Origin of the sequence: Alkalihalobacterium chitinilyticum (assembly GCF_029028005.1) — a bacterium.
Taxonomy (GTDB): Bacteria; Bacillota; Bacilli; order Bacillales; family Bacillaceae_F; genus Alkalihalobacterium; species Alkalihalobacterium chitinilyticum.
The window spans coordinates 346,028-403,524 of sequence record NZ_JAOTPO010000003.1 but is presented as its reverse complement, the minus strand read 5'-3'; the positions used below and the strand labels follow the sequence as shown (position 1 = coordinate 403,524).

Genomic DNA, 57,497 nt, shown 5'->3' with positions numbered 1-57,497 from the left:
ATTACAATTTTAGCAAAAAATACTGCGATTAATTACAATGACAAACGAATTAATATATTAGATACACCTGGTCACGCCGACTTCGGTGGTGAAGTAGAGCGTATTATGAAGATGGTTGACGGGGTATTATTAGTTGTTGACGCTTATGAAGGAACGATGCCGCAAACGAGGTTTGTTTTGAAGAAAGCGTTAGAACAAAAATTAAGTCCAATCGTTGTTGTTAATAAAATCGATAAACCTTCTGCTCGTCCGGCTGAAGTAGTTGACGAAGTAGTTGATTTACTAATCGACCTAGGGGCAGATGAAGACCAACTTGAATTTCCAGTTGTCTATGCATCTGCAATTAATGGAACAGCAAGTGCTGATGCTGAAAAGCAAGATGAAGATATGACTGCTTTATTTAATGCGATTATTGAGCATACTCCTGCTCCTTTTGATAATAGTGACGAAGCACTCCAATTTCAAGTTACGATGTTGGACTATAGCGACTATTTAGGACGAATCGGGATTGGCCGCGTATTCCGTGGGACAATGGAGGTAGGTCAGCAAGTAGCACTTATGAAACTAGATGGTTCAGTTAAACAATTCCGAGTAACAAAAATCTTTGGCTTTTTAGGACTTAAGCGAATTGAGATCCAAAAAGCACAAGCTGGAGACTTGATTGCTGTTTCAGGTATGGAAGAAATTAATGTTGGTGAAACAGTATGTCCTGTTGACCAACAGGAAGCTCTGCCAATTTTACGAATTGACGAACCGACATTACAAATGACTTTCTTAGTTAATAACAGTCCGTTTGCTGGCCGTGAAGGAAAGCATGTCACGAGTCGTAAGTTAGAAGAACGTTTAAAATCTCAGTTAGAAACAGACGTTAGTTTACGTGTTGAAGATACAGACTCTCCTGATGCATGGACCGTTTCTGGTCGTGGTGAACTTCACCTTTCTATTTTAATTGAGAATATGCGTAGAGAAGGATATGAGCTTCAAGTTTCGAAACCGGAAGTAATTATCCGCGAAATTGATGGCGTGAAAAGTGAACCGGTAGAAAGAGTTCAAATCGATGTTCCTGAGGAATATACGGGTGCTGTTATGGAATCACTTGGTGCACGTAAAGGTGAAATGATCAATATGACGAACACAGGTTCAGGACAAGTTCGTTTAGAGTTTATGGTTCCTGCACGTGGTTTGATTGGATATACAACAGAGTTCTTATCACAGACTCGCGGATACGGTATTATTAACCATTCATTTGACTCTTATCAACCAATGATTCAAGGACAAGTAGGTGGTCGTCGCCAAGGTGTGCTTGTTTCTATGGAAACAGGTAAAGCGTCGCAATATGGTATTATGGGTGTAGAAGATCGTGGTACAATATTCGTTGAACCTGCAACTGAAATCTACGAAGGAATGATCGTTGGGGAACATAATCGTGAAAATGATTTAACGGTTAACATCACAAAAGTGAAACAAGCTACAAATATTCGTTCTGCCAATAAAGAACAAACGGTAAGTATGAAAAAGCCACGTATCTTATCATTAGAAGAAGCACTAGAGTATTTAAATGAAGATGAGTACTGTGAAATTACGCCAGAATCGATTCGCCTTCGTAAGAAGATTTTAGATAAAAATGAGCGTGAACGTATTATTAAGAAGAAAAAGCTGGCTAATCAGTCAAACTAATCACATACTACTCATCTTGAGAGGGAGAGGATCAGTATGGAAGGAAGACCAGAAATTGATGTTGAATCATTATCTTGGTTACCGCGGATTGTCGCTGAAAACCCAGATATGGGAATATGGGTATATCTAGGAATTGTTGCCTTATCTATCCTTGTATTTAATTTGGGCTTCGCTCGAAAATTACCTGTTTTAAAGCTAGTCATTGTATACATTGCTCTTTTTATCGGGTGCATTGTCATGTTTTTCTTAGCCTTAATGGGAGCTCCGATCGTTGAGGTACTTCTGATCTCAACAGCTGTTTTAGGTGTTTATAAGCTAAGAATGTTGCAAAGAAAACGTGAAGAAGCGGAAGGGTAAGTTTCAATGAATCTTCAAGATGCATTATACAATTGGTTATCAATAAAGGTTGTTCATGAGGCTAGGCCCGATGATCAGGCAGCGTTAGATACGTACGAATTTTTCTCGACGATCCTAACAGAGGATCATAAACTTGAACAAATTGTTGTTGAAGTGGTAGATCCTATGTACATCGTTCGATATGTTAAAGACGGTAATGATGAACAAAAACAATTTCCAATAGAGCTAATTGAAGCGTTATTAGTTCAAATCGAATCAGAACCGAAATATAATTAAAAAAATAGGCTGATGAGTATTTTCTCACCAGCCTATTTTTTCTGAATAAAACATGAAATTCCACCTTATTCTTGTCTAGCTGCAGTCGCCATCGGCTCGAGGTCGCTTCGGTCCATCACCGTGTCCAAAACCGGGACACTACTGCTGGCCCTCCAGCGCTTGTCGCCGATACCCAGGCGCCTTCCGCTTTTCTATCTACCAATCGTTTTCGGTTTTTTTGGGGCGGTATAGGCGGAAGTTACCTGATGCTTTTCTTGCTTCGGTTCGTCCTGAAATACGTTCGTTACACTCATCACACATATAGGTGTGAATCGGCCGGTTTCGTAATTTTTTTGCTAACGGGCTATAATCATCGATTTTATCGATTTTATCGCAAATTACACATTTGACTCTCAATTCTTTCACCTCACACTCGACGAAGGTACATTCAATTCTAATTGTTATAGAATACCATTTATTTACACTAATATAAAGCGTTAATTAGTGTTTCTGAAGTCTTCGTTGTACTATTTTATCATTTTAACGTAGTTTTTGAAAAAATAAATGAAAATAAGGCATATATGTTTTAACGAAGATTAAAAATAGGTATAGTATAGATGTAATAATAAAAAGTGGAGGGATATGAATGGGAAACCAGGTAGAGCCTAAACTAACAGAGGAATTATTACCATTATTGCAATCTGAACGCTTCGTTACTATAGCTACAGTCGATCATGAGACTGGAACGCCAAACGTAAATGCGATTTCATGGGTGTTTGCACCTTCTCAAGAAAAAGTTCGTTTCGCAGTTGACAATCGTTCAAGAATTATCGAAAACATTAACAATCATAGTGGTGTAACCTTAAACCTAATCGGTAATGGATCTACATATTCTATTGTAGGCGATGCTTCAGTTATTCAGGAAAAAATGGACGATGTTCCATTAAAGCTTGCGTTAGTTGAAATTAATATTAAAGAAGTTCGTGATGTTATGTTTTATGGAGCTCGTATTGCTGTAGAGCCAAAGTATGAAAAAACATATGATGCAAACGCAGCAGCTAAATTAGATAGCCAAGTTATGGATTCAATGAAAAAAGCTTAGTCTCTGACTAAGCTTTTTTTTGTAAAGATTTTAATAATTAATTGTTAATTTAGAGGAAATGTGACGGAATAGATTAAATTTTATTATTGAAAGCCTATTCTCAATAACGAAAAAACATGTCTAAGAAATTTCGGTATCATTAATTGAATTTTCTTCTATCTTGGGCCCGTTTATCATACATCTATACTATAAGCCATGTCTGCTTAGATAACGAATTCATTCGAATGTGCATAGAATGATTATAAGAAATGTTGACAAATGAACTTTTAGTCAGGAGGCGCAAATATTGAATAAAGTTTACGTCTTGGATACGAATGTATTACTACAAGATCCTCGTGCAATTTATGCTTTTGAAGACAATGAAGTAGTCATTCCAGCCGTTGTTTTAGAGGAAGTAGATTCAAAGAAGCGTTACATGGATGAAATTGGCCGAAATGCTAGGCAATTTTCTAAGATGATGGACAGCCTAAGAGGAAAAGGGAAATTACATGAAGGAGTTGCTATTGAGACGGGTGGTACCGTAAGAGTTGAATTAAATCATCGCTCTTTTTCAAAATTAAAAGACTTATTTGCAGAAATGACAAATGATAATCGGATTATCGCTGTTGCTCTTAATTTAATGCTTGAAGAACAGGAAAAAGAGTTTGGCAGAGAAGTGGTACTTGTAAGTAAAGATGCATTAGTGCGTGTGAAAGCTGATGCATTGAAAATACCTTCTGAAGATTATTTGAGTGACCGGGTCATTCAGTTTAATGACGTATATCCTGGTTATGTTGAAGTTTATGTTGATAAAGATGTTGTTAACCAGTTTTTTGTTGATAATGAAATTGCGATTTCTGAATTAGCCAAGCACCCCTTTTATCCTCACCAATTTATTATTATGAAAGATGCGCTCGGAGGTTCCAGTTCAGCGATAGGAAAAGTTGAACCTGATGGAAAAAAAGTAAAACCATTTCAAATTGAACCCGACCAAGTTTGGGGGATAAAAGCAAGAAATGTACAACAAAGAATGGCTCTTGAGCTTCTTCTTAGACAAGATATTCCCCTAGTAACATTAATCGGGAAAGCTGGTACAGGGAAAACGTTATTATCTTTAGCGGCTGGCTTACTTCAAACAGAAGACTTAGGCCTATATAAAAAGCTATTGGTAGCTCGACCTGTCATTCCGGTAGGAAAAGATATTGGGTATTTACCAGGAGAAAAAGAAGAAAAACTTCGACCGTGGATGCAACCGATTTATGATAATTTAGAATATCTTTTTAATACAAAGAAGCCTGGAGAGTTAGATCAGATATTAGCTGGAATGGGTTCTATTCAAGTAGAGGCATTAACGTATATTAGAGGAAGAAGTATTCCTGATCAATATATCATAATTGATGAAGCGCAAAACTTGACAAAGCACGAAGTAAAAACAATCCTTACTCGCGTAGGCGAAAGAAGTAAAATTGTTTTAATGGGTGACCCAAAACAAATTGATCATCCATATTTAGATGAATACAATAATGGATTAACGTATGTTGTTGAGAAGTTCAAGGATCAAACGATAAGTGGACATGTAAAACTGCAAAAAGGTGAGCGTTCAGGATTAGCACAGCTTGCAGCTGATTTACTCTAATTGATGAATATAGTTAGGATAAGGCTGACAACTGTCAGCCTTATTTCAATGTAAATTGTTTAATATTTTTTATAGGATTATTACGGTTTGAACCATCACCGAACAGGATGTGTACAGGGCCATCCTCTTTTAATGGTTTACCAACTTGTGAAAATTGTAAAATAAACTGCTTGGCCACATCAAGAGAAAAAATTTCTTTTCTTCCATCGTGAGATTCAACAATTACTTCTGAAACAACTTCATCTGGTTGTGCATTCATAATAAATGGAAGAAATGGCATGCCAAATGTACCATTTTCAAGTTCTTGACGTTTATATTTGATAACATTATCATTTGTCGGTTTTGGGGGTTCAGAGCCTTCTGTAATTTCTTTATCCCATTGCTTTGAGATCGCTTTCGTATACTTTGTAAGTTCATCTTCCTCATCTTTTGGCAGATCAAAGTATGTATTTAAATCGACCTTTCTCTCATCAAAAATCCAAACCGAAGGGTCAATTGTTAAAGGATGAGAAACTTTACCGGTGATAAATACTACAAATTCCATATGTATCCTCCTTGTGCTTTTGACTATCCTAAGTATAAAGCGACAGTTGCAATTTGTCACATTGCAGTGAAAAAAGGAGTGGAACTAGTGAGTTGTTATAAACAAGAAGATTTAATAAAAATGGTCGAAGAGGCCAATCGGTTAACTCATAAAGGAAAAGTAGCGGACTACATACCAGCGTTGGGTGAAGCTGATCCATCTACATTGGCGGTAGCTATATATACAGGAGAACAGGAATGTATGTATGCAGGCAATATTGAAGAGCGATTTACGTTGCAGAGTATATCAAAAGTGTTAACTTTAGCATTGGCCCTTATGGACCGAGGGACTGACTACGTTTTTCAAAGAGTGGGAATGGAACCTACTGGTGATCCTTTTAACTCAATTTCTAAATTAGAAACAAGTGTCCCGTCTAAACCTCTTAATCCAATGATCAATGCAGGTGCATTAGCTGTTACAGATATGTTAGTAGGAAATACTGTAGAAGATAAGTTAGAAAGATTACTTAAATTTATCCGGCAGCTAACAGGAAATGAGAATATCTCTTACAATCCTGTAGTTGCTCAATCCGAATTTGAGACCGCTGACTTAAATCGCTCACTATGCTATTTTATGAGACAACATGGCGTTATCGAGTCTAATATTGAAATGCTAATCAATCTATATACGAAACATTGTGCAATAGAGATGAATTGTAATGATTTAGCAAAGTTAGGTTACATTATTGGAAATGAGGGAAGAGATCCAAATTCAGACCAAACGGTTATTCCACTTGAAATAGCGAGAATTGTGAAGACGTTTATGGTAACATGCGGTATGTACAATGCTTCTGGAGAATTTGCTATAAAAGTTGGAATTCCAGCTAAAAGTGGAGTGTCGGGTGGTATTCTTGGTTCTGTGCCGCATGGAGTTGGGATTGGAATTTATGGTCCGGCACTAGATGAAAAAGGAAATAGTATCGGTGGTTTAAGACTTTTAGAGTTGCTTTCAAAACAATATAATTTAAGTATTTTTTAATTCTAGCTTAATTTACTTCTATATTAACTGATTAAAAACATTGCATTTTTTTTATTTAGAATATAGTATTAGTGGTAAGTTACTAAAAACGACCCTAAGAGTTTTATTTAAAGGAGGGACCAACGTTCTATGGAGACGATGACAGGACATAGCGAAAAAGCATATGCCCTTCTTAAATCGGATGCAGAAAAAATCCAAAAACTCATAGAAGTACAGATGGAAAATCTAACAATGCCCCAATGTCCTCTTTATGAGGAAGTTTTAGATACACAAATGTTTGGACTTTCAAGAGAAATTGATTTTGCTATCCGCTTAGAATTAATTGATGAAGATACAGGCAAGCAACTTTTATCTGACTTAGAACGGCGACTTGCTGCATTACATGAAGCAACAACGAATGAGAAATAATAGAGAGGCTGGCTCTAGGTAAGTGTCAGGTACCTCAATTGTGGAAGTAGTAGCTAATGGGTAGCTCTATGTTTCGCGCGAGGCGCTTGACACTCACAGAGTCAGTCTCCTTTTTTATTTTGTAATTTTCGAGTGTATTGTTGTTAGAAATCATAAACCTACGTATGATGTTAATGTTGCAATTTACATATTCAAGATAAGTAATAATATAGCTAAAAAGTTATTTAGATAGAAGAATGCATGATAGTCAAAGTATGATACAATAATAAAAATTGTTTGAAAGATATGAATACAAGTTATATACTGAAATTGAGTTCGTCATCTGGTTATCAGACGTTTGAAGAAGTTGTGAACGTGAACTTTCTTCTTGCTTTATACTGAAAACCTTTTTAAAATAGTAAAAATAAAACTGAATATTCTTTCATTTTTCCAAGGGGGTTTATATGAACAGTTTAAAGAACATTAAGAAGGTACTAGTAGCAAATCGTGGAGAAATTGCAATTCGAATTTTTCGAGCGTGTACTGAATTACATATTCGTACGGTTGCTATTTACTCAAAGGAGGATACAGGGTCTTTTCATCGCTATAAAGCTGATGAAGCCTACCTCGTAGGAGAAGGTAAAAAGCCAATTGATGCCTACCTTGACATTGAAGGAATAATTGAGATTGCAAAACGTAATGGTGTTGATGCAATACACCCAGGTTATGGTTTTCTATCTGAGAATCTTGAATTTGCAAAGCGATGTGATGAAGAAGGCATTATTTTTATCGGACCAAAACAAGAGCATCTTATGATGTTTGGTGATAAAGTACAAGCACGTCAGCAAGCTATTCTAGCAAATATTCCTGTTATCCCAGGTAGCGATGGACCTGTAGAAAGTGTAGAGGAAGTCGAGGAATTTGCAGGTAAACATGGGTATCCTTTTATTATTAAAGCTGCATTAGGCGGTGGAGGTCGCGGGATGCGTATTGTCCGTACTGAAGGCGAATTAAGAGAGGCCTATGACCGTGCAAAATCAGAAGCTAAGTCAGCTTTTGGAAATGACCAAGTATATGTTGAAAAATTTGTAGAAAATCCAAAACATATTGAAGTTCAAATTCTTGCTGATACACATGGTAATATCGTTCATCTTTATGAACGTGATTGTTCCGTACAACGTCGTCATCAAAAAGTAGTAGAAGTAGCACCAAGTGTTTCAATTGGTGAACAATTACGTGAAGAGATTTGTGATGCTGCTGTTCAGCTTACGAAAAATGTAAATTACGTCAATGCGGGAACAGTAGAGTTTCTTGTAAGTGAAAATGGGCAATTCTATTTTATTGAAGTCAATCCTCGTGTTCAAGTAGAACATACAATTACAGAGATGGTAACTGGAATAGATATTGTTCAATCTCAAATTTTAATTGCCGATGGTGAACAATTACATGGAGCTAAATTAGGCATCCCGACACAAGAAAAAATTGTTTGTAATGGTTTTGCTATTCAGTCTCGTGTAACAACGGAAGACCCTAGTAATAATTTTATGCCTGATACAGGGCGTATTAACGCTTACCGTTCAGGTGGTGGATTCGGGGTACGTTTAGATGCAGGGAATGGCTTCCAAGGAGCTGTTATCACACCTTATTATGATTCCTTACTGGTTAAGGTTTCAACTTGGGCACTTACATTTGAACAAGCAGCTGCTAAGATGCTAAGGAACTTAAGAGAGTTTCGTATCCGTGGAATCATTACAAATATTCCATTCCTAGAGAATGTAGTTCAACATGAAAATTTCATCTCAGGTGAATATAATACTTCTTTTATTGACTCGACTCCAGAACTATTTGTGTTCCCTGTACGAAAAGACCGTGGAACGAAAATGTTAACGTTCATTGGAGAAACAATTGTCAATGGTTATCCGGGGTTAGAAAAAGAGAAGAAACCAGTGTTTGATCAACCAAGTGTTCCTTCTGTTAAATACTCAGAGCCTATGCCGTCTGGTACAAAGCAAATTTTAGATGAACGAGGAGCTGAAGGGCTGGCTAAGTGGGTAAAAGAGCAGAAAGAAGTTCTCTTAACTGATACAACGTTCCGAGATGCTCATCAGTCTTTATTAGCTACTCGGGTTCGTACGCATGATTTAAAGAAAATTGCAGAACCGACAGCAAGGTTAGTACCTAATTTATTCTCTGCTGAGATGTGGGGCGGGGCAACATATGATGTTGCAATGCGTTTCTTACACGAAGACCCATGGGAGCGTCTATTAACCTTAAGAAAACAAATGCCGAATGTTCTATTACAGATGCTTCTGCGTGCATCAAATGCAGTAGGCTATACAAATTACCCTGACAATTTAATTCGTGAATTCGTAGATAAATCTGCAAACGCAGGCATTGACGTTTTCCGAATTTTTGATAGTTTGAACTGGGTAGAAGGAATGAGACTTGCAATTGATGCTGTAAGAGACTCAGGGAAAATTGCGGAAGCAACAATTTGTTACACAGGTGATATTTTAGACTCATCAAGAACAAAGTATGACTTAACCTACTATACAAACATAGCGAAAGAGTTAGAACAATCAGGAGCTCACATTTTAGGAATTAAAGACATGGCTGGTTTATTAAAACCGGAAGCTGCGTATCAATTAATTTCTACATTGAAAGAGTCAGTTGATATCCCAATTCACCTTCATACACATGATACGAGTGGGAACGGGGTATATACGTACTCGCGTGCAATTGAAGCAGGTGTAGATATCGTTGATGTTGCGATTAGCTCTATGGCTGGGTTAACGTCACAGCCGAGTGCGAATAGCTTATACTACTCTCTAACAGGTTCTGACAGACAGCCGAATGTAAATATTGAGTCACTTGAAAAGCTAAGTGAGTTCTGGGAAGGGACTAGAAAGTATTACAGTGGCTTTGAAAGTGGTATGAATGCACCGCATACTGAAGTATACGAGCATGAAATGCCTGGTGGTCAATATAGTAATTTACAACAACAAGCGAAGGCTGTTGGCTTGAAAAACCGTTGGGATGAAGTTAAGAAAATGTATCGAACAGTAAATGATATGTTCGGTGATGTTGTTAAAGTAACACCATCTTCTAAAGTCGTTGGTGATATGGCTCTATATATGGTTCAGAACAATTTAACAGAAGAAGATGTATACGAGCGAGGGGCTTCACTTGATTTCCCTGATTCGGTCGTAGAATTCTTCCAAGGCCACTTGGGTCAACCATATCTAGGTTTTCCAAAGAAATTACAAGATATCATTCTAAAAGGAAGAGAAGCAATAACTTGTCGTCCTGGAGAGTTAATGGAACCGGTCGATTTTGCGAAAATAAAAGAAACATTATTTAATGAAATCGGTCGCCAAGTAACAGATTTTGACGCTATCTCTTATGCCCTGTATCCAAAAGTTTTCATGGAATATGAGAGATTCAGTCAGCAGTTTGGTGATGTATCTGTATTAGATACGCCGACATTCTTCTATGGCTTACGTTTAGGGGAAGAGATCGAAGTTGAAATTGAACAAGGTAAGACACTAATTGTAAAACTTGTTTCAATTTCTAAACCGCAAGATGATGGAACACGAATCGTATACTTTGAATTAAATGGTCAACCGCGTGAAGTGTTGATAAAAGATCAAAGTGTAAAAACATCTGTAGTCGTTCGTCCAAAAGTTGATAAAGGAAATCCGAATCAAATTGGCGCTTCAATGCCAGGTACTGTCGTGAAAACGTTAGTAACAAAAGGGGATAAAGTCAAAAAAGGTGATCACCTAATGATCACGGAGGCTATGAAGATGGAAACAACGGTTCAAGCACCATTTGATGGAGAAATCGTTGATGTGTATGTTAAAAATGGTGAAGCCATCCAAACCGGTGATTTATTGATTGAACTATCAAAGTAACAAATAGAAAATAAAAGGCTGACTTATGCATGCATTCACCTTCTTTGTAATTTCTGGTCTATCCGGTTATTATGAAGAAGGTGTTGGCTGCTAGGTCAGCCTTTTTTACTGTTTTGCTAACAGGAGATGTAGGAGATACGAGGTTTGTTATTTAATTGTAAGCTCTCAAGACTTTAATTGATCCCGAAAAATTAAATATTGATACAAGTTGAGTTTTATAACTAGAAACTTCCTCGAACTTGTAAAATGGGTTGCAAGAGGAGTTTCACACCGTAAAACTCCCCTTAAAATAGTAAAAACTGGTTAGGAATACAATTAAAATAGATTGAATAGATCAGCTGATTTGAGGTGAAATTCCATGTCGGAAGTAGTAGGTGTTTGGTTTAGAAGAGACTTTAGATTGAATGACCAAACCGCACTTTTTCAATGTTTAGAACGCTCTAAGAAATCAGGTGGAAAGTGGGTTGCTTTATTTCATTTAGATCCAAAGTTTTCAGAAGAAATATGTCCTCATCATGATTACTTTTTCCAAACCGTTTATGAATTTAAAGAAAAATGTGCAGAGGCAGGAATTCGATTACATATCATTTATGGGACTGTCGATGAATTTATAAAGAAAACTTTGGAGGCCATCCCTGAATTAACGGCAATATACTTCAACCAAGATGAAGTCGGAAGTGGAAAAATTAGAGATGATGTGGTGAGAAAACGACTTGCTGAACGAGGAATATCAGCAACTTCTTTTTTAGATACGCACTTAACGTCAGCAACACAAGTAGTGAAAGCAGATGGGCAACCCTATAAGGTGTTTACTCCTTACTTTCGAACTTGGTCTAAAATAGCAAAACCTGCACCGCTGCAAATAAGCCTAAATGAACTACAGGAATATTATTATCCAATGGACAGCAGTATCGATCCAAACGGTGAAAGGTATTTTTCGAATATTATTATGAAATCAAAACGAAGTTGGGGGGCACTTGGTGAGAGTGAGGCTGCTGATCGTTTAGAAAGGTTTACTGCTATTTTCCATACATATCATATAAAAAGAGACATACCATCAGAGTATGGAACAAGTCAGCTATCCCCTTTTTTAAAGACAGGAGTTATATCTATTAGGACAATATATCAGAAAATCGTTGAATGTCAAATGGATATAGGAGAAGGAGCCCATACATACATAAAAGAACTAGCATGGCGAGAATTTTATAATATGCTTTACTATTATTACCCACAGAGTAAACAACAAGCTTTACGTGAAGAATACGGTAATCTGGCCTGGGAAACAGATCAAGAACGATTAGATAAATGGAAAGAAGGAATGACAGGTTTCCCAATTATAGATGCTGGAATGAGACAACTAAGGCAAGAGGGCTGGATGCATAATCGCCTTCGAATGATTACAGCGTCTTTTTTAACCAAAGATTATTTATTAGATTGGCGGTTGGGGGAACGATATTTTGAGAAAATGCTTATTGATTATGAGGAAGCAACAAACATTGGAGGGTGGCAGTGGGCTGCATCTGTGGGGGCTGATGCAGTTCCTTACTTTAGAGTATTTAACCCCATCCGTCAATCAGAAAGATTTGACCCTTTAGGTGAGTACATAAAGAGGTATGTTCCAGAACTTAAGGACCTGCCTGCGCAATACATCCATGAGCCTTGGAAACTTCCACCGGAACTTGCTGTGAAATATAATTTTGAAATAGATAGCGATTATCCAGCACCGACAATAGATCATCAGCTGCAAAGGCAAAAGGCAATTGCATTATTTAAAGGAGGAGAATAGATGGAAGTTAGGAAGCTCACAAAAGATGATATCGATGAAAGTTTAAAATTATCTCAATTTGCTTTTCAATATACGTTGACAAGTGAGGAACGAGAACACCGTCTCAATGTATTACGTCCAGAGGATTCATTAGGCTATTTTTCTAATGGAGAGTTACTAGCGAAAATGACAACTTTACCGTTCAAAGTCTTACTTGATGGAGTTTCTTTTGATATGGGTGGAGTTTCCGGGGTAGCCACTTATCCAGAATATCGACGTAGTGGTTTGGTCAAAAATTTATTACAACACGGGTTAAAAGAAATGAAAGAAAAAGGGCAAGTGCTGTCCTATTTATTTCCATTTTCAATTCCTTTTTATAGAAAATATGGATGGGAACTTTTTATTGATTTCCAAAAACTAACACTGACTAGGGAGCAGTTACCCAGGTTTAAAACTGTCACTGGCCATATGAAAAAGGTTGACGATACTTCCATTCATACTCTAATAGAAATCTATGATAAATATGTTCAATCCTATACAGGTATGCTTTTACGGGATAATGATTGGTGGAGGGATTGGGTCCTTTTTCGAAAGAAAGGAAGAATAGCAGCTTTTATCGATCCTGTTGGTACCCCTAAAGGTTACATCATTTATGAAGTGAAAGATAGAAAAATGACTATCAAAGAATGTGTCTCTCTCGATGAAGAGAGTAGAAGAGGGATTTGGAATTTTATAGCTAATCACGATTCGATGGCTGATGATTTTATTATTCAACAACTTCCTGATAGTGAACCTTACCCTTATTGGCTGCCGGATCCTAAAATTCAAAAAGAAGTTGTTCCATATTTTATGGCAAGAATTGTAGATGTTGAAAAGTTTCTTAAAAAGTATCCTTTTAAACCAGCTACAAATGGAAATTTGTTCTTACATATTTTAGATGAATTTTGTCCTTGGAATAATGCAACTTATCAAATTACAGTTAAAGAAAAAGAAGTAAATGTTAAAAGGCATGAACCGAGAAGTAAAGGTGCCTGCCAGCAAGAACCTAAGCGAGGGATTATTTGTAATATTAATAGCCTTACAACTATGCTATTAAATTATCATCGACCTAGTAATTTATTACAGATGCAAAAAATTAAAGGATCACAGGAAGAAATAGCCATACTAGAACAACTTATTGTCAATAAGCCAACAGGATTTATTGACTTCTTCTAAGGTGCTTCTGTAAAAGAAAAACGAAGTATAAAAAGAAAAGACGAGAATGGCTTTACATTCCCGTCTTTTCATAATTATAAGGTACCGAGTTAGACTATTACTACTGAATGGTTCCTTCATTCTATTAATATTTTTTTCTAGTAACGACCATTGTTAAATAGCATAGTGTCGTGAACAATACAGAAATAATAAGAGCATGAAGCATAGCTGTAAATAATGATGCTGCAGTAAATACAACAGCTACACCACTAATGAACTGACCAGTAACAAATAATAATGACAGCCCAGTGCCCCAAATAATAGTACGTTCATGGCGATAGCGCCTTACTGCCCATACAAACATTACTAAAATAACAAGGAAGAGAGCTATTCCTACGAGACGGTGAAAATAGTGAGAACCAATAGGGCCTGCAAAACCAGGGAAGATTTGTCCATTACAGAGTGGGAATCCTGAACATGCTAATGTTGCTTGAGTATGTTTTACATATGCACCTGTATATATTACTAAATAACAATAGGTAATGGTAAAAAATACATAATTCCTAAATCCTTTTGACACATTAGGGACAGGCACTTTCGACTTTCCATCTTCAAATGCTAAAACGGTTAATAGTACTACAGTTGCTAACGAAATAGCTGAAATACCAAAGTGTAAGGCAAGAATAGCTTTTGATTGACCGAACACTACTGCTCCAGCTCCTAGTAAACCTTGGAAAAGGATAAAAAATACTGCCATAATTGCCAAAAACTTAGCTTCGCGCATATGAGAAAGTTTTCTCCATGCCCAAATTGCAAAGATAATAATGAGTAGTCCCATAAGTGCTGAAACAATTCGATGACTATATTCAATAATCGTTTCTATTGCTGGAGATGCTGGTATAACTTCTCCAAAACATAAAGGCCATGTTGCCCCGCAACCTTCACCAGAACCAGTCTTAGTAACCAGTGCACCTTGTAGTAGAACAATTAACATCCCAATGGACGTGATCACACCAAATATTTTTAAATACCTATGCAAATCATTCACCTTCTTTTCATTTTGAGTTAGATGTATTAAAATATATGAGGCTATTATTGATCTTAAGTAAAAAGAACGGCTTAGTCAATTTCTAGAGAATGAACATTTTATGGATACATAAAAATGTGAAGATAGTGTGAAACTTTGGATTTTGATGAAACAAAGTAGATTTTAAGATATAATGTGGTTATAACTCGATAGGATATTGATCTATTCTGTTGCTGTTATGAGCCGTTCTCGAAAAAGGGGGTGAAAGGGAGATGAATAAGACCAACACGGTGATAGAAGCTACGAATGTTCTTCCTAATGAACCAGGTGTCATAGTAACCGATCAACAAAAGTCATGGAAAGATTATTTAACACTTGGTAAAGTAGGTATAGTTACTTCGAATCTTATCACTACATTTGCTGGTCTATTTCTAGCAGCAAAGTACTCGGGTATTAGTTTGGCAGATAATTTCCATATCGTGTTTTTTGCAATAGTAGGTGCCGCTTTGGTTATGGCTGGAGGATGTACACTAAATAATTTTATTGATAGAGATATTGATCCAATTATGGAACGTACGAAAGCAAGACCATCTGTTAATGGGAGATTTCAAGCGAATCACATTCTTTGGGTAGGTCTTATCCAGTCGGGGCTAGGTATTATGCTTCTAGCATTTGCCAACTCCGTTGCAGCTGTCATTGGAATTATTGGTTTATTTGTATACGTTGTTTTATATACAATGTGGTCTAAACGTACGCACTCATTAAATACAGTGGTTGGAAGTATTTCTGGAGCAGTACCGCCATTAATTGGTTGGGCAGCACTTGACCCAGGACTTCACACGTATGCTTGGCTGTTATTCTTTATCATGTTCTTTTGGCAACCTCCACATTTCTTGGCGTTAGCTATGAAAAGAAGTGAGGAGTATCGCGCTGCAGGTATCCCGATGCTGCCTGTTGTTGCAGGTTTTGAGATGACGAAACGTCAAATGGTCCTTTATGTAGCTATTTTAATCCCAGTTTCATTAATGTTAGCACCATTTGGCCTCGTATATACAATAGTAGCTGCTGCACTTGGTGCAGGGTGGTTAATCTTGGGGATAGCAGGTTTTAAGATGAAGGATGATATTAAATGGGCACGTTTAATGTTCGTTTATTCCCTTAACTATCTTACTATCTTGTTTGTTCTTATGGTCATTGTCCACATATAGAGAGAAAACTATGAGGGGAATAGTGACTGTAATATAAATTACGTAGTATTCACTACAAAGCGAAAGTGAGGATTGATTGTCAGATGAGAAATTGGAAAAATGCTTTACGTTTGCTTCCTCTTTCACTTCTTGTCTTCTTTATGACAGGGTGTGGTGAGGCAAACCTAACTGCGCTTGATCCTAAAGGACCACAAGCACAGTGGATTTATGACAAAATGCTATTGTCATTATTCGTCATGATTTTCGTGGCAGCATTTGTTTTTGCAGTATTCTTTATTATTCTAATTAAATTTAGAAGAAAGCCTGGCGATGATACGTACCCTAAACAAGTTCACGGGAGTACGACGCTGGAGATTATTTGGACAGCTATTCCTATTCTATTATTAGCAATTTTAGCTGTACCTACGATCACTGGATCTTTCATGTTGGCTGATACTGAGCCAGAGGGAGACCACACAGTTCATATCAAAGTAACAGGTCATCAATTCTGGTGGCAATTTGATTATGAGGATGAAGGATTTACAGCTGGTCAAGATGTTTACATCCCGACTGGTGAAAAAGTTATCTTTGAACTTCATGCAAGTGATGTACAACACTCATTCTGGGTACCTGCACTTGCTGGTAAAGTAGATAATGTTCCTGGTATTACAAACCACTTATGGTTAATTGCTGATGAGCCAGGAATTTACAAAGGAAAATGTACTGAGCTTTGCGGTCCTGAGCATGCTCTTATGGACTTTAAAGTAGTTGCTTTAGATCGTCCTGATTACGATGCTTGGGTTGCTGGTATGCAAGCTAAAGCAGAAGATAGTTCTGAAGTTTTAGCACGTCAAGGTTATGAAGTATTTGAAAATCAAGGTTGTATCGGCTGTCACGCTATTAGTGGCGCTGGGTCAGATCTTGGTCCAACACTTACTAACTTTGGTGAGCGTACAGTTGTTGCAGGTTACCTTGAGTACACTGATGAGAACTTAGAAGCATGGATCCGTGATCCTGAGTCTTTAAAACAAGGTAATAACATGCCAGCTTATCCTGATCTTAGTGATGAAGATATGGCGGCACTAATTGCGTTCTTAAAATCTTTAAAAGTAAACGAATAATTTATAAATTTGAATAAAAGGAGGGAATCCCCATTGGCTACAACTTCATTGGCTAATACAAAGTCAAAAAGTGTAATTTGGGATTGGTTAACTACTGTTGACCATAAGAAAATAGCCATCCTCTACTTAGTAGCTGGTACGCTTTACTTCGTTCAAGCTGGACTAATGGCATTATTAATGCGAATCCAGTTGATGTACCCAGAAAATACATTTATGACGGGTCAAACATTTAATGAATTACTTACAATGCACGGTACGGTCATGCTTTTCTTTGTGGCAACACCGTTACTGTTTGCTTTTATGAACTATATGATTCCATTACAAATCGGGGCGCGTGACGTAGCTTTCCCATTTGTTAACTCATTAGGTTTTTGGATTTTCTTCTTTGGTGCTTTATTAACAAATATGAGTTGGTTCTTCGGTGGTGGACCGGACGCTGGTTGGACGGCATACGTTCCTCTAGCTGGTCGTGACTATGCTGGTCTAGGACTTGACTTTTACGTGTTAGGTTTACAGGTTGCTGGTATCGGTACATTATTATCAGGTATCAACTTCCTAGTAACAATCATTAACATGCGTGCACCTGGTATGACGATGATGCGTCTACCATTATTCGTATGGACATCATTTATTTCATCAATGCTAATCTTATTTGCTTTCACACCATTAGCAGCTGGTCTTGCTTTATTAATGTTAGACCGTATCTTTGGTGCACAATTCTTCATCCCAGGTATGGGTGGTAACACTGTATTATGGCAACATATTTTCTGGATCTTCGGACACCCAGAGGTATATATTCTAGTACTTCCTGCTTTTGGTATTATTTCAGAAGTGCTTCCTGCTTTCTCAAGAAAGCGTTTGTTTGGTTATACAGCAATGGTATTTGCGACAATCGTTATCGCATTCTTAGGTTTCATGGTTTGGGCTCACCACATGTTTACTGTAGGTATGGGACCAATTGCTAATGCAATCTTTGCAGTTGCAACGATGACAATTGCAGTACCAACTGGTATTAAAGTATTTAACTGGTTATTTACAATGTGGGGTGGAAAACTAACATTCAATACATCCATGTTGTTTGCATCAACTTTCGTTCCAACATTCGTACTTGGTGGGGTTACAGGTGTTATGCTTGCAATGGGACCTGTAGACTACTTATATCATGATACTTACTTTGTAGTAGCTCACTTCCACTACATTATCGTTGGTGGTATCGTATTCGCTTTATTTGCTGGGTTATTCTACTGGTATCCTAAAATGTTTGGTCATAAGCTTAATGAAAAATTAGGGATCCTTATGTATATCTTATTTGCAATCGGGTTCCACTTAACATTCTTCATTCAGCACTTCTTAGGTTTAATGGGTATGCCTCGTCGTGTATACACATACCTAGATGGTCAAGGTTTAAATGCATTTAACTATATTAGTACAATTGGTGTATTCTTCATGAGTGCAGCGGTTATCGTACTAGTACTCAACGTTGTGTATTCAGCATTTAAAGGTGAGCGTGTAACAGTTGCAGATCCATGGGATGCTCGTACATTAGAGTGGGCTACACCTACTCCAGTACCTGAGTATAACTTTGCACAAACGCCACAAGTTCGTTCATTAGATCCACTTTTCTATGAGAAAATTCATGGAGATGGGAAAATGAAACCAGCTGAACCAATCGCTCCAATTCATATGCCAAATGGATCAATTATTCCGTTCATTATGTCAATTGGATTATTCATCTTAGGTTTTGGTTTTGTTATGATGAACATGGAGAACCCAATCGTTTCGCCATTTGTTGTTATCGGTCTAGGTGCTGTTGTAACGTTTGGTTCAATGATTGCACGTTCAGTTAAAGAAGATCATGGATATTATATTCCAGTTGAAGAAATTAAAGAGAAGGAGGTAAGCTAACGATGGGACACGCGGTAGATACTTCTAAAGGGCTTCCTCCTCATCCGGAGAGGGCCACCCTCGAAGGGAAAAATAAATTTTTAGGATTTTGGTTCTTCTTAGGTGGAGAAACTGTACTATTTGCAACATTCTTTGGGACGTACCTAGGTCTTCGTAACGGGGTTGCTGATGGTCCAACGCCAGCTGAGATTTTCCAATTACCATTAGTATTCATCATGACAATGCTACTTTTAACAAGTAGTTTAACGAGTGTACTAGCAATGTATGCCATGAAAAAGAATAATTTCAAGGCAATGGTTGCTTGGTTATGGGTTACAGTATTATTAGGAATTGGGTTCTTAGGAATGGAGATTTACGAGTTCTACGAGTACTCAGTTCACTATGGTTTAGGTTATACGACAAGCGCTTTTGCATCATCTTTCTACACATTAGTTGGTTTGCATGGTGCCCACGTTGTCTTTGGTCTTTCTTGGATCGTTTGTTTGTTAATTCGTTACAGACGTTCTGGTATTACGTTAACAAATGCCCCGAAATTCTACGTTGCCAGCCTTTACTGGCACTTTATCGACGTAGTTTGGGTATTTATCTTTACAGTAGTATATCTAATGGGAATAGGAGGTTAAGTTTATGGCAGACAACTTAAGTACTTCTTTTTCTAAAAGTTCAATGTCAGAAGAAGAATTAAGAAAGACGAATGACGAGCAGAAGCGTCAAATTATCGCGTTTGCGTTAATGATCTTCTTAACGTTATTGGCTTTCGTAGCAGTTGCTACAGATATCGTCCCTGCTACTTTTGCCATTCCATTCATCTTAATTCTAGCTGTAATTCAGCTATTCCTTCAGTTGTTATACTTTATGCACTTGAAGGATAAAGACCATGGATGGGCTAGTTCATTTATGGCATCAGGATTTGTAATTGCAATTCCTGCAATTGCTGCGTTAATGCTTCTACTAGGTATCACGAAGTATTAAGTTCAGGACAAGAGTCGGCTGTAATTTCTTACAGTCGGCTTTTTTTCTGCATAATAACATGGAGGTTTAAATGGAAAAACCACCTAAAGTGCTCAAATCAATTGTTCAATGTTTTGTAAAATAACCTCATGCAAAAAATGAGTTATTTTGTCTGAATTTGTGTATAATAAGAAGTGGTTTAGTATTTTAAAGATAGGAGTGAAAACGATGAAGGGTCACGGTCAAGAGACGATTAGTGAAACATCATTTAAAAAGAGAAATTATAAGCCGTGGATCATAGCAATTACGATTGTAATCAATGGTTTAGTTATCATTCTTTCAGGATTGCCAGGGGTCGAAAACTTTGATTTATTTGATGTTAAGATATTGCCATTGATGAACGCTATTTTTAATAGTTTCACGTTCTTATTCCTGTTATTTGCATTAATTGCGATTATAAAGAAAAACATTACATGGCATAAGCGTTTCATATATTTAGCATTTACGACAACGACATTATTCTTGGTCACATATGTAGGGCATCATTTTCTTTCCGCATCAACAACTTATGGTGGAGATGGCGTTTTAAAATACATTTATTACTTTATCCTCATCACTCACATCATTTTAGCTGCAGCTATTGTTCCGTTAGCATTAACTACAGTTGCTAGAGCTTGGAATATGGAGAATGAAAGACACCGTAAAATTGCAAGATGGACCATGCCATTATGGTTATATGTTAGTTTAACTGGTGTACTAGTTTATATTTTAATTTCACCGTATTATTAAGAAAAACTCCTGCTTTATAGCAGGAGTTTTTTTATTGATTGATGTTGATGTTTTCAGTGAATTACTTTCAGTGAATTACCTTAAATTTTTACATTTAATTTAATAATGCCGGCTTCCTTAGCTGAAGTAAAGGCAATGACAATTAATGGTCCGATAATAAAACCTGCGACGCCAAAGAGCATTAAACCGATATACATGGCAATTAGTGTGGCAAGCGGGGATAGACCGATATGCTGTCCCATTACCTTTGGTTCGACTGTTCTACGAATGATTAATAACACACCTGCTAAAATTAACAGTTGGGTTCCTAATCCAACATCACCGGTAAATAGATAAAATAGTGCCCATGGTCCTAAAATGGCGATAGAGCCGATAATTGGCACAAAGTCGATGATCCAAATAATAAAGGCCATCAGTAAAGCTACCTCCGGGACGATAATCAATAGCCCAATTAAAGATACAATGAAAATAATAATACTCACCAAAAATTGTGCTTTAAAAAATCCAGCGATAACATAAGATAAACGTGAGACCATAAAATTCACTTTATCCGCGGTTTTATCTGAAAAGTATGAATACAACTGCTTTTTAAGTCTTGGTAATTCTAATAAAAATAAAAACAAAGCGATTAAATAGACTAAAAAATTTACTAAAAATGCTGGTATCGTCGTAATTAATGAGGTTATATCACTAATTAAGTCTCTATTGGCAAAATCAGTCCTTAAATTATTTAATGTGTTAGTGACTTGCTCATTTACTCCAAGGATAAAATCAGGAGGTAAATCCGCATATTTACTTTCTAAATCTCTTTGAAATGAAAACCAAGCCCGATTTATATCATTTAAATAGGTAGGTAAGTTTTCTGCTAATTGTACGCCTTGTGTAATTGCTTTAGTGACTATAAAGTAACCACTTAGCCCAATAAAGCATACAAATATCGTAAAAACAATCATAACGGCTAAGTTTCTTTTCATTTTTGTTTTCTCACAAAGGGCCTTTACAGCAGGTGTCAGTATGAGCGCTGTAAACAATGCTAAAATAAGCGGAAGAGAAACAGGTAAAATGAAATAACCTGCAACGATAATTAGTATAAGCGTAACTGTTAAAATAATGTTTCGTTTAGTGAAGATGGCGGACAATTTCAAACCCCTTTCTATCTTAAAGGCATGTAGTTCTATTATAGTATGAACGCAAAACATTGAACAGGCTTTGTAAAGGCTTTCTTGAAATATTAATAAATCATTCAAAAAAAGGAGAATGATATTATGCCCATTCAATTGCTTGAAGATGGTCAGCTTCATATTAAAGAAAAAGTAATCATTGATCTTATCTACTTTTCCTTGGAAAATCATTATCCTTATATTAAACCATATAATGAGTGGAAGAAACGAGTGAGGAACTCATTAAATCGTAATGAAAAATATGGAATAGCTGTTGTAGTAGAAGAAAACTCCTTAAAACTTGATGTTAGTCTTTCTGTATTATATGGTTCAGATTTTCGAGAATTGACTAAAACAATCCAAAAGGTCATAAAACACGAAATCGAGTATTGTACAGGATTTATAGTAGAACGGGTTAGTATTAAAATTGAAGACATTCATTTTGACGATTAAGCGAATGTCTATACGATTTTGTTGAAGTTTCTTTCATTTTGAAGTACTCTTGTTAAAGATTATTTAAAAGGAGTACTACGATGAAAAAAATAATTACTTTTCTATTTATTAGTTTAGCGATAACATCTTTAATAACTGGATGTGGTAATGGCGAAGAGGAGACATTCGTTCCTGCATCAGAAGAATCGACACAATCGGCTATTGAATTTGTTAATCAATATAAACAAGAGATGGTCTTTCAAGTGAATGAAGGGAACTTTAGTGAATTGGAACATTTCTTAATTCCAAATTCGACCTTTTATCATTTAATAAGACGTCATGTAAATGACCTTCAACAAGAAAGAAGTACTTTAACATTGATTGAACATACTGTAAGTGATGTACTCGACAATGAACAAGGAATTCTTCTCGCTCACGTATTTGAAGTGACAGAAAAGACTGACCGTCGTGGTGAAAAAACGACTGAAGAGATGAACATAGTGTATGAGTTAGTTGAGCATAATGAGAGCTTTAGAATTTTATCAATAATGAAAAGGTAAAAAGGAGGGGAATGTCCCCTCCTTTTTATTATTTTCCTAATTTTTCATTGAAAAGTTGTAGTTTTTTATTACATTTATCTACAATATTTTTCGGGAAATCTTCATCGTACTCGACACCATGTGGGTAATAATGTTTACCAAGAATTGGTGTAAGTAATTTCACTTTTGCATCAGGAGACGGGATATCCCCTTCAATTGCATAAGCAGGAACTCTTAAATAATATGTAACATTTGTTTCGTGTGTTTCGATTTTGTAATCGAAAGTGACTCGCTCGTAATCCCATTGGCCTGCATGTACCAATCCAACAGATTCGGCTGCAAATTGTAAAGTTGAAAATTTTATTTCTTTTCCTTCAAACTGTAAGTTTTCGAATTTCATTTTTTTCCCTCCTAGACAAATACCCTATACTTAACTAATCATAGTATGAAAAGAACCAAGATGCAACGAATATTGTTGAATATTTCATGAAAGAAGAGGATTTATTGTCAAATCGTATGGTTCCTTTTTTATTGGGCAAACTATTGCTTGATATTCTGAAAAGGAGGCCTGCCTTATGGAACACTTAAGAGATATTATGACAACTGATGTAGAATATTGTACTCCCGTTGACAACGTATTTGAAGTGGCAGTTAAAATGAAGCAAGAGGATTGTGGTGCAATCCCAATTTGTGAAAATGGACAATTACTTGGTATGATTACAGATCGTGATATTGTTATTCGTGGTGTAGCTGAAAAAAGACCTAACTCAACACAAGTAACAGAAATTATGAGTGAAAAGTTAATTACAGCCACTCCAGATATGACAGTTGATGATGCTGCAAAAATGATGGCTGAAAAACAAATTCGTCGCTTACCAATTGTAGAAAATAATAAACTGGTCGGCATTGTCGCATTAGGTGATATTGCAGTCCACAGAGGTACTATGGATGAAGCTAGTTTTGCGCTTAGTGAAATCTCTGAAAGTCCAGAAGTACACCATTAAAATAGGAAGAGCAACCCTTTAGGGTTGCTCTTTTTAAATGTAACAGTCTACTCGTTGACATAAAGCTCGTTTGCTTGTTAACATTTTATTTACTTCTTTACGTTATATATATTAAATCCCAGCATACAGTCATAAATTAGCAGGATTATCGCATAGAACAGAGAAAATGATATGTACAATAAAACAGGGAGAGGGTTAGATGAAAAGGTTAGGGTGTGGCCTATTTATTTTTTTAGGTGTCCTTATAATCATTCTTTTTGAATATTTTCCAGATGAGTTCTCAGCTATGTTAGCAAAAGTAAATGTCCCTGCACCAACCATTGAAGATCGGGAAGAAACAGGACATGATCAAATATCTTCAGATGTTGAAGTAGAAGAGGAGCCAGGCTTTCCTTTATCACTAAATGAAGGACTACACGATCTAATAGGAGAATCCTCTAGCGTTATCGAGACTCAATTTGGAAGCCCAGAACGGATAGACGCTACTTCTTATGGTTATGATTGGTGGGTCTATAATGATAACAGTGAAGGTTACCTTCAAGTAGGTGTGGAGACGGATGAAGTCGTCACTATCTTTGCTATGGATGTAGGCGAAGTGTCCAAACCTTTTGTAACTGGTACAGCCTACGACCAAATAGCGCTTGAGCACCCGTTTTCTGAAAATGTATCATTGAATAAGGGGGCTGGTTCATTTCGTTTCGAATTAACTGAAGCAGAATTACTGAGTCGCCCCCTCATTCAAGTTGATGAAGATACTTGGATTCAGCTTTATTTTGATACGTTTACAAGTAAGCTCTCAAGCGTCAGGTATTTATCTGGTGATATTTTATTAAAGCAACGGCCGTATTCTGTTACTTATCGAGGAGAATTACCACAAGAACTAGAGCTTTCAACTGAAGAATGGAGAGAAATTGAAGCTGGAGCTGAGCTGCAAATTTTGGATATAACCAATGTAATAAGAACTAGACATAATCTCGCTGTTTTAAAGTGGGATCATGAAGTTTCAAAAGTGGCTTATGGACATAGTAAAGATATGTACGAAAATCAGTATTTTTCCCATACGTCACCTACTTACGGTGAGTTAAAAGATCGATTAGAACGGGAAGGTGTATCCTTCTACTTCGCAGGAGAAAACATAGCTGCGCAGTATGTGGACAGCATTGAAGCGGTTGAAGGCTGGTTAAACAGTGAAGGGCATCGCGTAAATTTATTGAATGAGGAGTTTACACATTTAGGTGTTGGAGTATTTGAAAGGTACTACACGCAAAACTTTATGACGCCTTGGGCAATCCACTAGAGGTTTAGAATTTTTACATTTAAACGGCCATATATAGTTCTAAACTAGCTGCCTGGAACATTTACTATAGTAACACCTCATAAACATCCTAATGATAAGGCGTCAAAGGAGGAGTGAATGAAAAATCCAGGATTAGCTGCAGTGTTAAGTTTTTTCTGTGCTGGTTTGGGGCAGGTTTACAACGGTGAAATTGCAAAAGGGATTGCATTTATTATTGCTTACTTTATTTCAGGGTTATTAATGTTAGTTCTTATAGGGTTTATTACAACACCTATACTTTGGATATGGGGAATGGTAGATGCTTATCGAACCGCCGAACGAATTAATGCAGGTCACACGGAATAAAAAAAGAGGTGCCAGTTTTTTAACTAGCACCTCTATCTTTATGCTTAATTATTTTTTAAGACTCGGTTAGCTAGAAACGTTTTACGATCCCACTGTCCGTAGCATTTAATTGGATCATTTGTTAAAAACTTTAAAGGGACGCTGTCTGTTTCTGCTGGCTTTTCAAATATAACTTTGATAATCTTTTGGTCTTTTTTTAAAAAGAGCTGAATATGCCAGATGTAACGATGTTGGTAAAACCTCTTTTTTTCTACAAAGTATCTTTCTAACTTGCCAGAAATCATTACTTGCTCCTTGATTTCACCAACTTCTTTCCACTTCTTTTCGTAAGCTGCATTGTTTCTTTTTACTATAAAATAAAAAACAATAAACAAAATGGGTATTACTATTGCAGCAACCAACAAACTATCCCTCCTTTCTAATTATGATGAAAGAGGAATGGCAAAAAATGTTCCTGAACCGGTAGCAATTAGCTTATCATCATCATTATAAACTTTAGCTTCAGAAAAACTCAGCTGTTTTCCTTGGTGTAATATAGTTGCAATACAACGTAAATGTTTTCCACGACCAGGATGAATATAATTAACTTTTAACTCAGCCGTTACGTAAGCTATATTTTGAGGAGCTTTTAAATTTAGCATTGACCCCATAGCTGTATCTAGTAACGTGGCAGTTATTCCTCCATGCGCCATTTTAAGTGGATTTTCAATTAGAGGCTGGATGGGAATCGTGACTTCAAAGGTACCATCATCTACAAATCGATGGTTTACATGCGTTATTGCGGATAGGTAGGTCCTATGTTCTCCACGTTGTTTTGTACGTATCCCTTGTACTACAGATTTCAGTACATTCCTATCGTCTTCTGAACCAGTTTCAATAATTGTTTGAATTTCAGCAAGCAGTTGATTTTCTTCCATTATCAGTTCCTCTTTCTATGTAATGTCCTCCATTCATTTTAGCAATTTGATGAAATAGTGGCAATTTTTCTTTGTTACAAAAATGGGCGAACGCTAAACTGGGCAAAACGATATGATGTAGAGAGATGATTATTAGGCAAAGGAGGAAACACAACATGCCTACTGATTCAAGCAAATTACATCCTTCTGTTCAACAGTTTAAGCATTTTGTAAAAGAACACCCGTTACTCATTAAGGAAGTGAGAAGTGGAAATAAGACATGGCAAGAATATTATGAAGAATGGACTCTTCTTGGCGCGGATCATCCGAATTGGGAAAGGTATCGAAAAGCAGGAAAAGAGAATACTTACGATTCTGAGAGTGCTGAGAAAGAAAAAGAAAATCCTAGTAACGAGAAAAGTGAAAATGAAGAGGGTTCTTCTTCAATTACAGCTGCAAATATTTTAGGGATGTTAAAGAACATTAATTTTAACGACTTGCAGCATCATATGGCACAAGTAAGCAGTGTTATTTCAAATGTTCAAGGGTTAATGCAATCCTTTCAAGGGAAAAACCAGCCCAATCAGCCACCACCTCAGGACGATCCTTTTTCTTTTAGACGACATTAATATCTCAACATGCTTAGCATCGGTTCGACACTTAAACAGTGCCTAGGATGACTTTGTGTCTCTCTAAAAAGGAAAGGGGACTAAAATGCGAAACGATATTAATATGGTATTAAGAAGTCAGCCAGAGATTAAGCAGTTTATTCGCCAACATCCGTATTGGTATCGAAAATTAAGCCGTGACCCATACCAATTGCAACAACTTCAAGTCGAAGTCAATCAATTTTATGGCAGAACATTTCCACAGCGAATGGAGAAAATACAAAATAACTTACAATTAGCAATGATGCTTATTCAAATGTTACAAATGAACCCGTTTGGAGGAACTCAAGAACCTCCTCCTCCAATGGAATAGTTGAGAGCTGACTCAATAGTGTCTGCGCCCCTCAGTATGAGGAGCCTGACACTTCCACCGAGTTAGCTCTTTTTTTATTAATAGGCATGTTTACAGGATATTTTTACTTTCTGTTGGTAAAAATATTTTTGAAAAAGGGGGTTCGTCTAAATGTTTAAATCTATACTTATTTTATTTTCCGTTATCGTTGGCTTGTTTAGTCCTATGGGACAAGTTACTGCGGATGAACTTCAAGAGGTTCAAGTCATTCCGATGCACGGTAATGGAATTGTTCAAGTTTCCGTAAGTAAGGACAAGCGCTTGTTAACTGTAAATCATGAAGTAAAAGGATCCGATGTATATGTAGAATGTATTATCGACCAGTTCACGTTTGCAAAAGAAAAGGCTGGTAAAAACCACGTAGATGGAGAAGGTCATATTCAATTGTTTGTCGATGGACAAAGAGTAGATTCAATTTATCAAGCAGCATTCATCATTAAAGGACTTCCAAGCGGGGAGCATACGATCAAACTAGAATTAGTCAAAAACAATTATGATCTATATGAGATTTCTGAGGAGTTTACTGTTCAGATTCCTTAACTAGTGTTGAAGGAGGTGTGGCAGATGATAGTCAATTTTGGATATGTTGCTATGAGCGAAATTTTAACGAATGCATCTCCTTCTCAAACAATGACAGCTCAGCAGTTTTCTAAAATAAAAGATAAAGAAGCTGGATTAAAGAAGTTAGAACGGATTGCACAAAATAATATCGAAAATTGTTTAAGGTTATTAAAACATAATGCAGCTCACGATATTTCTTTTTTTCGCTTCTCTTCGAGAATCGTTCCATTAGTTAATCACTCATACACTGAAGGTTGGAAATATGAACGTGCGGTCTTACCGCGACTTAGAGAAGTTGGTGAGTTTGTCCAATCAAATCAAATGAGAGTGGACTTCCACCCAGATCATTTTGTTGTATTGAATAGTACGGATGAAGAAATAACAAAACGTTCACTTCAAACGTTGTTATACCATTATAAATTATTAAAAGGGATGAACGTCGATCCGACTCACCGGTGTGTTTTGCACATTGGGGGTAAAAAAGAGGGAAAGGTTCAAGGGTTAGAAGCGTTTGTTGAGAATTTCTCTAATATCCCAACTACACTTGGAAAAATGATTATGCTTGAAAATGATGATACAGTTTACACTTTAGAAGATGCTTTATACTTGGGTGAAAAATTAGATATACCTGTTATCCTTGATCTTCATCATCACGATGTCAATTATGGTGAGTTGCATTTAAGTGAATTATGGCCACGAGTCTTAAAAACATGGGAAGGCAGTCCATTACCAGTTAAAATACACATCTCTAGTCCAAAGTCCTCTCCAGATGATAAAAGTCATCATGATTATATTAATAAGGATCGTTTAATTGAATTTCTGCAACTGGTTAATGGGAGTTGTGAAAGAATTGACGTTATGATTGAAGCAAAAAAGAAGGATCAGGCTTTATTTCAATTAATGGAAGATTTAAAAGCTGAAAAAGACTGTAAATTTATTTCCCAAGCAACTATTGAGTTTGTCCAAACTTAGACATTCGCTAACATCTATCTCTCATGTTATAATACATAGCAGGAGGTGGCTAAATGATATCGTCGATGACGTCATTTGATATTTTAGAAGAAACGCACCAATTATCTCAAGTCATATTATCCTCTGAAGTGTTTTATCACTTTAAAGAGTGTAAATATAAATTACAGCATGATAAAGAAGCACAAACTTTAATTAAATGTTTTGTTCAAATAAAAGAAGATTATGAGGAAGTCCAACGTTTTGGAAAGTATCATCCTAACTTTCATGAGACATCTAAAAAGGTCCGTGAATTAAAACGTGAATTAGATTTACACCCTGTAATATCAGCGTATAAGAAAGCAGAAACAGAGCTTGATCAGTTATTGATTGAAATCAGTCGTATCATTGCAAATACTGTTTCACCCCATATTAAAGTTCCTTCAGGAAACCCATATTTTGACTCAATTGCATGTGGCGGTGGTTGTGGAACTGGTGGAAGTTGCGGATGTAAATAAGGGATTCGAAGAGGTTGACTAAGTGTCAACCTCTTCTCTTTGCCTAAAAAGCCAATTGGAAGTTTAGTTTATATTTGTGTTGTTCAAATTGAACGGTCATGTTTTAAAACGAATACAGTCCATACATCCATTCCCGCAACAAAACATTTTTTCGCTAGGAACTAAAAAACGGAGTCTGTATATATAGATATCTTCCATTTTTCTTACATAGGCCATTTCAAGTGTTAACCGTTTTCCTTTCATAACTGTCATGGCTGCTGACTTTAATGTATTTTCGAGCTCAACATGACTGGTTGTTGTTTGAACATAAAGAAAGGGGAGATGTGTAAATTTCTTTTTTGTCACAGAAGTAATGGCCGGATTATTCTTTAATAGTTCCATGAAATGGTCCCAAACGGTTTCTAGTGACATGATAACCTCCCTTATAGTTGAATTTTGTAATTTGTGATTGAACGAAACACATGGTATCCGCTTACGGAAGCACCAATCGTTCCTGCTCCTGGAAAGATGGAATCGCCACACATCCAAGCATTTTTCAGGGGAGATCGGTGTGATAAGCTATAAAATAAACTATTCCTAGTCGTTTGTGGAAAACCGCCAACCATTCCTTCTGGTCGATGGGTGAACCTTTCCCATGTTTTCGGAGACCCGGACAGCTGTAAAATAATTTGGTCTTCAATCGTAGGAAAAGCATATTTTATTTTTTCAATTATCTTATGTTCTAATTGTAACTTATTTGTTTTGTAATTTTCCATGTGAAACCATTTATCAGTCTCAGTATGGGTTGAAACTGTTAATGTTCTGTATCCTTCAGGTGCTCTTAAAGTATCACCTTTCTTAGATAGTGATAAAAAGATATGATCACCGTCAATCAAGTTATTATCTCTGGAAATCACTTGTTGAAATAATGGTAGCTGTTCAAAATAACCTTCTTCTTTTAATGCAAAGTACATCGTAAATGCTCCCCAAGTAGGGAGGTCTGCTTTCTTCTTAAATCGTATAGGCAACTGTTGAAAAAGTGTTGGTTCAAGAATTTTCTTTAATGAATGGACAGGGACATTAAATATGACGTGAGTTCCATGCCATTCTTCACCTTTTTGGTCTGTGACAACCCATTCATTCCTTGTTCTTTTAACATGGGCAACTTTCTTCTTTTTTAATGTGCTGCCATTTTTGTCCTGAATATGTTGAGCTAGTTGTCCAGCAATGACATATAATCCACCGTCAACATAGAAAGCACCTTCGTGATAAATATCAAGTGCTAGTGCACCTAATATACTTTGGCATTGCTTACTCGTCGTTTGCATACTATCGATCAATTGCCCGTCAATATAGTGCGAAAATAAATCGTTTTCATCAATAGTACAGCTCTTTAATAGATCCATAATGGTTTTATTCACTAAAGGTAGTAACTTTAAAGAGGATGGTGACAACGATTGAAGCAAAAAAGCCCATTCGCTAAATGTGTTGGGAGGTAAACTCGGGAGATTTTTCATTAGTTTCTTTACTTCTGATGAAATCATCCATATTTTATTATAGAAAGTATCAATTGCTGCACTTTTTTTAGGAAACAGTGATTTTATAGCTTCTAGGTGGGCTTGACGATCTTGCAGCACGCCGATTTTCTCACCACTCTCAAAATGAACATCCATTATGTGGTCTAGCTGTTGGTAAGAAACTGGTTTATTTAAATAGTCCATCACTCGTTTATGAATTCCGTTTTTTTCAAACCCCATGCCTAATGTTGCACCGACCGGAAATAGAAATTCCTTACGGTTAAACTTAGCTGCACAACCTCCCCATTCATTAGAAGCTTCGAGTACGGTAATCTCATATCCGTTATTTGCCAATAATGCACCGGCTGTTAAGCCCCCTATACCGCCTCCAACAACAATAACCTTTTCCGCCATATTAAACCCCTCTTTTATAAATTTGTTATACAAATATTATACACAATAAAAAATGACAGTGCTTACAAAAATAAATTGTCAAACTATTGCTCAATAACATTAATTCTGCTAGACTGAAGAAGTTATATGATATGTGAAAAGGGGAAAATATTTATGCTTGCTAGTCACAGACAAGGCTTGGCAGTATGGCTACACTCGTTGAAATATGCCAGACAATTGCGAAAATTCGGCAACGTTCATTATGTTTCAAAAAAAATGAAATACGTTGTACTATACTGTGACCAAGAGGATATCGATGGAATGGTTGATCGACTCCAATCACTTCACTTTGTTAAAAATGTAGAAGTTTCAATGAGACCTTTTGTTAAAACACAATACCAAAATGCAAAGCCTGATAAAGCAAAAGAGTACGATTATAAAATGGGAATATAAAAAAAGGAGGCTGAAATTCAAAAAATTCAGTCTCCTTTTTTATACGAAATTCTTTAGAATTTAAGTTCTGGAATAAAATGATTTAACCGAAGAACGCCAATTAAGTATTGGTAATATAATTGCTTTTCGTTAAAAATGTCAGAAGGTTTAACTTCTAGTTGGAAAATATCATGGTTCAGCTCATCAGCTAATGATTTAAAAAGAGAAAAGCGTTGATTTTCTTTCCACTCTGGTTGAGGAATACCTTCTCGGCAAATGTATAAGGGCATATAATTTCCTGGTTCCATTGGTTTTAAAACTACGACGAGCGAGGTCATTTTCCTATTGTTAATCGTCGTATTTAAGCGAACGAGATGATGTATACGGTGGTGATTGCTTCTTGCAATTTCCATTAATTCATATAGGTCTGAATAGCCTTCTCCTAATTCAATGAAACGTTGTAACATAGTAGGTCTCTCCTTATTCGTCCTTAATAATATCCTATTAGAGGAAGTTCAAACGGCTCTTTTTGTCCTCTTTTTTGAATATGTACTATTAAATAATGTAGCATCGAAAAAAAATCCTCGCAAGGATTTCCTTGCGAGGTGCCCTACAACATACAATGTATGTACAAGGCTATGGGAGAGGAGAAACCGGAGGAAGAACTTATGGGGAAACGTAAGTCTTCTCCGCGGTTGTTGCAACATCTCTCAATGTTGCTAATCTTATTATGACCACAATAATTTTCACTAATACATCGATTCGTAATTTTTTTTTATTCGCTTGGTAAATTATCCTATTCTTTAGTTTTTTAACCTTTTATGATAGGATAAAAAACAAAGAAGAATGCTAGCTGCGATGAAGGAAAGGTGTATGCATTGAGAGTCATTTCAGGTGAAAAAAAAGGACAGCCGTTAAAAGCTGTTCCAGGTACAACAACGAGACCTACTACAGATAAAGTAAAAGAATCGATATTTAATATTATCGGGCCTTATTTCGATGGAGGATGGGTGCTTGATTTATATGGAGGAAGTGGTAACTTAGGCATTGAAGCACTCAGCAGAGGTGTAGAGAAAGCGATTTTTGTTGACCAAAATAGAAAAGCTGTAGAAATCATTAAAGACAACTTAAAAGTATGTTCATACACAGACCGTGCGGAAGTATACCGTAATGATGCAAAGCGCGCATTAAAAGCACTGATTAAGAGAGAAGTATCATTTACATATATCTTTTTAGACCCGCCGTATGCAGAGCAAAAAATAGAGGCTGAAATTGGAATCATTCATGACTTTAATTTATTAGCAAGCGGCGGGACCATTGTGGCTGAACACGATTCAACTATTGAACTAGCTGAACACATTGGGTCTTTCTCCTGTAAAAGGCGTGAAGTATATGGGGATACAGCTATTTCATTTTATGAATAATTTATAAGATGCATAAGGAGGAAGAAGAATGGCTAGTATTGCAGTTTGTCCAGGAAGTTTCGATCCGGTGACTTATGGACATCTAGATATTATTACGAGGGGTTCTAAAGTTTTTGACAAAGTGATTGTAGCGGTTCTGCATAATCGTAATAAAACACCATTATTTGAGGTAGAAGAACGGGTAAAGCTGCTCCAAGAAGTTACAGCACATTTAGAAAATGTTGAAATTGACTCATTTAATGGATTATTAGTGGATTATGTGAAGCAAAAGAAAGCTTCAACGATCATTCGCGGGTTGCGAGCTGTATCCGACTTTGAATATGAAATGCAAGCGGCTTCAATTAACAGAAAACTTGACCCTGAAGTAGAAACTTTCTTTATGATGACAAATAACCAGTTCTCATATTTAAGTTCAAGTATTGTAAAAGAAGTTGCAAAATACGGTGCAAACGTATCAGATATTGTTCCAGATGTCGTTGAAGCTGCACTGCGTACAAAATATAAGGACCTGAAATAAAAACCATTTCAACATGAAATGGTTTTTATTTTACCATAAGGGCACGTTTTGTACGGATGCCAATATAGAGTAGAAGACCAAATAACGTAATTAATGATCCAAATTGAACGAGGCTGTTCCAACCTGTAATTATCCAATTCCAGGACTGTTCTTGAAGAAACACTGGAATGGTTCCATCGTGACCAACTTCCACTTGACTGACATATAACGGCTTCCATAATAAGATTACAATCACGGAAGCGAAAATCCCGTGTAATATTCGAGCTATGAAGTACGGCTTAAACCGAATATCGGTTTCCGCTAGTATACTAGCAACTTGAGCTTGGACGGAAAAGCCGCTAAAGGCTAAAATAAAACTAGCAATAATGACTTGTTGAAATAATGTAGCATTGGCTTCCGAAGTCAATTGACTGCCAAGCGTTATTTCAAATAATCCGGCGATCAGAGGCATACTTAATTCGCTAGGTAAAGCTAAAAAAGTGAAAAGAATTGAAATAAAAGATGATAATAACGTAAGTACACCTATTAAACTTAGTAGTTGGTTTAATACAGAAAATAAAATAATAAATCCACCAATCATTAATAATGTATTAATGGAGGATTGAACAGCATCACCTAGTAGCTTCCCAATCGGACGACCATCTTTTAGGCGTTCTTCATGAAGAGATTTGATGGCATCTTTAAAATTTCTATTCGGCTGCAATCCTGTTGTTTGAGGTGACGTTTCTTTACCACCATGAAACCTCATGACAAAACCAACGCAGAAATTTCCCAGATAGTGAGCAAGGGCGAGGACAACACCTAGTGTTGGGTTATGAAAAAAACCGACCGCTACTGCACCGAATATAAAGAGAGGATTAGATGCATTCGTGAAAGTTACAAGACGTTCAGCTTCTAGTCTACTAAGTTTCTTTTCCTGCCGTAAACGTGCTGTTAATTTGGCACCAGCTGGGAATCCAGAAGCTAAACCCATAGCCCACACAAAGCCACCGACACCAGGCACTCTGAAAACAGGTCTCATAAATGGGTTTAGAAGTGTGCCAATAAATGTGACGACACCAAAACCGATGAGCAGTTCTGAAACGATAAAAAAGGGCAATAATGAAGGAAACACAACTTCCCACCACATCGTTAAGCCACGTAGTGAAGCTTCGAATGATTCTTTAGGATATATCATTAGTGAAGCTGTTAACGAAGTCGCTAATATTGCAAGTACAATTGTTTTAATCATTGAAGAATTCAAGAGGGCTTCCTCCTTTTTGAACAAACACTTGAAACAATTCAACCTGTCCCACTAATCAATATACGTATAGCTCGTCAATTTAGACCATATGATTGAAAACAGGAGTTGTAACCTGTAAGATAGGAGTGGATATTTTTGGATCGACCTAAAATTGGATTAGCTTTAGGATCTGGCGGAGCAAGAGGGTTTGCTCATATTGGTGTATTAAAAGTACTAGAAGAAGCGAATATTCCAATTGATTTTATTGCGGGGAGCAGTATCGGGTCCCTAGCCGGTGTCTTATATGGTGCAGGACAATCACCAGAAACGCTTGAAAAATTTGCTAAACTATTTCGACGAAAGTATTATTTAGATTTCACAGTACCAAAGATGGGGTTTGTTGCAGGCAAAAAGGTAAAAGAACTCATTCATATTTTAGCTAAAGGCAAAAACCTAGAAGAGCTGTCTCCGCCAGTCTGGGTTGTAGCAACAGATTTATTAAAAGGAGAACGAGTTGTATTTAAAGATGGTCCTGCAGCTCCTGCTATTAGGGCAAGTATTTCAATACCCGGTATCTTTGTTCCTGAAAAAAAGGATGGACGTCTGCTTGTTGATGGTGGTGTGATTGATCGGGTACCTGTATCTGTCGTTAAAGAAATGGGAGCGGATATTACGATTGCTGTTGATATTTCGTATTTTCAAGTGGATCCGCCAATTTCTTCAATCTACGATGTGATATTACAAACGATGGATATTATGGAGCGTGAAATGGTACGTCTCCGAGAGATTGATACGGATGTTATGATCCGTCCAATGGTAAAGCAAGCAAGTTCTATTGCTTTTACTAATGTAGAAGAATATATCCGGCTTGGGGAGGAAGAAGCTAAAAAGCAACTCGATTTAATCCATGAACAAATTGACAGGTGGAAGGAGAAACAATTGGATGGTCATTGAAAAAAAGAAAAAAATAAGTAAAGCTTGGATTATTGGAGCTATATTAATTGTGTTGCACTTTTATAAATTGCCTTTTTACTATTCTCAACCAGGAGATGCTAAAGAGCTGGCTCCATTTGTAGAAGTAGAAGGTGGATACAAGGAGGAACAAGGGTCCTTTATGCTAACAACAGTGTTAATGGGACAAACAAATGTTTATTTTTATGCATGGGCTCAGCTAAGTGATTATCGAGATATTTATCCTGAGGATCAAATAAAACGCCCAGAAGAAACAGAAGAAGATTACCTTCACCGACAACAAATGATGATGACTTCTTCGCAGGATGCTGCAAAGATTGCAGCCTATGAATATGCAGGGAAGGAAGTCAATATTTCGTATAACGGTATTATGGTTACTTCATTCATCGAAGGAATGTCTGCAGAAGAGTATTTGACCCATGAAGACCGGATTTTAGCAGTAGATGGGTACAGGGTAAAGACGGTCAATGAGTTAAATAAAAGATTAGCTGGCAAAGATTTAAGTGAGGAAGCAGTATTAACGGTGCTTAGAGACGGTGAGGAAGTAGAAATTGCAGTTCCCTTATCACCATTTCCAGAGGATATAGAAGGCGGGGAAGGGAGAGTTGGAATTGGTATTATGTATCCAGTTACAGACCGATCGATCTCATTCACCCCTGAGGTAACAATCGATGTTCAAAATATCGGCGGCCCTTCTGCCGGCTTTATGTTTGCATTAGAAGTTCTTAATCAATTAACTTCAGAAGATTTAACGAAAGGGTATCATATCTCTGGTACTGGAACAATTGATGAACAAGGAAATGTAGGACGTATAGGTGGTGCTAAACAAAAAGTAGTAGCTGCTCATAATGCAGGCTCGGATATATTTTTTGTTCCTAAAGAAGGTGGTAGAGAGGGTTCGAATTATGAAGAAGCAAGCGCAACGGCACAGGACCTAGGAACATCAACCAAAGTGATCGGAGTTAATACACTAGCAGAAGCTGTTGAATATTTAGAAAGTCTCGGACCTAAAGAAGAAAAAGAAAGCTAATGTGCTAGTGTCGGTTCAAGTGTTAAAAACCAAATCATGTCATCAAAAAATAAGACATTGACTTACTTTCAATGTCTTATTTTTTTAGCTCTTCAGTGAACCGAATAGGGGACTGAGTGTATTCTTCTCTCAGGCGGTCGTTTTGTAAACGATTCGGTAAAGCGAGCGCATATATATTAGCAACTTTTTTATCTAGTTCTAAAATTGGATGATGAAAAGAATTTACTTTTGTAATCAATGGGATGTCAACTAACTTCTTTCTCTGGTTTAAATATGCTTGTCCTTTAGCGCTCATACCGAGCAGGCGAAGGTATGGTGGTGAGTTTTTTGCATTGGCCCATTGCATGTCTGCTTTTTTCGTATTCGTTAAAATATGTAAGCAGTAGCGTTGCAACCGGTTCCAAGTGTAACGCTTTGTTTTAATCGAATGCATAAACTCAGCAAAGCTATTAGCAGTATTAATAAAGCGTTTTAAGCGAAATTCTAAGCCTTCTTCACCTTCATAAATCTCAGCGAGCTCAGCTTCTGTTGATGAAAGAATTTGATACTTAAGCATTGGAAAATAAAGCTCCCAATCATGGAGTGTATGATTAGATGTTTCATAGTAAGTTAATAAATCTAATGTGCTTTTAGGCATGACTTGATGGATTGTTCCTTTTTGATTGGCAGACTTGTTAAAAATCGCTTTTCTAATACTTGTAGCACTGGCAATCGTTTCAGAAGCAAAACTTTCATCATGATATTGTGCTGATTTTCGCTGTATGGTCTTGCCTTTCATTTTGTTTCCTAAAAGATGGATTGCCTCTACGTAATGATAGCCTAGTATATTATTAGGTTGTGACAAGTCTAAGAGTTGTTGTTGTTTCCCTTTCATTGAAGAAAAAGCTAAGGAAGTTGCTTTAGGATAACTGTTCCCTTGACTCATATAAAACTGAATTTGTTCATTAAAATGTTGTTTATTTTTATTAATAAACTCATAAAGCTCATGAAAAAGATCAATGTTACCAGCCTCACTGCCGAAACAAACTTCCTCTACACCAATTGCCTGTAATATGGAAATGGAACCGAATGCAAAAATTTCTGCTTTTTGGGTAGAGTAAGCATATGGAAGTTCTAAAACAATATCAACACCAGAAGCTAATGCCATTTTCGTCCTTTGCCATTTTGACACAATTGCCGGCTCTCCTCGTTGTAAAAAGTTTCCACTCATTACAGCGATTACAACATCACCTTCTGTAACACGTCTTGACTCCTCTAAGTGAAATAAATGTCCATTATGAAAAGGGTTATATTCAACGACCACTCCGACTGCTTTCATATTCTCTCCTCCAAGCATAAAATACCAACGAAAAAATGAAGGTAAGCTTTGTTTTTCAGTCATAGACGAATGTAGCAATAAAAATACATAATAGTATAGTAAAATTTACTAATAAAAAGTATAGCATTTATAAAAGAACTTGCAATTCTATTGGGAAAAATGATAAAGTAAACACTTGAAAATAGTGTAAAGAAAATAAGTTGACAAATAATAATTACACAGCTATAATTACTCTTGTTGCCTTGAGGTGATTTTTTTGAAGTGGACAATTCAACAACTAAATGGTTTAAAAAGTAGGGGATTAACGTTTGACGAGACGGTGGATCTTAGTGATATCAAAAAGCTCGACCCGCAGATACGGGATATCAGCCCGGTTCGAGTGATCGGTGAAGGGATATTTTCTAAGAATTTGATTTCGTTTCCGCTTGAAATAAAGGGAGAAATGACATTACCTTGTTCTAGATCGTTAATAGATGTGGAGTTTCCCTTTCACCTTCAAGTGAAAGAAGTGTTTAGTTTAGATGACCATGCATGGATAAGTGAAGATGAGGAAGATGATGTTCACACTGTTGAAGGAGAAACAATTGATCTCGTTCCATACATAATGGAACATATCCTTCTAGAAATACCCTTGCAGCTTATCAGCAAAGAAGCTGATGAAAAAGGCCTTCAATCTGGTCAAGATTGGGATTTAATTACGGAAGAAAATAAGAAAGAGCGTATTGATCCTCGCCTTGCAGATTTAGCTAAATTCTTCGACGAACAGTAATATTGGGAGCATCGGCTTTTTCGGCCTTTATTGTTCTGGTTAGCATTGACTAACCGCATAAATATCATAAATGTAAAATTTTAAGTAACATTGACAGCCCTTTAAGGAGGTGGGAATGATGGCAGTACCTTTTAGAAGAACTTCAAAAACTCGCAAAAGAAAACGTCGTACTCACTACAAATTAGCAGTACCAGGTATGGTAAAGTGCCCTGAGTGTGGAGAGTTAAAAATTGCACACCGTGTTTGTAAAGAGTGTGGATCATACAAAGGACAAGACGTTTTAAACAAATAATAAATGAGTTTCATAAACAATAAGCAAAAGGGAGTAGCCTTTTGCTTATTTTTTTTGTTTTACGTGCTGATGCTTATCGTCGTCGTAATTGTAGGTGTTTTCTTACTCTTAAAAATAACAACTCAACATAATGAGTGGATTAAAAAAGTAGTTTGATTGATGGTAAGATTATTATGGGTGATAATAGGATATATGTCTTGCATCTAACTTTTTTTACTTGAAGGAGATATAAGAAAAATGTCGAAATAGATTAAAAATGAAGGGGGCAATAAAGTTGGAAAAGGTACAATTGGTTCGTGAAGACGGAATTGCGTGGTTAATTATTAACCGAGAGGAAAAAAGGAATGCGGTTGATTATGACGTAATGAATTTATTAACAGAAAAATTAGATGAAATTGAAGCGAATGAACAAGATAAAATGGTTGTCATAAGGGGAAAAGGAGATCAAGCCTTTTGTTCTGGTGGAGATCTTTCCATCTTTCATCTATTACATACGAAAAAGCAGGCAGAGGAAATGCTTTCAAAAATGGGTGAAATATTATTTCGACTTTTTTTCTTTCCCAAACCAACCGTTGCAGCGATTAATGGCACAGCAGTTGGCGGAGGGTGTGAATTAGCGACTGCCTGTGATTTCAGGCTCGCTGCACCACATGCTAAAGTAGGGTTTGTTCAAGGAACGCTTGGTATTACGACAGGTTGGGGTGCTTCCACGATGTTATTTGAGCGAATCGATCATGCAAACGCACTGCGAATGCTTCTGACAGCTGAACGATTGAATGCGCATGAAGCAGCTAATCTTAATTTCATTCAACAGATTATAGAAACGGATCATTTTGACTCTGGCTGTAAGGAATGGTTAGCTCCGTTTTTAAAACAATCAACACCTGTGTTGAAAGCATATAAAAAGCGATGGACAGATCGTTTTGATAAAGCGAGTGTAAAAAATAGGTTCTTAAACGAAATTGATGAGTGTTCGACATTGTGGGAGTCAGATGAACACCATGCTGCTGTGGAACGGTTTTTATCCAAGTAATCACATTTCTAACTAAGAATGCGTTTTCAGCTAACTAGAAAACTCTTTATTCGCTCTTGTGAATACTTTAATTAAATCGAGGACATAATCCTTTAATAGAACATAAAAGTCTATCTTATCTAGTAGATGCATAAGTATAGACAAAAGATGTTTTAGGAGGGATAACAACATGTCTATTATTCGGCAAGACGCATGGACGAATGATGAAGATTTGATATTAGCTGAAGTGGTTTTACGTCATATACGAGAAGGCAGTACACAACTAGCAGCGTTTGAAGAAGTCGGTGAGAGGCTGCAACGAACATCGGCGGCGTGTGGATTTCGTTGGAACTCAGCTATTCGAAAAAAATATGATGCAGCCATAACATTAGCGAAGAAACAACGTAAAAAAGGAAAACTAACGCAAAGTGACGATCAAGATCAAGCAAACTATGAAGTTGAAGCTAGTGAAGAAATAGCTGCAATTCCTGTTGTGAATTCGGTTGTGGAAGAAGAACCTGAAGCTCCAGCTTCAAAAGAGCAAAGAGCTCCGGTGTCTGATATGACGCTCGAAGACGTCATTGACTATTTACAAACTTACGCTAGCAAATTAGGACAAAGTAATCAACTGGAAGATGAAAACGAGAAATTAAAAAGAGAAAACGGAAAGTTAAAAGAGTCGAATGAAAAACTAAAAAAAGAAATAAAAGTCATTAAAAAGGAAAAAGAAACTATTAATGAAGATTATAGAACGTTAATCAATATAATGGATCGGGCAAGAAAGATGGCCGTCCTGCCTGAAGAAAAAACAAATTAACCGTTAAAAAAGTCGACTCACGTTGAGTCGACTTTTTTAACGGTTAATCCTCTGTTACTATTTGTTCTTTTACTCCTTCTGAATACCAAACGTAAGGGTTTTCACCACGGTCCCGCATAGGTAAGTAGTTAACAGATTCAAAGCCCATCTTCTTCCAGAATTCATCTGATCTCTGTCTTGCGTTCGTTTTGACTGGTAGGTTAAAGCTTTTTGCGAAATCTACTAAAGCTTTTCCATATCCTTTATTTTGGTATTTCTCTAGTACCTCAAGTTTAAATAGCTCTAAATAGTCTTGTGGCGGTTCAAAGTATTGGTCAAACTTACCTTTCACTCGATAAAGGCTCATTCTTGCAATCAATTTATTTCCGTAATAAATCCCGTAAAAAGGTGACTCGCTGTCATTCTCGATGATATTCGCTTGAAGGTCTTCCTTCATTGAGAGTTCAGGGGCTCCATATTCTCTAAAGTTTTGGAATTCCTCTAATGTTTTATAATTAATAAGTAAGCGCTTAACTTCCGGCTTCTCCATAAGATGACCTCCCTAATTGATAGTAGTAATTTTAAGTGAAAGAAAATAATCATCATCCTACTCTATTTTACTACAAAAAGAATAGGACATCGTTAAAAAACTAAAAATTCTACTAGAATTAAAAAAGTAATAATTTTTCGATAATAATTCATAATTGTAGGAAAAAATTGAATTGACAATTCGTCTTTCAAAATAATTGTGATATTATTTATTTTAAGAGAAACTTTGCGGAGTGATGGTGTGTGAATATTGGAGTAATTGGCGGGGGCTCAATTGGACTTCTTTTAGCCGCCTATTTAAGAAAAAGTCAATTTAATGTAAATGTATATACACGTAGTAAACGACAAGCAGCGCATCTGAATGAGGATGGGATTACTCTTTATAAAAATAATCAAACTGAAGTATTCACTGTTCACGCAAAGGTAATGGATGAGCTTTGTGATTTAAGTGATGATATCGTATTTGTAACTGTAAAACAATTTCATATTAAGGCTATATGTGAACAAATGGAATGCAAATCTTCAATACCGAGAACAATGGTGTTCATGCAAAACGGCATGGGGCACCTTTCCCTAATTAAGAAACTCCCGATTGAAACGTTGTTTATTGGGATCGTTGAACACGGGGCTATGAGGCTTTCTGATACGGAAGTTCGTCACACCGGTGCAGGGACGATTAAAATTGGCGCTGTTCAAGGAACAGGTGTATGGAGTCACTTGTGGAAGTCGCTGAATAGTGAAGAGTTTCCTGTTGTCGTGCTAAATGATTGGTTAGCTATTATGGAAAGAAAGTTAGTCGTGAACTCATGCATCAACCCTTTGACTACCATTTTTAGAGTGCCGAATGGTCGATTAGTCTCTAATTTGTACTTCTTGAACTTAATGCGTAGTGTGTATGAGGAGACGGTCAAGAGTCTCAACCTTGCTGGGCAAGAAGGTTTGTGGGCAGAAGTTTTATTAGTTTGTGAGAAAACGGGTAAGAACAGGTCATCGATGTTGCGTGATATTGAAAGTGGAAATCAAACAGAAATTGAAGCTATTTTAGGTTATACGTTGCGAAAAGGGAAAGAGCAAGGGTTTGAAATGCCAATAACGAAATTTTTATTTGAAAGCATTAAAGGACTTGAACAGGAAGAGAGGGAGAAGATTGAGTAGTGCTTTCGCTTGGTTTTTAGCTACAGTTGTAACGCTTCCGATTTTAGGGTGGTACTTAGTTTATATTATTACTGTAAAAGTTACGAAGAAAAAAAGTTATTCGATTCGTCTTGCAGCAGATATTTCTTTAGTGTTTTTTATCCTAGCCGTATATTTTATTAGTTATGAAATTTGGAAGCAGTCATTTTTATGGGTTATTCTAATTGTTTTTTTTGTCGTAGCCATTTGTTTTACGATTATTCATTGGAAAGTGGCGAAAGATGTGCACTTTGTCCGGTTATTTAGAGGGATATGGCGGTTTAATTTTATCTTATTTTTTTTAGCGTATCTTTTATTGAGTACCTTTGGATTAATAACGCGGATTTTTGGTACTTAGGGATTCTAAGCATTTTATTTTGTGTACGTTTATCATTTTGCTATAATCAAATCGTTCGAGTATAAGTTTTTTATGAAAGGGCGTTACATATGAATGTGAAAGAAATTCAACTTTCACCAACAACAAAAGCAGCTAAAGCATATCTAGAAGACGATCCTCAGTTCCTTTCGTTTTTTGAATATGAATATAAAAACCAATCTGCTTATGGAAGTCGATATGAATATTTAAAAAATCGAACGTATAACAGAGACAGTTTAGTTCACGCTTTAAAAATGTATAACGAACGTCTTGTTCACAATGAAAAGGCATTATTACAAATAGAGCGTCTTCGAGATCCGAACAGTGTGGTGGTCGTTACGGGACAGCAGCCAGGTTTATTGACGGGTCCTTTATATACGATTTATAAAGCACTAACAGCCATCACGTTATCAAAGCAACAAGAGAAGAGGTTAGGCGTTCCTGTCATTCCTGTTTTTTGGGTAGCTGGTGAAGATCATGATTTTCTTGAGGTTAACCATTTATTCCTGCAAAAAAACGAAAAATTAACAAAACATCAATTATACGATAAGACAGAAGATAATAAACTCCCGCTTTCAGAAAGATCGCTTGATTATGAAAAAACACAAAAATGGATAGAAGATGTATTCTCATCAATGGAGGAAACGAATTACACAAAAGAGCTTCTTGAAACAGTAACGGTGTTATTAAAAAAATCAACCGATTACTCTCATTTTTTTAGTCAATTAATAGCATGGATTTTTAAAGAGGAAGGTCTCGTATTACTTGATTCTGCTGAACCGCAAATTCGTATGATAGAATCTCCAATGTTCTCTTTACTAATTGAAGAAAATGAATCGATACATAGGGCGTTCCTGTCACAGGCGGAGAAAGTTGCCCAATTTGACTATGGAACACCAATTGAACGAAATGAAGACAACACTAACCTTTTTATTTTAGAAGACGGTCAAAGACAAAGAATTGATCGTGTTCATGAAGAACTTTTTCTTGCAAATGATAAGAAGTACTCAAAACAAGACTTACTATCGATCGCTGAAAGGTCTCCTGAGTGTCTAAGCAATAATGTAGTAACCCGACCTTTAATGCAAGAGTATTTATTGCCTGTACTTGCCTTTGTTGGCGGTCCGGGTGAAATTGCCTATTGGTCGACGCTGAAAACAGCATTTGAGTCAGTAGGGATGAAAATGCCGCCTATCGTTCCGAGGTTTTCTCTAACCGTTTTAGAACAGAAGTACAGTGACTGGTTGAAGGGCAAAGGAATAACCTTAGAGGATGCACTTTCTAAATCTTTAGCAGATATAAGAGACGAATGGTATATTCAGCAAAAAAAGTGGGATATTGAGTCAACGGCAAAACAAGTCAAAGACGATATTGAAAGCATTCACGCCCCGCTTCGTCAAATTGCCGAACAACTAGATGAAACATCACATAAACTTGCAACTAAAAACCTTAGCATTCTTTTAGATCAAGTAGAATTTCTTCATCAAAAATTAGAACGGCAACAAAAAGAAAAATATAAGTATGAATTAATGAAATATGATGAAGTTGGGCAAATCGTATTGCCTAATCACAAGCCGCAGGAGCGCATTTATAATATCTTCCAAATAATTAATCAATATGGTCACGAGTTTATAGACGATGTCAAAGAACAAGACTTAAACATAAATGGCCAACACAAAATTATTGAATTATAATTTTTTTTCGCGAAAAAAAGAGCAAGATACAAATTAAGTACAGGTATATTAACTAAAATTTTTTTAAAAAAATCCTGCATTATAGCAGGATTTTTTTTTTGTGGAGAGAATTAGAAAATCTAGTGGTATAAAGTGGGGGGATGTGGTAACTTAGAGGTATAAAGTGGGGGATGGTGAAACGACTATGTTCATGGGGGAGTATCGGCACAATGTCGATGAAAAGGGAAGACTCATTATTCCTGCTAAGTTTCGTGAAGAACTTGGTGACTCTTTTGTTGTAACCCGTGGACTTGACCGGTCGTTATTCGTCTATCCTCAGGGCGAGTGGAAAATCTTAGAAGGCAAATTGAAATCTCTCCCATTTACAAAAAAAGATGCCAGAGCCTTTACTCGATTTTTCTTTTCCGGTGCAACTGAATGTGAGCTTGATAAACAGGGTAGAGTAAATATTGCCTCACCCCTTAGGGAATATGCACATATTGAAAAGGAATGTGTGATTATCGGGGTATCAAACCGGGTGGAAATTTGGAGTAAAGCAATCTGGGAAGACTATTTTATGGAGTCGGAAGAATCATTTAGTGAGATTGCAGAGAACATCGTTGATTTTGACCTTTAACCAATGCAACTAAGAAAAGCCTATAAGAGGTGAAAGCTAATGTTTAATCATATTACGGTTTTAAGAGAAGAGTCAGTCGAAGGACTGAATATTAAAGAAGATGGAATTTATGTTGATTGCACTCTCGGTGGTGCGGGACATAGCGAATTAATCATTTCTCGACTTGGTTTAGAAGGGCACCTTTATGCTTTTGATCAAGATGATATTGCTATTGCCAACGCAAGAGAAAAATTAAGCCGTTACGAAGGGAAATTCACTTTAATTAAAAGTAATTTTCGATTTATGAAAGAAGAACTACAGGCAAGAGGGATAGAAGAAGTGGATGGTATCCTCTTCGACTTAGGAGTATCTTCACCTCAATTAGATGAAGCAGACCGTGGGTTTAGTTACCACCAAGATGCACCTCTAGATATGAGAATGGATCAAACCGCACCTTTAAGTGCCGCTGAAGTTGTCAATGATTGGGAGTTTGGAAAACTGGTTTCCATTATTTCAAGATACGGTGAAGAAAAATTTGCAAAGCAAATTGCTAGAAAGATTGAAGCAGCAAGAGAAAAAAAGCGAATTGAAACAACAGGGGAACTAGTTGAAATTATAAAGTCTGCCATTCCTGCTCCAGCTAGAAGGACAGGAGGGCATCCGGCAAAACGTACCTTTCAAGCGATACGTATTGCAGTAAATGATGAATTAGGAGCATTTGAACAAGCCCTGGCTGACTCAATTGATATTACTGCAACTAAAGGAAGGATTTGTGTCATTACGTTCCATTCACTTGAAGATCGAATTTGCAAAGATTTGTTTAAAAAGGAAAGCAGAGGTCCAGAACTGCCTCCAGGAATGCCGATGATTCCTCCAGGGTACGAACCGAAACTTACGTTAATTACGAAAAAGCCAATCGTTGCAAGCACAAATGAACTTGAAATGAATAACCGAGCACGTTCAGCAAAGCTTAGAATAGCAGAAAAAAATTGAAGGAGGTTTTAATATGAGTAATTTGGCTCGTCAATATCAGCAACAGCAGCAACCAAAAGAAACTCAAGGTCAACAGCCAAAGCAAACAAAGGCCCCAAAACCAAAAAAGTTTTCCTTTACAAGAGGAGAAAAGGGGATAGCTTTATTAGCTGTTGTGGCGTTATCTGTAGCAGTTACCTTCATTATTGCGAATTACGGTTCGGTTTACTCTGTGAATAGGGATATTCATAATTTACAACGTGATATTCAACAACAGACTCAAGTTAATGAGGGACTTCAGTTACAAGTAATTGAATTAAGTGCACCTGATAGAATCCTACACATTGCAACGGAAAAACTTGGTATGTCTTTAGACGACAATAAGGTGAAAGTGATACAAAACTAGTTCCGATGTGAGCTAGTTTTCTTTTTAAGTAGAAACGAATGTCCTACTGCCTTAAACTCAAGAAAAAATTCTTCACAACTGATCGGATGCTAACGCCCGCAGGAATAGGATGTGATTATAATGGAAGTTCAGAAAAGACCTGTTACGAATAAGAGAGCCGTTTTTATTATGGCAATTTTTCTTATTTGTTTCGTAATACTCACCGGAAGAATAATTATGATCCAAACGACAAAAGAAGTAAGCGGACATGATTTAAAGCAAATGGCCGAACAAAGGTGGACAACCAAAAATGTTATAGAAGGTCACCGTGGAGCGATCTTAGACCGAGAAGGCAGCCCGTTGGCTCAAGAAATAAAATCGTATACGATGTTTGCAGTTTTAGACAAGGGACAAAATCATTTTGTTAAAGACCCGAGAAAGACAGCTGAAATTTTATCCCCTTATATTAATATGTCTATTGAAAATCTTGAACGATTGCTTTCTAGCGACCGGTTCCAAGTGGAATTGGGTGCTGGGGCTAAAAACATGAGTCATGAAAAAATGAAGGCTATTAAAGAATACGATCTGCCAGGAATTGAATTTAGAGAAGAACCTCGCCGTTATTATCCGAAGCAAACGTATGCTTCTCATGTCATTGGGTATACAGAAAGGGATATGGAAAAGTCGAGAATGGGTCTCGAACTTAGTCTTGATGAAATTCTTCGTGCCGAACACGGTTCAGTCGTCTATCAAAGGGACCGAAAAGGAATTAGGCTTCCAGATCCAAAGGAAACAGTTGAAGCACCTAAGAATGGTCAGAATGTGTATTTAACCCTGGACTCTAATATTCAAACAGCTTTAGAACAAGTGATGACAAAAGTTGAAGAGGATTACGATCCTGAAAGATTGATAGCTATCGTTGCTGATCCGAAAACCGGTCAAATATTAGCAATGAGCAACCGACCTAGTTTCAATCCAAATCAATATGAAGATATTAAGAACTTTATTAATTTCGGAGTTTCGTCTCGATTTGAGCCTGGATCTACGATGAAGATTTTTACGTTAGCAGCTGCTATTGAAGAAGGTGTTTATAATGGTAATGAACAGTTTCAATCTGGGACATATCGCATAGGCAAGAGGGTTGTTTCGGATCATAATCAAGGCAGAGGCTGGGGACAGATTTCTTACAATGAGGGTATGCAACGATCTTCCAATGTAGCTTTCTCAAAGATAGCTAATGAAAAGCTAGGAACAGATAGAGTCTATGATTACCTTGATAAATTCGGATTTACGAAAGTTACAGGTATCGACCTGCCTAATGAAGCTACGAGTTTAATTGCTGCAAAAAATGCGTCTAATGCTATTTCCACTGCTTTTGGACAAGCGACAGCGGTCACGCCAATTCAACAAGTCCAGGCGGCAACAGCAATTGCCAATAAAGGAAAGATGATGAAGCCGTATGTGATTGATCGAATTGTTGATCCAGAAACAGGCAAAGTTGTAGAAAAGAATGAGCCAACTGAAGCAGGACAACCGATTTCGGAGGCTACTGCAAAGGAAGTCATCGATATACTAGAGACCGTTGTTACCTCTTCGGCTGGAACAGGAACCCCTTATTATATCGAAGGTTTTGATGTGATCGGTAAAACGGGAACTGCTCAAGTACCTAATCCAGATGGACCAGGGTACTTACGTGGACACGGAAAAAATATTTTCTCATTTTTAGGAATGGCGCCTAAAGATGATCCTCGTGTCATCGTATACGTAGCTGTAGACCGCCCGAAATTAAAAGAAACAGAAGCTGGTTCTGCACCAGTATCACAAATTTTTAATACGGTAATGAAACATAGTTTACAATATTTAAATATAAATCCAGGTTTTCAAGATAAAGTAGAAAGCGAAGAAATAGGGCTTGAATTGAAAGCTTATAAAGGAAAAGCTGTAGAGACTGTTAAGAGTGAGTTAGAAAGTGAAGCATTACAAGTTATTGTTCTAGGTGATGGGAATAAGGTCGAAGGACAGCAGCCCGAAGCTGGGCGTTATGTGATTGAAAATGAAAAGGTTGTTCTCGTTACAAACAGTGAAACTTATGCGATGCCAAACATTGAAGGTTGGTCGTTCCGTGATGTCATGAAACTATCAAAAGCACTCGATCTCAATATAAATATATTTGGAACCGGATTTGTAACAACCCAAAGTGTTAGCGCAGGAAGTCCTGTTAGAACAGAAGAACATATTACTGTTGAACTAGAATTACCTAATTATGAAAGTTATTCGGATGAAGCAGACCTCGAAGATGGAGAGATTAATGAAGAACAATAAGTGCCTCTCTCTTTGTTCTAATTATCTAGTATTCCGCATATAAGTAAAACAAGGATGACAAGCCTTGCTATATGTGAAATCTAGGTTGGAAATTGGGGGTACAAGTAGTGCGAGTGTCCAATGTAACCGTACGAAAACGTTTAGTATTTGTATTAATATGTGGTTTAATTATTTTTTCGATCATTGCGATCCGTCTCGGCTATGTACAATTTGGTATGGGGGACTGGTTAACTGACAGAGCAGAAGATTCTTGGAGTCGTGATATACCGTTTGAAGCAAAGCGTGGAGAAATTTTAGATCGAAATCAAGAAATTCTCGCTACTAATGTTAGTGCACCGTCAATATTAGTAGTTCCTCGTCAGGTAAAGCAACCTGCTGAGACAGCTGAGAAATTAGCAAACGTTTTAAATATGGATAGAAAGAAAGCGTATGAACTCATTACGAAAAGTGCATCATCTGTTAGGATTAATCCAGAAGGAAGAAAAATATCAAAAGAAAAAGCAAATGAAGTACGAGCACTAGATTTGCCAGGGGTTTATGTCGCTGAAGATAGTAAAAGACATTACCCTAACGGAAAGTTTTTAGCACATGTATTAGGTTTCGCTGGAATTGACAATCAAGGGTTAACAGGACTGGAGTTAACATATGACGAACATTTGAGTGGAAAAAAAGGACATGTATCTTTCTTCTCAGATGCTAAAGGTAAGAGATTGCCAGATTTAGCAGATGAGTACACGCCTCCAGTTGATGGTCTAAATTTAATGCTTACCATTGACAGCAAGGTTCAAACGATCATTGAACGAGAGTTAGATATAGCAGAAGCTACCTATAACCCAGATGGTGCTATTGCCATTGCAATGGACCCAAATACAGGTGAAATTTTAGGGATGTCGAGTCGACCACATTATAATCCTGAAAATTTTCGTGAAGTTCCACCAGAAATCTACAACCAAAACAAGCCGGTTTGGATGCAATATGAGCCGGGTTCTACTTTTAAGATTATAACGATCGCAGCGGCTTTAGAGGAAGGCGAAGTTGATTTACACAAAGAGACATTTAATGATCCAGGGTTTATTGAAGTGTCTGGACACCGGTTACGTTGCTGGAAAAAAGGTGGACATGGACACCAGACGTTCTTAGAAGTCGTACAAAACTCATGTAACCCGGGATTTGTTGTTTTAGGTGAACGGTTGGGGAAAGATCGTTTGTTTGACTACATTGAAAAGTTTGGATTTGGTCAAAAAACAGGAATCGACTTGCAAGGTGAAGGAAAAGGGATCCTTTTTAATCGAGATAGAGTCGGCCCATTAGAATTAGCAACTACTGCCTTTGGTCAAGGGGTTTCTGTTACGCCAATTCAACAAGTAGCGGCGGTTTCTGCAGCCATCAATGGCGGATATTTGTATCAACCTTTTATCGCGAAAGAATGGATTGACCCGGTAACAGGACAAGTGGTAAGTTCTCAAGCTCCAATATTAAAAAGAAGAGTTATTTCGGAAGATACATCTAAAGAAATTCGCCATGCTTTAGAGAGTGTAGTTGCACTTGGAACTGGTAAAGGCGCATATGTAGATGGGTATCGAGTTGGAGGAAAAACGGGTACCGCACAAAAAGCAAAAGACGGTCGCTATTTAGAAAATAATCACATTGTTTCATTTATCGGAATGGCACCAGCGGATAACCCAGAAATTGTTGTCTATGTAGCCATTGATAATCCAAAGGGGACCGTTCAATTCGGTGGGGTCGTTGCAGCACCGATTGTTGGAAAGATTATTGGTGACAGTCTAGCCGCCATGGGAGTTGACAAACGAACAGACCAGATTGAAAAAGAAAAAGCTTGGAATGATGAACCTATTATAGAAACTCCAGATCTAGTTGGCCTTTCTATAAGGGAGATTAATCAAGCTTACTATGATCTGAAAATTGACGCTTCTGGAAGTGGGTCCAAAGTGTTAGCCCAAGCACCAGAACCTGGTGTGAAAGTAAAAGCAGGTTCAACGATAAGACTTTATATGGGTGACAAATCAGACACAACAGACTAAAATAGTTCTGTAACACTTTAATTCCCTCCGGTACATATTTCGGAGGGATTCATTGTGTTATAGGAATACATTGTAGGAAAAGGGGACTTCTTCAGATTTTTTCAACATACACTTGAAAGAGAAATTATTAATAAAAAATAGGATTTATGATTAAAGAGTATATCTTTTTCCTACGATAGATATTAAATGCAAGTAATAGAGAGGGTATTGACTATGAAATTAGATGAACTGGTTCAAAAATTACAATATGTTAACATTTTAAATGATCAAACCAATCCGGTGATTTCGTCTATTGAGATGGATTCAAGGGAAGTGCAAGAAGGTAGTTTGTTTATTTGTATAAAAGGTTATACGGTTGATGGTCATGAATTTATTAATCAAGCGATCAGTAACGGGGCAACTGCAATAGTAGCAGAAAGAACGGTGAATGCTTCGGTTCCTGTTATATTAGTTAATGACACAAAAAGAGCTATGGCTATACTTTCTAATTATTTTTATGAACATCCGACGAAAAAGTTATCATTGATTGGGATTACCGGAACAAATGGCAAAACTACAGTTACTCATTTAATTGAAAAAGTATTAAATGATGCAGGGGAACGAACAGGCTTAATCGGTACGATGTATACAAAAATAGGTGATCAGACGTATGAGACGAAAAATACAACCCCTGAATCGCTTACGTTACAGAAGACGTTTAAGCAAATGGTTGACCAACAAGTAAATACAGCCATTATGGAAGTATCTTCTCACGCACTTCACTTAGGGAGAGTAAGAGGGTGCGACTTTAATATTGCTGTCTTCACGAATTTAACGCCAGACCATTTGGACTATCATCAAACGATGGAAGCTTATAAATATGCTAAAGGTCTGCTTTTTTCACAACTAGGAAATACATATGATCAAACGAGTAAAAAAATAGCAATTTTAAATGATGATGATGAAGCATCAGTAGAATATAAGAAGATGACAGCAGCCCAAGTTGTAACATATGGAATTAATGAAACGAGCGATGTGAGAGCGAAAAACATTAAGATGACAGCCGGCGGAACATCATTTACATTATCTACTATGGCCGGTGAGACGGAAATTGAGTTAAAGTTGATCGGGAAATTTAGTGTGTATAATGCTTTAGCTGCTGCTGCCGCTTGTTTAGCTCATGGGATCGACTTAAATGATATTAAACAAAGTTTAGAAAGTGTAGAAGGTGTTTCAGGTAGATTTGAAACAGTAGAAGCAGGTCAACAGTTCACAGTTATCGTAGATTACGCCCATACGGCTGACAGTTTAGAAAATGTACTTACTACCATTAAAGAGTTAGCTAAAGGTAAGATCTATTGCGTCATAGGATGTGGTGGTGATCGGGATCGTACGAAGCGCCCTATTATGGCGCAAATTGCTGTCAAATATGCTAACAAAGCTATTTTTACGGCTGATAATCCGAGAAGCGAACAGCCTGAGATGATTTTAAAAGATATGGAAGCAGGAATTGAAAGTGATAATTTTGTTTCCATCATCGATCGTAAAGAAGCCATCGAACACGCGATTTCTCTTGCAGAAGCTGATGATGTTGTACTTATTGCCGGAAAAGGACATGAAACGTATCAGGTAATAGGTAAAGAAGTCATTGATTTTGATGACAGACAAGTAGCAAGAGGTATCATTGAGGAGAGAATGCAATGAAATTATCTGGGAAGCTAGTTGAAGAAATATCAGAAGGGGTACGACGGCAGAACGTTAATCTTTCGTTTTCTGGTGTTCATACCGATAGTCGCCAACCAATGGTTGATGGATTGTTCATTCCGATTGTGGGAGAACGCTTTGACGGACATGGTTTTATCCATACAGCGATTGAAAAAGGAGCAACAGCTTCTCTATGGCAAAAAAATAAAGCAGTTCCGGAAAGTTTACCTGAAGGCTTTCAACTATTTTACGTAAAAGAAACCATCCAAGGGCTCCAACAATTATCCAAAAGATATCTAAACCACATCAACCCGATAGTAGTTGGTGTAACAGGCAGCAACGGTAAGACAACGACAAAAGATATTTTAGATTCTGTCTTGTCAACTTCATATAAGACCTACAAAACGCAAGGTAACTATAACAACCATATCGGATTGCCTTTAACAATACTTGGGATGGAAAGCGATTGTGAGTTGCTCATTTTAGAGATGGGGATGAGCGGGTTTGGTGAAATTGAGGTACTAAGTTTGATCGGTGAGCCCCATTATGCTGTCGTTACAAACATCGGAGAATCACATATTGAACAGCTTGGCAGTCGGGAAGGTATTGCCCAAGCGAAAATGGAGATTGTAGAAGGTTTACAGGAAAGTGGTAAAGTGTTTATTGATGGTGACGAACCATTACTTAAGCCTTTTTATCATAATAATGTAATTACATGTGGTTTTACTGACACGTGTGACTCCAAAATTTTAAATGTCTCTACTAGTGATTACGGTTTTAGATTTTCTCTTAAAGGCGAAGAAACGATTTATGAACTGCCACTGCTTGGTCGTCATAACATAAAAAATGCAGCCTATGCCATCATGGTTGGGCGCGAGCTTGGATTATCGGAAAAAAGTATACAGACCGGGCTAAAACAAGTAAACTTAACAGGGATGAGACTTGAACGAATAACAGGTTTAAATGGGTCCACTATCATTAATGATGCATATAATGCAAGTCCAACTTCTATGAAAGCTGCGATAGAGGCAGTAAAAGAATTACCTGGCTATTCGAAAAAGGTATTAATTCTTGGGGATATGTACGAACTTGGACCAGATGAAGAAGAACTTCATCGTTCAGTTGCAGCTGTTATTGAAGAGCCTATTACACACCTATTCACTGTAGGGGAAAAAGGACAATGGATTCTTGACGCATTTAATGAGAAAAATGACCATAGGCTTATAGTACAAAGCTTTTTATATAAAGAAGATCTTATCGCCAGCACCGTAAGACTTTTAGACAGCGAAACAGTTGTATTGATAAAAGCATCTAGGGGACTCCAATTAGAAACGATTACTAAACATTTAATGTAATAGAAAGGAGGCAATGACAATGTTTGAACAGATCACATTATTATTTACATTAATCGCATCTTTCCTCATTGCCGTAATACTATCCCCAATTATAATTCCATTTCTGAGAAGGTTAAAATTTGGACAAAGTATTCGAGATGAAGGACCGAAATCGCATCAAAAGAAAAGCGGTACACCGACAATGGGCGGGGTTATGATTTTATTATCGATCCTTCTTACAACAGTCATTATTATTTCAAAATTTTTAACGTTCACGACAGAAATTTGGTTGCTGTTATTTGTAACATTAGGTTACGGATTATTAGGCTTTTTAGATGACTTTATTAAAGTTGTGATGAAGAGGAATTTAGGGCTTACATCAAAGCAAAAGTTAGTCGGTCAACTCGTTATTGCTATTATTTTTTATCTAGGATTACGTATGCTCGACTTTTCAACAGAAATTGCTATTCCAGCAACTAACCTTTCAATTGATTTTGGTTGGCTTTATTTCCCGCTTATCATTGTTATGTTAGTAGGTGCGTCAAACGCGGTGAATTTAACGGATGGTTTAGACGGTTTACTAGCTGGTACAGGTGCAATCGCATTTGGAGCATTTGCCATCTTAGCATGGAATGCAGAAATGTTTGATGTCGCTATTTTCTGTGGAGCAGTTGTAGGAGCGGTATTAGGCTTTTTAGTTTTTAATGCACACCCGGCAAAAGTATTTATGGGTGATACCGGTTCGCTTGCTTTAGGTGGTGCAATTGCAGCAGTTGCGATTTTAACCAAATTAGAAATCTTACTTGTTATTATCGGCGGGGTCTTTGTTATTGAAACTCTTTCGGTTATAATCCAAGTAATTTCATTTAAAACAAGAGGTAAGAGGGTATTTAAAATGAGTCCTCTCCACCATCACTATGAACTGTCAGGCTGGTCGGAATGGCGAGTGGTAGTTACATTTTGGTTAGTAGGTATGCTTTTTGCAGTATTAGGAATTTACTTAGAGGTGTGGATTTAGATGAAAAATGAACAACAGTTTAAAAATCAACATGTACTCGTCTTAGGTTTAGCAAAAAGCGGGGAAGCTGCTAGCCGGCTTTTATTTCGGCTGGGTGCTCACGTAACTGTCAATGATGCTAAACCAATTGAAGAAAATCCTAAAGCAAGAGAACTAGAAAGTTTGGGAATTAAGGTTGTTTGTGGCGCTCATCCATTAACATTATTGGATGAGCCAATTGACTTTATCGTTAAAAACCCGGGCATCCCTTATAGTAATCCATTAATTGCTGAAGCGATACAGAGAGGAATATCTGTCGTTACAGAAGTGGAATTAGCGTCCATGCTGTCAGAAGCTGATATGATTGCGATTACTGGTTCCAATGGAAAAACGACGACCACAACATTGGTTGTTGAGATGTTAAAAAATAGCGGCAAGGAGCCCTTAGTGGCTGGAAATATTGGAACAGTGGCATGCGAAGTTGCAGAAAAAGCGACTACGGAAAACATTATTGTTACAGAGGTCTCAAGTTTCCAACTTCAAGGAACAGAAAATTTTCATCCAAAGGTGGCAGTATTATTAAATCTTTTTGATGCTCACTTAGACTACCATGGGACAAAAGAGGCTTATGGACATGCTAAAGCCAAAATCTTTGCTAATCAACAAGTAAGTGACTTTTATGTAATTAATGTCGATGACGATTATGTTGTTAAGCTGGCAGAAGGAGTAAAAGGCACGAAAATACCTTTTTCAACAACGACTGAAGTTACAGACGGTGCATATGTAAAAGATCATGTTGTTTTCTTTAAAGATGAAAAAATCATTGATCAAGCAGAGATTACTCTTCCTGGTAAACATAACTTAGAAAACATATTAGCGGCTATCGCCGCAGCAAAAACGATGGGTGCACATACAGACCAAATCGTCCAAGTATTAAAGTCGTTCACTGGAGTTAAACATAGAGTTCAATATGTGACGGCTTATAATAATCGCAAGTTCTTTAATGACTCAAAAGCAACGAATATTTTAGCTGCTCAAGCTGCTGTTTCGGCTTTTACAGAGCCTGTCATTCTTTTAGCTGGCGGTTTGGATCGAGGCAATTCTTTTGATGCCTTTATACCTTCGTTAGAAAAAGTGAAAGCAGTCGTTACGTTTGGAGAAACTAAAGAGAAGATTAAGTCTGCTGCCAAAGAAGCAGGGGTAGAGATTATTAAAGAAGCATTAAATGTAGAAGAAGCAGTACCAGTCGCATATGATCTTTCTGAAGCTGGTGATGTTATCTTACTATCGCCTGCTTGTGCGAGTTGGGATCAATACAAAACGTTTGAAGAACGCGGCGACAAATTTATTCTTGCCGTTGAGCAATTAATCCAAAGATAAAAGGACATGTTCTAACAGTCTGGTGCATATGTTTAGGTAATAGAGGTTGTACGATCAGCAGCTGATTGTACGAACACTTTTTAGTTAGAGAGGTGTTACAGTTGCCTAAGACAAAAACGGCACCAGATTTTCTTTTGATGATTGCAACAATCGCACTATTAACGATAGGTGTTATTATGGTATATAGTGCTAGTGCAGTATGGGCTCAATATAAGTTCGACGATTCGTTCTTTTTTGCTAAACGCCAGATCTTTTTTGCTGGTGCAGGAGTTGCAGCTATGTTTTTCGTTATGAACGTCGATTATTGGACGTGGCGAAAATGGTCTAAGGTTTTGCTCATTATTTGTTTTATACTTCTCATTATTGTTTTAATTCCTGGCGTTGGGCTCGTTCGTGGCGGGGCGCGGAGCTGGTTAGGTGTTGGGGCATTCTCAATTCAACCATCCGAGTTTATGAAGATGGCCATGATCGCTTTTCTAGCAAAGTACTTATCAGAAAATCAAAAGAAGATTACATCTTTAAAACAAGGATTAATTCCATCGTTATCTTTAGTTTTATTAGCATTCGGTCTCATTATGTTGCAACCAGACCTCGGCACAGGGGCAGTAATGGTTGGTACATGCGTTGTTATGATTTTTGTTTCGGGAGCCAGAATTGCTCATTTTGTTGGTTTGGCCCTGATCGGGGTGGCAGGCTTTGTAGCACTGATTGCGTCCGCGCCGTATCGTATAAAGCGAATTACATCCTTTTTAGATCCGTGGTCAGACCCTTTAGGAAGCGGCTTTCAAATTATTC

Annotated in this window: 61 protein-coding genes (2 of these 61 running past the window's edge); 48 read left to right on the top strand and 13 right to left on the bottom strand. The window is 37.1% G+C overall.

What is annotated here, in order from left to right; translation table 11 throughout:
* The 3 genes in view from typA to N7Z68_RS06940 are tightly spaced (at most 36 nt apart) and all read left to right on the top strand, a layout consistent with a single transcriptional unit that may run on beyond the window.
* Nucleotides 1-1,677 carry the 3' portion of a translational GTPase TypA gene (gene typA, locus N7Z68_RS06950; protein WP_275117736.1) on the top strand. The gene continues 165 nt to the left of window position 1, outside the view, so 1,677 of the gene's 1,842 nt are visible here — the last part of the coding sequence; its start codon lies beyond the left edge, outside the window; its stop codon occupies nucleotides 1,675-1,677.
* A gap of 36 nt (nucleotides 1,678-1,713) precedes the next feature.
* A complete protein-coding gene (locus tag N7Z68_RS06945; RefSeq protein WP_275117735.1) occupies nucleotides 1,714-2,034 on the top strand; it encodes a YlaH-like family protein in 321 nt (106 codons plus the stop codon).
* Between the two features lie 6 nt (nucleotides 2,035-2,040).
* Entirely contained in the window at nucleotides 2,041-2,310 is a 270-nt protein-coding gene (locus N7Z68_RS06940; RefSeq protein ID WP_275117734.1) for a hypothetical protein, read from the top strand.
* A gap of 195 nt (nucleotides 2,311-2,505) precedes the next feature.
* On the opposite strand, the gene N7Z68_RS06935 is transcribed toward N7Z68_RS06940, so the two are convergent.
* Nucleotides 2,506-2,706 (bottom strand): YlaI family protein, encoded by a 201-nt coding sequence (locus N7Z68_RS06935; RefSeq protein WP_275117733.1) that lies wholly within the window; start codon nucleotides 2,704-2,706, stop codon nucleotides 2,506-2,508.
* Nucleotides 2,707-2,935: 229 nt separating this feature from the next.
* On the opposite strand from N7Z68_RS06935, the gene N7Z68_RS06930 reads away from it, so the two are divergent.
* On the top strand, nucleotides 2,936-3,391 hold the full coding sequence (locus N7Z68_RS06930) for a pyridoxamine 5'-phosphate oxidase family protein (RefSeq protein WP_275117732.1): 456 nt from the start codon (nucleotides 2,936-2,938) through the stop codon (nucleotides 3,389-3,391).
* 286 nt (nucleotides 3,392-3,677) lie between these two features.
* On the top strand, nucleotides 3,678-5,006 hold the full coding sequence (locus tag N7Z68_RS06925) for a PhoH family protein (RefSeq protein ID WP_275117731.1): 1,329 nt from the start codon (nucleotides 3,678-3,680) through the stop codon (nucleotides 5,004-5,006).
* A 40-nt stretch (nucleotides 5,007-5,046) separates the two neighbouring features.
* Here the strand turns inward: N7Z68_RS06925 and N7Z68_RS06920 are convergent, their stop codons facing one another.
* Complete coding sequence (locus N7Z68_RS06920; protein ID WP_275117730.1) at nucleotides 5,047-5,550, bottom strand: peptidyl-prolyl cis-trans isomerase; 504 nt, start codon at nucleotides 5,548-5,550, stop codon at nucleotides 5,047-5,049.
* An 87-nt stretch (nucleotides 5,551-5,637) separates the two neighbouring features.
* Here N7Z68_RS06920 and glsA point away from each other — a divergent pair, with 87 nt between their 5' ends.
* The 5 genes from glsA (at nucleotide 5,638) to N7Z68_RS06895 (ending at nucleotide 13,848) form a co-directional block, all read left to right on the top strand.
* Nucleotides 5,638-6,567, top strand: coding sequence for a glutaminase A (glsA, locus tag N7Z68_RS06915; protein ID WP_275117729.1), 930 nt, complete (start codon nucleotides 5,638-5,640; stop codon nucleotides 6,565-6,567).
* Between the two features lie 129 nt (nucleotides 6,568-6,696).
* Complete coding sequence (locus N7Z68_RS06910; protein WP_275117728.1) at nucleotides 6,697-6,975, top strand: Fpa/YlaN family protein; 279 nt, start codon at nucleotides 6,697-6,699, stop codon at nucleotides 6,973-6,975.
* 443 nt (nucleotides 6,976-7,418) lie between these two features.
* On the top strand, nucleotides 7,419-10,868 hold the full coding sequence (gene pyc / locus N7Z68_RS06905; RefSeq protein WP_275117727.1) for a pyruvate carboxylase: 3,450 nt from the start codon (nucleotides 7,419-7,421) through the stop codon (nucleotides 10,866-10,868).
* 358 nt (nucleotides 10,869-11,226) lie between these two features.
* Nucleotides 11,227-12,654 (top strand): cryptochrome/photolyase family protein, encoded by a 1,428-nt coding sequence (locus N7Z68_RS06900; RefSeq protein ID WP_275117726.1) that lies wholly within the window; start codon nucleotides 11,227-11,229, stop codon nucleotides 12,652-12,654.
* Complete coding sequence (locus N7Z68_RS06895; RefSeq protein ID WP_275117725.1) at nucleotides 12,655-13,848, top strand: GNAT family N-acetyltransferase; 1,194 nt, start codon at nucleotides 12,655-12,657, stop codon at nucleotides 13,846-13,848. It begins immediately after the preceding gene.
* 124 nt (nucleotides 13,849-13,972) lie between these two features.
* On the opposite strand, the gene N7Z68_RS06890 is transcribed toward N7Z68_RS06895, so the two are convergent.
* On the bottom strand, nucleotides 13,973-14,866 hold the full coding sequence (locus N7Z68_RS06890; RefSeq protein WP_275117724.1) for a COX15/CtaA family protein: 894 nt from the start codon (nucleotides 14,864-14,866) through the stop codon (nucleotides 13,973-13,975).
* A 260-nt stretch (nucleotides 14,867-15,126) separates the two neighbouring features.
* Between N7Z68_RS06890 and cyoE the strand changes: the two genes are divergently transcribed.
* The 6 genes from cyoE (at nucleotide 15,127) to N7Z68_RS06860 (ending at nucleotide 20,807) form a co-directional block, all read left to right on the top strand.
* Nucleotides 15,127-16,062 carry a heme o synthase gene (gene cyoE, locus N7Z68_RS06885; protein WP_275117723.1) on the top strand — a complete coding sequence of 312 codons (936 nt, stop codon included), beginning with the start codon at nucleotides 15,127-15,129 and terminating at the stop codon, nucleotides 16,060-16,062.
* A gap of 83 nt (nucleotides 16,063-16,145) precedes the next feature.
* On the top strand, nucleotides 16,146-17,162 hold the full coding sequence (coxB, locus tag N7Z68_RS06880) for a cytochrome c oxidase subunit II (RefSeq protein ID WP_275117722.1): 1,017 nt from the start codon (nucleotides 16,146-16,148) through the stop codon (nucleotides 17,160-17,162).
* Nucleotides 17,163-17,195: 33 nt separating this feature from the next.
* Nucleotides 17,196-19,067, top strand: coding sequence for a cytochrome c oxidase subunit I (gene ctaD / locus N7Z68_RS06875; protein ID WP_275117721.1), 1,872 nt, complete (start codon nucleotides 17,196-17,198; stop codon nucleotides 19,065-19,067).
* A 2-nt stretch (nucleotides 19,068-19,069) separates the two neighbouring features.
* Entirely contained in the window at nucleotides 19,070-19,690 is a 621-nt protein-coding gene (locus N7Z68_RS06870; RefSeq protein WP_275117720.1) for a cytochrome (ubi)quinol oxidase subunit III, read from the top strand.
* A gap of 4 nt (nucleotides 19,691-19,694) precedes the next feature.
* Nucleotides 19,695-20,039 carry a cytochrome C oxidase subunit IV family protein gene (locus N7Z68_RS06865; protein ID WP_275117719.1) on the top strand — a complete coding sequence of 115 codons (345 nt, stop codon included), beginning with the start codon at nucleotides 19,695-19,697 and terminating at the stop codon, nucleotides 20,037-20,039.
* 207 nt (nucleotides 20,040-20,246) lie between these two features.
* Nucleotides 20,247-20,807, top strand: coding sequence for a DUF420 domain-containing protein (locus N7Z68_RS06860; protein WP_275117718.1), 561 nt, complete (start codon nucleotides 20,247-20,249; stop codon nucleotides 20,805-20,807).
* An 80-nt stretch (nucleotides 20,808-20,887) separates the two neighbouring features.
* On the opposite strand, the gene ytvI is transcribed toward N7Z68_RS06860, so the two are convergent.
* A complete protein-coding gene (gene ytvI, locus N7Z68_RS06855) occupies nucleotides 20,888-21,946 on the bottom strand; it encodes a sporulation integral membrane protein YtvI (protein WP_275117717.1) in 1,059 nt (352 codons plus the stop codon).
* A gap of 126 nt (nucleotides 21,947-22,072) precedes the next feature.
* On the opposite strand from ytvI, the gene N7Z68_RS06850 reads away from it, so the two are divergent.
* Entirely contained in the window at nucleotides 22,073-22,420 is a 348-nt protein-coding gene (locus N7Z68_RS06850; RefSeq protein WP_275117716.1) for an Asp23/Gls24 family envelope stress response protein, read from the top strand.
* A gap of 80 nt (nucleotides 22,421-22,500) precedes the next feature.
* Nucleotides 22,501-22,959 carry a TcaA NTF2-like domain-containing protein gene (locus N7Z68_RS06845; RefSeq protein ID WP_275117715.1) on the top strand — a complete coding sequence of 153 codons (459 nt, stop codon included), beginning with the start codon at nucleotides 22,501-22,503 and terminating at the stop codon, nucleotides 22,957-22,959.
* A gap of 28 nt (nucleotides 22,960-22,987) precedes the next feature.
* Here the strand turns inward: N7Z68_RS06845 and N7Z68_RS06840 are convergent, their stop codons facing one another.
* Nucleotides 22,988-23,338 carry a YugN family protein gene (locus N7Z68_RS06840; protein WP_275117714.1) on the bottom strand — a complete coding sequence of 117 codons (351 nt, stop codon included), beginning with the start codon at nucleotides 23,336-23,338 and terminating at the stop codon, nucleotides 22,988-22,990.
* 175 nt (nucleotides 23,339-23,513) lie between these two features.
* Between N7Z68_RS06840 and N7Z68_RS06835 the strand changes: the two genes are divergently transcribed.
* From N7Z68_RS06835 to N7Z68_RS06825, 3 genes are all read left to right on the top strand, one after another.
* Nucleotides 23,514-23,942, top strand: coding sequence for a CBS domain-containing protein (locus N7Z68_RS06835; RefSeq protein WP_275117713.1), 429 nt, complete (start codon nucleotides 23,514-23,516; stop codon nucleotides 23,940-23,942).
* Between the two features lie 199 nt (nucleotides 23,943-24,141).
* A complete protein-coding gene (locus tag N7Z68_RS06830; RefSeq protein WP_275117712.1) occupies nucleotides 24,142-25,239 on the top strand; it encodes a CAP domain-containing protein in 1,098 nt (365 codons plus the stop codon).
* A 117-nt stretch (nucleotides 25,240-25,356) separates the two neighbouring features.
* Nucleotides 25,357-25,584, top strand: a complete 228-nt coding sequence (locus N7Z68_RS06825) for a hypothetical protein (protein WP_275117711.1) — start codon at nucleotides 25,357-25,359, stop codon at nucleotides 25,582-25,584.
* A 44-nt stretch (nucleotides 25,585-25,628) separates the two neighbouring features.
* Here the strand turns inward: N7Z68_RS06825 and N7Z68_RS06820 are convergent, their stop codons facing one another.
* Nucleotides 25,629-25,985, bottom strand: coding sequence for a hypothetical protein (locus N7Z68_RS06820; RefSeq protein WP_275117710.1), 357 nt, complete (start codon nucleotides 25,983-25,985; stop codon nucleotides 25,629-25,631).
* A gap of 21 nt (nucleotides 25,986-26,006) precedes the next feature.
* Nucleotides 26,007-26,501, bottom strand: coding sequence for a PaaI family thioesterase (locus N7Z68_RS06815; protein ID WP_275117709.1), 495 nt, complete (start codon nucleotides 26,499-26,501; stop codon nucleotides 26,007-26,009).
* 155 nt (nucleotides 26,502-26,656) lie between these two features.
* Here N7Z68_RS06815 and N7Z68_RS06810 point away from each other — a divergent pair, with 155 nt between their 5' ends.
* The 5 genes from N7Z68_RS06810 (at nucleotide 26,657) to N7Z68_RS06790 (ending at nucleotide 29,527) form a co-directional block, all read left to right on the top strand.
* A complete protein-coding gene (locus N7Z68_RS06810; protein ID WP_275117708.1) occupies nucleotides 26,657-27,109 on the top strand; it encodes a YlbD family protein in 453 nt (150 codons plus the stop codon).
* An 85-nt stretch (nucleotides 27,110-27,194) separates the two neighbouring features.
* Nucleotides 27,195-27,461, top strand: a complete 267-nt coding sequence (locus N7Z68_RS06805) for a YlbE-like family protein (protein WP_275117707.1) — start codon at nucleotides 27,195-27,197, stop codon at nucleotides 27,459-27,461.
* Nucleotides 27,462-27,611: 150 nt separating this feature from the next.
* Nucleotides 27,612-28,040 carry a hypothetical protein gene (locus N7Z68_RS06800; RefSeq protein WP_275117706.1) on the top strand — a complete coding sequence of 143 codons (429 nt, stop codon included), beginning with the start codon at nucleotides 27,612-27,614 and terminating at the stop codon, nucleotides 28,038-28,040.
* A 24-nt stretch (nucleotides 28,041-28,064) separates the two neighbouring features.
* Nucleotides 28,065-29,033, top strand: coding sequence for a UV DNA damage repair endonuclease UvsE (uvsE, locus tag N7Z68_RS06795; RefSeq protein ID WP_275117705.1), 969 nt, complete (start codon nucleotides 28,065-28,067; stop codon nucleotides 29,031-29,033).
* A gap of 53 nt (nucleotides 29,034-29,086) precedes the next feature.
* Nucleotides 29,087-29,527, top strand: coding sequence for a YlbF/YmcA family competence regulator (locus N7Z68_RS06790; protein WP_275117704.1), 441 nt, complete (start codon nucleotides 29,087-29,089; stop codon nucleotides 29,525-29,527).
* Between the two features lie 96 nt (nucleotides 29,528-29,623).
* Here the strand turns inward: N7Z68_RS06790 and N7Z68_RS06785 are convergent, their stop codons facing one another.
* Nucleotides 29,624-29,938, bottom strand: a complete 315-nt coding sequence (locus N7Z68_RS06785; RefSeq protein WP_275117703.1) for a hypothetical protein — start codon at nucleotides 29,936-29,938, stop codon at nucleotides 29,624-29,626.
* An 11-nt stretch (nucleotides 29,939-29,949) separates the two neighbouring features.
* Nucleotides 29,950-31,437 (bottom strand): phytoene desaturase family protein, encoded by a 1,488-nt coding sequence (locus tag N7Z68_RS06780; RefSeq protein WP_275117702.1) that lies wholly within the window; start codon nucleotides 31,435-31,437, stop codon nucleotides 29,950-29,952.
* 153 nt (nucleotides 31,438-31,590) lie between these two features.
* On the opposite strand from N7Z68_RS06780, the gene N7Z68_RS06775 reads away from it, so the two are divergent.
* Nucleotides 31,591-31,869, top strand: a complete 279-nt coding sequence (locus N7Z68_RS06775) for a YlbG family protein (RefSeq protein ID WP_216830894.1) — start codon at nucleotides 31,591-31,593, stop codon at nucleotides 31,867-31,869.
* 53 nt (nucleotides 31,870-31,922) lie between these two features.
* Here N7Z68_RS06775 and N7Z68_RS06770 read toward each other — a convergent pair whose 3' ends face one another.
* A complete protein-coding gene (locus N7Z68_RS06770; protein WP_275117701.1) occupies nucleotides 31,923-32,315 on the bottom strand; it encodes a DUF7147 family protein in 393 nt (130 codons plus the stop codon).
* Nucleotides 32,316-32,726: 411 nt separating this feature from the next.
* On the opposite strand from N7Z68_RS06770, the gene rsmD reads away from it, so the two are divergent.
* Complete coding sequence (gene rsmD, locus N7Z68_RS06765) at nucleotides 32,727-33,272, top strand: 16S rRNA (guanine(966)-N(2))-methyltransferase RsmD (protein ID WP_275117700.1); 546 nt, start codon at nucleotides 32,727-32,729, stop codon at nucleotides 33,270-33,272.
* Between the two features lie 28 nt (nucleotides 33,273-33,300).
* Nucleotides 33,301-33,789 carry a pantetheine-phosphate adenylyltransferase gene (coaD, locus tag N7Z68_RS06760; RefSeq protein ID WP_275117699.1) on the top strand — a complete coding sequence of 163 codons (489 nt, stop codon included), beginning with the start codon at nucleotides 33,301-33,303 and terminating at the stop codon, nucleotides 33,787-33,789.
* A gap of 25 nt (nucleotides 33,790-33,814) precedes the next feature.
* On the opposite strand, the gene spoVV is transcribed toward coaD, so the two are convergent.
* Entirely contained in the window at nucleotides 33,815-35,032 is a 1,218-nt protein-coding gene (gene spoVV / locus N7Z68_RS06755; RefSeq protein ID WP_275117698.1) for a dipicolinic acid transporter SpoVV, read from the bottom strand.
* 135 nt (nucleotides 35,033-35,167) lie between these two features.
* On the opposite strand from spoVV, the gene N7Z68_RS06750 reads away from it, so the two are divergent.
* Both N7Z68_RS06750 and N7Z68_RS06745 read left to right on the top strand, forming a co-directional pair.
* Nucleotides 35,168-35,965, top strand: coding sequence for a patatin-like phospholipase family protein (locus tag N7Z68_RS06750; RefSeq protein WP_275117697.1), 798 nt, complete (start codon nucleotides 35,168-35,170; stop codon nucleotides 35,963-35,965).
* On the top strand, nucleotides 35,955-37,013 hold the full coding sequence (locus N7Z68_RS06745) for a SepM family pheromone-processing serine protease (RefSeq protein ID WP_275117696.1): 1,059 nt from the start codon (nucleotides 35,955-35,957) through the stop codon (nucleotides 37,011-37,013). Before N7Z68_RS06750 ends, N7Z68_RS06745 begins: the two co-directional genes overlap by 11 nt.
* Nucleotides 37,014-37,089: 76 nt before the next feature.
* On the opposite strand, the gene N7Z68_RS06740 is transcribed toward N7Z68_RS06745, so the two are convergent.
* The gene (locus tag N7Z68_RS06740) at nucleotides 37,090-38,331 is read right to left on the bottom strand and encodes a nucleotidyltransferase (RefSeq protein ID WP_275117695.1); all 1,242 of its coding nucleotides are present in this window, start codon (nucleotides 38,329-38,331) and stop codon (nucleotides 37,090-37,092) included.
* 247 nt (nucleotides 38,332-38,578) lie between these two features.
* Here N7Z68_RS06740 and N7Z68_RS06735 point away from each other — a divergent pair, with 247 nt between their 5' ends.
* The 4 genes from N7Z68_RS06735 (at nucleotide 38,579) to N7Z68_RS06720 (ending at nucleotide 41,221) form a co-directional block, all read left to right on the top strand.
* On the top strand, nucleotides 38,579-39,100 hold the full coding sequence (locus N7Z68_RS06735; RefSeq protein WP_275117694.1) for a YceD family protein: 522 nt from the start codon (nucleotides 38,579-38,581) through the stop codon (nucleotides 39,098-39,100).
* Nucleotides 39,101-39,218: 118 nt separating this feature from the next.
* Entirely contained in the window at nucleotides 39,219-39,392 is a 174-nt protein-coding gene (gene rpmF / locus N7Z68_RS06730; RefSeq protein WP_075385538.1) for a 50S ribosomal protein L32, read from the top strand.
* 274 nt (nucleotides 39,393-39,666) lie between these two features.
* A complete protein-coding gene (locus tag N7Z68_RS06725; RefSeq protein WP_275117692.1) occupies nucleotides 39,667-40,425 on the top strand; it encodes an enoyl-CoA hydratase/isomerase family protein in 759 nt (252 codons plus the stop codon).
* Nucleotides 40,426-40,594: 169 nt separating this feature from the next.
* A complete protein-coding gene (locus N7Z68_RS06720; RefSeq protein WP_275117691.1) occupies nucleotides 40,595-41,221 on the top strand; it encodes an RsfA family transcriptional regulator in 627 nt (208 codons plus the stop codon).
* A 43-nt stretch (nucleotides 41,222-41,264) separates the two neighbouring features.
* Here N7Z68_RS06720 and N7Z68_RS06715 read toward each other — a convergent pair whose 3' ends face one another.
* On the bottom strand, nucleotides 41,265-41,750 hold the full coding sequence (locus tag N7Z68_RS06715) for an N-acetyltransferase (protein ID WP_275117690.1): 486 nt from the start codon (nucleotides 41,748-41,750) through the stop codon (nucleotides 41,265-41,267).
* Between the two features lie 242 nt (nucleotides 41,751-41,992).
* Here N7Z68_RS06715 and N7Z68_RS06710 point away from each other — a divergent pair, with 242 nt between their 5' ends.
* The 13 genes from N7Z68_RS06710 to spoVE all read left to right on the top strand — a co-directional run.
* Entirely contained in the window at nucleotides 41,993-42,904 is a 912-nt protein-coding gene (locus N7Z68_RS06710; RefSeq protein ID WP_275117689.1) for a 2-dehydropantoate 2-reductase, read from the top strand.
* Nucleotides 42,897-43,280, top strand: coding sequence for a DUF3397 domain-containing protein (locus tag N7Z68_RS06705; RefSeq protein WP_275117688.1), 384 nt, complete (start codon nucleotides 42,897-42,899; stop codon nucleotides 43,278-43,280). Before N7Z68_RS06710 ends, N7Z68_RS06705 begins: the two co-directional genes overlap by 8 nt.
* Nucleotides 43,281-43,369: 89 nt before the next feature.
* On the top strand, nucleotides 43,370-44,992 hold the full coding sequence (gene bshC / locus N7Z68_RS06700; protein WP_275117687.1) for a bacillithiol biosynthesis cysteine-adding enzyme BshC: 1,623 nt from the start codon (nucleotides 43,370-43,372) through the stop codon (nucleotides 44,990-44,992).
* A 184-nt stretch (nucleotides 44,993-45,176) separates the two neighbouring features.
* Nucleotides 45,177-45,608, top strand: a complete 432-nt coding sequence (mraZ, locus tag N7Z68_RS06695) for a division/cell wall cluster transcriptional repressor MraZ (RefSeq protein ID WP_075385736.1) — start codon at nucleotides 45,177-45,179, stop codon at nucleotides 45,606-45,608.
* A 39-nt stretch (nucleotides 45,609-45,647) separates the two neighbouring features.
* On the top strand, nucleotides 45,648-46,580 hold the full coding sequence (gene rsmH, locus N7Z68_RS06690) for a 16S rRNA (cytosine(1402)-N(4))-methyltransferase RsmH (RefSeq protein ID WP_275117686.1): 933 nt from the start codon (nucleotides 45,648-45,650) through the stop codon (nucleotides 46,578-46,580).
* A 13-nt stretch (nucleotides 46,581-46,593) separates the two neighbouring features.
* Nucleotides 46,594-46,965, top strand: a complete 372-nt coding sequence (gene ftsL / locus N7Z68_RS06685) for a cell division protein FtsL (RefSeq protein WP_275117685.1) — start codon at nucleotides 46,594-46,596, stop codon at nucleotides 46,963-46,965.
* A gap of 120 nt (nucleotides 46,966-47,085) precedes the next feature.
* Nucleotides 47,086-49,266 carry a penicillin-binding protein gene (locus N7Z68_RS06680; RefSeq protein WP_275117684.1) on the top strand — a complete coding sequence of 727 codons (2,181 nt, stop codon included), beginning with the start codon at nucleotides 47,086-47,088 and terminating at the stop codon, nucleotides 49,264-49,266.
* A 107-nt stretch (nucleotides 49,267-49,373) separates the two neighbouring features.
* A complete protein-coding gene (locus N7Z68_RS06675) occupies nucleotides 49,374-51,308 on the top strand; it encodes a stage V sporulation protein D (RefSeq protein WP_275117683.1) in 1,935 nt (644 codons plus the stop codon).
* Between the two features lie 213 nt (nucleotides 51,309-51,521).
* Nucleotides 51,522-52,991, top strand: a complete 1,470-nt coding sequence (locus N7Z68_RS06670) for a UDP-N-acetylmuramoyl-L-alanyl-D-glutamate--2,6-diaminopimelate ligase (protein WP_275117682.1) — start codon at nucleotides 51,522-51,524, stop codon at nucleotides 52,989-52,991.
* On the top strand, nucleotides 52,988-54,346 hold the full coding sequence (locus tag N7Z68_RS06665) for a UDP-N-acetylmuramoyl-tripeptide--D-alanyl-D-alanine ligase (protein ID WP_275117681.1): 1,359 nt from the start codon (nucleotides 52,988-52,990) through the stop codon (nucleotides 54,344-54,346). The genes N7Z68_RS06670 and N7Z68_RS06665 overlap by 4 nt, the downstream gene beginning before the upstream one ends.
* Before the next feature lie 19 nt (nucleotides 54,347-54,365).
* A complete protein-coding gene (mraY, locus tag N7Z68_RS06660) occupies nucleotides 54,366-55,343 on the top strand; it encodes a phospho-N-acetylmuramoyl-pentapeptide-transferase (protein WP_275117680.1) in 978 nt (325 codons plus the stop codon).
* Nucleotides 55,344-56,702, top strand: coding sequence for a UDP-N-acetylmuramoyl-L-alanine--D-glutamate ligase (murD, locus tag N7Z68_RS06655; RefSeq protein WP_275117679.1), 1,359 nt, complete (start codon nucleotides 55,344-55,346; stop codon nucleotides 56,700-56,702). It abuts the gene before it with no gap.
* Nucleotides 56,703-56,803: 101 nt separating this feature from the next.
* Nucleotides 56,804-57,497: the 5' portion of a stage V sporulation protein E gene (gene spoVE / locus N7Z68_RS06650; RefSeq protein WP_275117678.1), read on the top strand. Its footprint extends 407 nt past the window's final position; the window shows 694 of its 1,101 coding nt (coding positions 1-694); it begins with the start codon at nucleotides 56,804-56,806; the stop codon falls past the right edge of the window.

What these genes read in the sequence shown, in the direction of transcription:
- N7Z68_RS06900 (WP_275117726.1), top strand. Translation starts at nt 11,227, where the DNA reads ATGTCGGAAGTAGTAGGTGTTTGGTTTAGAAGAGACTTTAGATTGAAT.
- rpmF (WP_075385538.1), top strand. Translation starts at nt 39,219, where the DNA reads ATGGCAGTACCTTTTAGAAGAACTTCAAAAACTCGCAAAAGAAAACGT.
- uvsE (WP_275117705.1), top strand. Translation starts at nt 28,065, where the DNA reads ATGATAGTCAATTTTGGATATGTTGCTATGAGCGAAATTTTAACGAAT.
- N7Z68_RS06790 (WP_275117704.1), top strand. Translation starts at nt 29,087, where the DNA reads ATGATATCGTCGATGACGTCATTTGATATTTTAGAAGAAACGCACCAA.
- N7Z68_RS06670 (WP_275117682.1), top strand. Translation starts at nt 51,522, where the DNA reads ATGAAATTAGATGAACTGGTTCAAAAATTACAATATGTTAACATTTTA.
- N7Z68_RS06810 (WP_275117708.1), top strand. Translation starts at nt 26,657, where the DNA reads ATGCCTACTGATTCAAGCAAATTACATCCTTCTGTTCAACAGTTTAAG.
- N7Z68_RS06770 (WP_275117701.1), bottom strand. Translation starts at nt 32,315, where the DNA reads ATGTTACAACGTTTCATTGAATTAGGAGAAGGCTATTCAGACCTATAT.
- mraY (WP_275117680.1), top strand. Translation starts at nt 54,366, where the DNA reads ATGTTTGAACAGATCACATTATTATTTACATTAATCGCATCTTTCCTC.
- pyc (WP_275117727.1), top strand. Translation starts at nt 7,419, where the DNA reads ATGAACAGTTTAAAGAACATTAAGAAGGTACTAGTAGCAAATCGTGGA.
- N7Z68_RS06845 (WP_275117715.1), top strand. Translation starts at nt 22,501, where the DNA reads ATGAAAAAAATAATTACTTTTCTATTTATTAGTTTAGCGATAACATCT.
- coxB (WP_275117722.1), top strand. Translation starts at nt 16,146, where the DNA reads ATGAGAAATTGGAAAAATGCTTTACGTTTGCTTCCTCTTTCACTTCTT.
- coaD (WP_275117699.1), top strand. Translation starts at nt 33,301, where the DNA reads ATGGCTAGTATTGCAGTTTGTCCAGGAAGTTTCGATCCGGTGACTTAT.
- N7Z68_RS06830 (WP_275117712.1), top strand. Translation starts at nt 24,142, where the DNA reads ATGAAAAGGTTAGGGTGTGGCCTATTTATTTTTTTAGGTGTCCTTATA.
- N7Z68_RS06920 (WP_275117730.1), bottom strand. Translation starts at nt 5,550, where the DNA reads ATGGAATTTGTAGTATTTATCACCGGTAAAGTTTCTCATCCTTTAACA.
- murD (WP_275117679.1), top strand. Translation starts at nt 55,344, where the DNA reads ATGAAAAATGAACAACAGTTTAAAAATCAACATGTACTCGTCTTAGGT.
- N7Z68_RS06895 (WP_275117725.1), top strand. Translation starts at nt 12,655, where the DNA reads ATGGAAGTTAGGAAGCTCACAAAAGATGATATCGATGAAAGTTTAAAA.
- ftsL (WP_275117685.1), top strand. Translation starts at nt 46,594, where the DNA reads ATGAGTAATTTGGCTCGTCAATATCAGCAACAGCAGCAACCAAAAGAA.
- N7Z68_RS06840 (WP_275117714.1), bottom strand. Translation starts at nt 23,338, where the DNA reads ATGAAATTCGAAAACTTACAGTTTGAAGGAAAAGAAATAAAATTTTCA.
- N7Z68_RS06715 (WP_275117690.1), bottom strand. Translation starts at nt 41,750, where the DNA reads ATGGAGAAGCCGGAAGTTAAGCGCTTACTTATTAATTATAAAACATTA.
- N7Z68_RS06665 (WP_275117681.1), top strand. Translation starts at nt 52,988, where the DNA reads ATGAAATTATCTGGGAAGCTAGTTGAAGAAATATCAGAAGGGGTACGA.
- N7Z68_RS06930 (WP_275117732.1), top strand. Translation starts at nt 2,936, where the DNA reads ATGGGAAACCAGGTAGAGCCTAAACTAACAGAGGAATTATTACCATTA.
- N7Z68_RS06680 (WP_275117684.1), top strand. Translation starts at nt 47,086, where the DNA reads ATGGAAGTTCAGAAAAGACCTGTTACGAATAAGAGAGCCGTTTTTATT.
- rsmH (WP_275117686.1), top strand. Translation starts at nt 45,648, where the DNA reads ATGTTTAATCATATTACGGTTTTAAGAGAAGAGTCAGTCGAAGGACTG.
- N7Z68_RS06805 (WP_275117707.1), top strand. Translation starts at nt 27,195, where the DNA reads ATGCGAAACGATATTAATATGGTATTAAGAAGTCAGCCAGAGATTAAG.
- N7Z68_RS06870 (WP_275117720.1), top strand. Translation starts at nt 19,070, where the DNA reads ATGGGACACGCGGTAGATACTTCTAAAGGGCTTCCTCCTCATCCGGAG.
- mraZ (WP_075385736.1), top strand. Translation starts at nt 45,177, where the DNA reads ATGTTCATGGGGGAGTATCGGCACAATGTCGATGAAAAGGGAAGACTC.
- N7Z68_RS06910 (WP_275117728.1), top strand. Translation starts at nt 6,697, where the DNA reads ATGGAGACGATGACAGGACATAGCGAAAAAGCATATGCCCTTCTTAAA.
- cyoE (WP_275117723.1), top strand. Translation starts at nt 15,127, where the DNA reads ATGAATAAGACCAACACGGTGATAGAAGCTACGAATGTTCTTCCTAAT.
- N7Z68_RS06940 (WP_275117734.1), top strand. Translation starts at nt 2,041, where the DNA reads ATGAATCTTCAAGATGCATTATACAATTGGTTATCAATAAAGGTTGTT.
- N7Z68_RS06815 (WP_275117709.1), bottom strand. Translation starts at nt 26,501, where the DNA reads ATGGAAGAAAATCAACTGCTTGCTGAAATTCAAACAATTATTGAAACT.
- N7Z68_RS06865 (WP_275117719.1), top strand. Translation starts at nt 19,695, where the DNA reads ATGGCAGACAACTTAAGTACTTCTTTTTCTAAAAGTTCAATGTCAGAA.
- N7Z68_RS06780 (WP_275117702.1), bottom strand. Translation starts at nt 31,437, where the DNA reads ATGGCGGAAAAGGTTATTGTTGTTGGAGGCGGTATAGGGGGCTTAACA.
- N7Z68_RS06860 (WP_275117718.1), top strand. Translation starts at nt 20,247, where the DNA reads ATGAAGGGTCACGGTCAAGAGACGATTAGTGAAACATCATTTAAAAAG.
- N7Z68_RS06835 (WP_275117713.1), top strand. Translation starts at nt 23,514, where the DNA reads ATGGAACACTTAAGAGATATTATGACAACTGATGTAGAATATTGTACT.
- N7Z68_RS06825 (WP_275117711.1), top strand. Translation starts at nt 25,357, where the DNA reads ATGAAAAATCCAGGATTAGCTGCAGTGTTAAGTTTTTTCTGTGCTGGT.
- N7Z68_RS06800 (WP_275117706.1), top strand. Translation starts at nt 27,612, where the DNA reads ATGTTTAAATCTATACTTATTTTATTTTCCGTTATCGTTGGCTTGTTT.
- N7Z68_RS06945 (WP_275117735.1), top strand. Translation starts at nt 1,714, where the DNA reads ATGGAAGGAAGACCAGAAATTGATGTTGAATCATTATCTTGGTTACCG.
- N7Z68_RS06740 (WP_275117695.1), bottom strand. Translation starts at nt 38,331, where the DNA reads ATGAAAGCAGTCGGAGTGGTCGTTGAATATAACCCTTTTCATAATGGA.
- N7Z68_RS06785 (WP_275117703.1), bottom strand. Translation starts at nt 29,938, where the DNA reads ATGTCACTAGAAACCGTTTGGGACCATTTCATGGAACTATTAAAGAAT.
- N7Z68_RS06775 (WP_216830894.1), top strand. Translation starts at nt 31,591, where the DNA reads ATGCTTGCTAGTCACAGACAAGGCTTGGCAGTATGGCTACACTCGTTG.
- N7Z68_RS06850 (WP_275117716.1), top strand. Translation starts at nt 22,073, where the DNA reads ATGCCCATTCAATTGCTTGAAGATGGTCAGCTTCATATTAAAGAAAAA.
- N7Z68_RS06745 (WP_275117696.1), top strand. Translation starts at nt 35,955, where the DNA reads ATGGTCATTGAAAAAAAGAAAAAAATAAGTAAAGCTTGGATTATTGGA.
- bshC (WP_275117687.1), top strand. Translation starts at nt 43,370, where the DNA reads ATGAATGTGAAAGAAATTCAACTTTCACCAACAACAAAAGCAGCTAAA.
- N7Z68_RS06720 (WP_275117691.1), top strand. Translation starts at nt 40,595, where the DNA reads ATGTCTATTATTCGGCAAGACGCATGGACGAATGATGAAGATTTGATA.